Genomic DNA, 54097 nt, shown 5'->3' with positions numbered 1-54097 from the left:
AACGCCCCCTCTGGGGGCGCCTTTAAAGCCCCGTCCTCTGGGCGGGGTTTTTTACTTTCCTGATTCAGGATAAAGAAACACCGGCAACGCCCCGACCATTCGGCCGGGGCGTTGCTGCGTCCCGGGCAAAAAAAATCATTTTTTTTGTAAACCTTTTTTCTCCCGTTGCGTCAAAGAGATCAAATGCCGACGATCCCCTGAATGCAGTAAAGGAGAATGCCCATGAAAAAACATCTTGCCTGGTTTCTGTTGCTCGCTTTCGCGCTTGCCGGCTGTGCCCCCGGTACCGGCCCCAAACAACAGGGCGGCACTCTGCTCGGCGCCGGCACCGGCGCTCTGATCGGTTCCGCCTTCGGTCACGGTCACGGTCGCCTGGCGGCGGTTGCCGTCGGTACCCTGGCCGGGGCGATGATCGGCCAGGAAATCGGCCGCAGCCTCGATCAGCAGGACAAGCTGGCCATGGAGCGCACCGCCCAGCAGACCCTGGAAACCCTGCCCAGCAACCAGACCGGTACCTGGCACAACCCGGACAATGACCATTCCGGAACTCTGACTCCGATCCGTACCTACCAGACCGCCCAGGGCACTTATTGTCGGGAATACCGGCAGACGGTGAGGGTTGCCGGGAACGAAGAGAGTGCCTACGGCACGGCCTGTCGGGAACCGGACGGTTCCTGGAAAATCATCAATTGAGCGACCCTCCCCACGAGATTGACAAACCCGAACCAAAGGATAAGAGCATGATGAAACACAAGGTTGTTAAAACCCTGGTTCTGACAGTGACCCTGGCCCTGCTGGCTTTTTCCCTCACCGCCTGCAGTGGCGGCTCCGGCACCACGTCAGATTCGGCGACCGGCACCGCGACTACCCTCAGCGGTACCGCCCAGTAGCATTCCAATCTCACACCCAATGATGGAGATTCCCATGAAGATATTGACCACCCTGGCCCTGGCCCTGTTGCTGCCGATCTATACAGTGACCTCGGCGCTGGCCTTTCCGGCAAACCATGACTACACCGTGCAGCTTTCCACCATTGCCGACAATGGACAGAAGATGGCAGTCGAGCAGGTCAACGCCACCAGCGACGCCGATGGTAAATTGACGTTTCAGTTCAGCCAGGTTCCCGATAAGGGCACAGCGCCTTTCCTGCTGGTCGAGGTGATGGATGCCGCCGGTACAATGCAGGTGGTGCGGCAGGCGATGGTTCCGGCCCCGGCCCCCGGGCAGGCTCTGCAGCTTGGCGTCAATGAAACCAGCCACCGTCAGGCGACGGCCGCCCTGCGTGCCTTTACCGCCGCCGGTCACGCTGATGCCGGGCGGGCCATGTTCGCCCTGATGCTGGTGCCCGGCGGCGCGGTCAGTCCCTCCGACGCCGATGCCTTCGGGCAGTTGGCCGACGATGCCGAGACGACCTTTGAATCCTGGCTCACACAGGCCGGGGTTACCGCCGCCGAAATGGACGCTTTTCGCGCGGAGTTGATGACCGCCATGCAGAACCTGGCGGGAGCCTGCCGTGGCGCGGTGCAGCAGACTGACCCTGTGGTTGCCGCGGGCATGCACGGTACGGCCACCGGTCAATTCATGCAGGCGGTGATTGATGCCGGCACCATGGCCGGTATCGATCCCGAACTGATGGCGACCGCCTTTGACCAGGCCGGTCAGATGATCGACAATTCCCCGCTGACGGACAACCTGTCTCCGTCGGCTCTCGACGCCATGCACGCCAGCTTTATGGTCGATGGTCAGCAGCGGCAGCTGCACGCCGAGATGAGCCATTATCGCGACGCGATGATGGTTGTCGGGGCGACCGCGGAACAGCAGCAGAGCTTCACCGCCGCCATGACCGCCCTGCAGAAAGACCTCTACCAGGCCCGTCATGATTTCCAGATGATTTTCGCCGATCCGACCAACCTTCCCGACCAGGCCACCATCGACCAGGCGCGGTTAGACATGGAAGAGGCCATGCAGGCCGCGTTCGACGCTTTTCACCAGGCGACCACCGCGACCGACACCGCTGTCAGCGGCATGCTTGACGGCATGGCCGGGCAGATGCCGGTGATGAGCGGCGGCATGATGGGGAGCGCTATGATGACCGGCAGCGACCTGGCCGGGATGGGGTTCGGCCGCTGGCAGGTCAGTCCGGATGGGACGACCGGCAACTGGTCGACGATGATGGTGGCCGCCGGCAACCTCATGCCGCAGGTTCCCGGCATGACCTATGTGCCTGATACCACCGCACTGGAAAACCAGCTGGCACAGCTTCCGCCGCTGGCCAGTCCTCCTGTGGCTCCCGACTGGACCCAGCTGGCGGATGGCCCTTACAAGAGCGTGCTGCAACTGCAGTATGACCTGATGCTGGAAAACCTGGTCATGGAGCAGACCCGGGCCGGTATGGCGCAACCCCTCTCGGCTGCGGATCAGGCCCGCTTGAGTGAGTTGCACCACGCCAACCTGCAGGCTATCCACCAGGGGCTGTCGGGCCTCACTGAAACCCGGGCGGACGCCCTGATGACGGTGATGACGCCGCCGCACCTGCTGTAATCCGGCGCGTTCGGAGAACACAACAGGGCCGGATTCCCGTGACGGGGGTCCGGCCCTGTTGTGTTTGCGGGGGATCCTGCCGTGATGGACAGCGGCCCGCCGGTCAATGCACGGTGAGAATCTCACCGCTGGCCAGTCCCGCTTCCTTGCGGGCGACAAACCGGCTGATGTAACCGTTGAGAGCGCCCGAGGTTTCTTCCGGAAGATTGACGAATTCGAGTCCGAAGCCTTCGGGAAGCCCTTGGGCCTGGCGGCCGAGAGGGTTGTTCCAGGCGACCCGACCCTGCAGTTTGAGCAGCTGATCGGGGCTGTCCGGCAGAGCGAAGATGATGTCGATCAGGTTGCCCTCATCAAGACCGGTGTCACTGGCGATGAAGATGCCGCCGTTGCTCAGGTTGGTACTGGTCCCGGAGATGGTGCGGTTGGCCACCTGGCAGGAAACCTGGGTACGGCAGGGAACCCGCACCTTGCGGCGGTCAAGTTTCTTTTCCTCGTCGCCGGAGTTGTCGACCATGCAGATCTTGTTTTCACTGATGTGACAGAACAGGGCATCGACAACCTGCTTGTCGAAGTGGACCAGGCTCTCTTCGGCCAGCAGCTGCAGCGCTTCGTGATAAGGCATCGGGTCGCGGTAATGGCGCTTGGAGGTAATCGCTTCGAAAAAATCGGCGACCGCGATGATGCGGGCTCCCAGCGGTATCTCATTTCCCTTCAGTCCGTTCGGGTAGCCGCTGCCGTCCAGTTTTTCATGATGGGCGCCGACCACCTCGGGAATCTGCCGGTAGATGCCTTCAAAGGGGATTCGCTCCAGGATCTCGCGACTCTTGTCCGGATGGGTGCGGATCAGTGCCTTCTCTTCCGCGTTCAGTTCGCCGTCCTTCTTCAGGATGAAGTCAGGAACCGCCAGTTTGCCGTAGTCGTGCAGCATCGCCGCGATGCGTACCATGTCGGTATAGTCGCTGCCCAGGCCGAGCTGTGTGCAGATGCCGACGGCGTATTCGGTGACCTGCACCGAGTGCCCGGCGGTGAGGAAGTCTCGCGCGTCGATGCTGGCTGCCAGCACCTGGATGACGGACTGGAACTGGGCCGAACGTTCATCCAGCAGGCGGGAGTTCTGCAGGCCGATGCCGATCAGCGGGGCAATCCCTTCGAGCAGTTGCAGGTCGCTTTCAACCAGCAGGCGTTTGGGCGTGCGCAGGTCGAGGGCGAGCATGCCGATCACCTGCTGGTCGCTGATGATCGGACAACAGACAAAGGCGCGGCTGCCGAGGGCGGCAAACCAGCGGCACAGGTTGTGAACCCGGACATCCTGGAACTGACGCACGTCATTGATCAGCAGCCCGCGTTTATTGGCCAGCAGCGGTGCCAGCGGGGTGCGGTCATGGCGGCCGGAGAGGGCCAGGGGGCTTTCCAGGCGCTTCAATTCGGCGGCGTTCAGGCCGAATCCGCAACGGTAGTGCAGCGCCTTGCGCTGACTGTCGGCCAGCAGGATCATGCCGCGGTCGAAATCGAGTTGGTGAGAGAGGATGTCGCTGACCGCCCGCAACAGGTCTTCGCTGTCGCTGCGGCTGCTGATCGCCTGGCCGATTTCACGAGTCAGCTGCAGGTTGAGCAGGCTGGCGTTCGCCTGGTCGACAACCTCTTCGGTGGTGGCCTGCTGATGCTGCAGGTGGCGGCGCAGTTCGTTGCGTTCCAGGGTTCCGCCAAAGGCGGTCATTGCCAGCATGGCGGCCAGCCCCAGCGGCGGCAGGGTGACGGCGGCGACTGGCGGCAGCCAGGGGGCGGCCAGCAGGGAAACGGTCGTCAACACTGCCGCCTGATTCCGTCGCCGTCGCCAGGATTCGGCCGGAGAATCATCCCAGGTCAGCTGGTAATGGCAGTACCGGTCTCCGCGGCGACTGCAGCGGGGATGGGCCAGTCCCGGAGAGCGTTGGTTGAACAGCAGCGCCAGACTTTCGAGAAACCCGCTGTGGTACTGGCAGGACCAGTGATGACTCGGATCGCCGGGGATGGTGATATCCAGGAGATTGCGGCCGGGACTGCGGATGTCCCATTGTTGTCCGGAGAGGGCGGCCTGCTCGCGGATCAGTTTTTCCAGCAGTCGCGTGGGGCCGCCCAGGCCGAGGCCGAGCTGTCGCATCAGTCCCAGTCCTGAACGTCGACCGGCAGCTCGGCCCGCGGCGCGAAGAATCTGCGGGTTGCCGCTGCGGTTCAGCAGCCTGCGGGTGAACAGCGCCATCTGGCGACTGTCAACGGAGCCGCTGTCCGGTGTAATGTGGCAGCTGTGACAGAGTTTTTCGAAATCGATGTCCGGTCGTTCCTCCTGCAGGAACAGCCGGTAGCTTTGCAGCAACGCGGAGTAGTCCCGTTTCAATGGCTTCAGCGACGCCATGAACCCTCCGGGAGATGTTGCAGCAGATCCGGTTCAAAAGGGAGGAAACGAACGGAAAAGAAGGAAAGAGAATCCCTCACCATGCCCGGGGCGGCCTGGCGAAAGACGTGTTTCGAGTCTGGGTGGGGCAACCGGTCCGTGTTCGCCCGCGGCGTCCACGTATCGGCCTTTCCCCGGCGACAGCCGACAACCATCATTGCATCGATTTCTGGGACATTGAATGGAATAAGTAGTCTATGTCCCCCCTCCAACTGTCATTCCGGCCCTGTTCATCGGTGCCGTCAGACAGTCAGATACTCCCGTCACTATAGCGGCCGGCATCCTTCAGAACAAGAAGAAAATGGTCGGACGCAGGGGGTCACATGATGGCCGGTGATGAATTCACCGGGGCCCGGATTCCAGCCAGAAATCATTGTTGCTGACCGGGTCGGCATAGCGCATCCTGCCGCCGACCCGGATCGGATGCCGTTTTTCCCGCGGGTCGTTTTCATGGATCAGCCGATCGACGGTGAGCATGACACCGATCCACGGCCCGTGCCTGGCCAGCGCCTGGCGCGAATAGGCTGAACAGGTCGGGTACATCGGACAGCGGGGGCCGTCGACCGGAGAGATGTAGAGTTGAAAGAAATGCACCGCCTGATCGAAAGGGGAGGTATCATGTTCCGGCTGCCGAGAGGAACCCTTGTGCGTCGGAACTTCCCAGGGCCCCCAGTCGGCGGCAGCGGCCGGTAACGGACAGAACAGCAGCAGCGGCAGCAGCAGGGCGACGAACCTGATCATGAGGATTTCTCGTCCGACGCGCGGCTTTTTTTCAGTTGCTCCAGCCAGGCAAGCCGCTCGCCGATGGTTTTTTCAAAGCCATGTTCGGTCGGCTGGTAGTAGCGGCTGCCGGCAAGGTGTTCGGGCAGATGGCTTTGTGTCACGATCCCCTGTGGATCGTTGTGGGCATACTGGTATCCCGCGCCGTAGCCGAGCTGCTTCATCAACCCGGTCGGGGCGTTGCGGATATGCAGGGGGACCGGCAGAGAACCGCTTTTTCGGACTTCGGCCTGAGCCGCCTTGATGCCGGCGTAGGCGGCGTTGCTTTTCGGCGCGGCGGCCAGGTAGGTGGTCACCTGGGCCAGCGGGATGCGCCCTTCGGGCAGGCCGATGAAGTGGACCGCCTGCTGGGCGGCGACTGCCAACTGCAGGCCACGCGGATCAGCGTTGCCGATATCCTCGCTGGCGAGAATGACCAGGCGACGCGCGATGAAAAGGGGATCTTCCCCCGCTTCGAGCATGCGTGCCAGCCAGTAGAGGGCGGCATCCGGGTCGGACCCGCGGATGCTCTTGATGAAGGCCGAGATGACGTTGTAGTGTTCTTCGGCTCCCTTGTCGTAACGCAGGGTTCGGGTCTGCATCGCCTGTTGCACGGTTGCCGCGTCGATTTCCCGGCAGCCGACGGCGGCCGCTGTTTCGAGCGCGTTGAGGGCCGTGCGCGCGTCACCGTCGGCCTGGCGGCAAAGCAGTTCCCTTGCCTCTTCGGTCAGACTGTATCCCTGGCCACCGAGGCCGCGCGGGTCTTCGAGGGCCCGGTCGAGCAGCCTGCCGATCTCCTCTTCAGGGAGCGGTTCGAGGGTGAAAACCCGGGAGCGCGAGAGCAGGGCGGCGTTGACTTCGAAGGAAGGATTTTCGGTGGTGGCGCCGATGAGGATGATATCACCCTTTTCGACATAGGGGAGAAAGGCGTCCTGCTGTGCCTTGTTGAAACGGTGGATCTCGTCGACGAACAGCACCGTCCGTCGATCGTGAAAGGCACGTTCTTCGCGGGCCCCGGCGACGATCTCACGGATCTCCTTGACGCCCTGCAGAACCGCGGAGAAAAAGACGAAGCGGCTGCTGGTGCTGTTGGCGATCACCTGGGCGAGAGTGGTTTTGCCGACCCCCGGAGGGCCCCAGAGGATCAGGGAACTGATCCGGTCGCTGCTGATCAGTTGGCGCAGCAGCCTGCCGGGGCCGAGCAGGTGCTGTTGACCGACCACTTCATCGAGGTTGCGAGGCCGCAGCCGTTCAGCCAGCGGCGTGCCGCCGGCGGGTGCCTGTTCGAACAGATCCATGAACTATCCCGGGTGACGTGAGGAATCCCAACTTTAGCACAGGGGCCGGGGAGGGACAACCGAATCCTGCGCTAAGTGCCTGAAAGCGATAGACTAATAGTCGCAGCTGTGGTAGTTTTCAAAATTCGTCAAGGAGTTTTCATGAAACGGATCGGTATCTACGCCAAACGCAACCATCCCGACGCGGTGCAGTTGGCCCGCGATGTCTGTCACCATCTGCGGCAGCGCAAGGTCGAGGTTTACCTCGATGAACCGCTGGCCAAAGATATGGGCGAGTCGCAGGGCTACCCGGGGGGATCGATTCCCGCCCTGGTCGACCTGGTGATCGTCCTTGGTGGCGACGGCACCCTGATTTCAGTGGCGCGGCTGGTCGGCGAGATGCGGGTGCCGATCCTCGGGGTTAACCTCGGACGTCTCGGTTTTCTGACCGAAATCACCCGGGACGAGCTCTTCCCGGTGCTGGACCGGGTGATTCGCGGGGATTTCGATGTCTCGAACCGGTTGATGCTCGAAGCGGTGGTGCGGCGCGGCGACAAGGTCGCCGGCCGTTTCCGGATGCTCAACGACGTGGTCATCAACAAGGGGGCGCTGGCGCGGATCATCGACATGGAGACCAGCGTCAACGAGGACTACCTGACCACATTCCGCGCCGATGGTCTGATTATCGCCACTCCTACCGGCACCACGGCCTATAACCTCGCCGCCGGCGGTCCGATCATCTATCCCGGGATCCATTGCCTGGTGGTGACGCCGATCTGTCCGCACATGCTGACCAACCGCCCGATCATCGTCTCCGATGAAGCCCTGGTTCGGGTCGAGGTCAAGTTCCAGGATGAAGAGGTGATGCTGACCGCCGACGGTCAGGTCGGGATGCCGCTTGTCGGCGGTGATGTTGTCGAGGTACGGAAATCACCCCACACCACGCTGCTGATCAAGAGTCCGCATCGTGATTATTTCGAGGTGTTGCGCGCCAAGCTGCATTGGGGCCAGCGTTGATTTCGGGTAGAGGATAACAGTCTCATGCTGACGGAATTGATTATCCGCAACTTTGCCATTATCGACCGGCTTGAGGTCAGTTTCGGTCCCGGTTTCAATGTCCTCACCGGAGAGACCGGAGCGGGGAAGTCGATCATCATCGATGCCGTCGGCCTGCTGCTGGGGGACCGGGCCCGGCCGGAAGTGATCCGCACCGGGGCCGAGGAGGCGACGGTCGAAGGCCTGTTCGATCTGAGCGGCCTGACCGTGGTCAAGGACAGATTGGCCAAAGGCGGGTTTGAGGCCGTGGACGAATTGTTGATCAAGCGGGTGGTCAGCCGATCCGGTAAAAACCGGATTTTTCTCAACGGCTCTCTCGCCCGGCTGTCCCAACTGCAGGACATTGCCGCCGGCCTGGTCAATATTTACGGCCAGCATGAACACCAGCGGCTGCAGAAGACCGATACCCACCTGAAATTTCTCGATCGTTTTGCCGGGCTGGAAAAGGAGCTAGCCGCTTACGCCGACCTGTACAGCCGGGTTGCCGCCTTGCGGCAGCGCCTTGAAGGGATCGACCAGGGAGAGCGGGATCGGCGGCAGCGCATCGATTTTCTCCGTTTTCAGCAGCGCGAAATAGCCGCGGCTGCGTTGCAGCCGGGCGAAGATGAAGAGCTGGAACGGGAACGGCTGCTGCTGCAGCACAGTGAAAAGCTGACCCTGGCCACCGGCGGCGGCTATGAACAGCTCTATGGCCGCAAGGGGGCGGTCTGTGAAATCCTCGACCGGGTCGCTGCCGACCTCGAGGGACTGGCAACGGTTGACTCCCAGCTGGGAGAACTGGCGGACACGGTTCGCGGCAGCCTCTATCAGCTTGAGGATGTTGCCGTTCAGCTGCGCGGTTTTGCCGGTCGTCTCAATTTTGAACCGGGACGTCAGAATGAGGTTGAAGAGCGGCTGGCCCAGATCGCGGCGCTGAAACGCAAGTACGCGCCGACCATCGAGGAGATTCTCGCCGGTCAGGTCCGTATCGAGGCCGAGTTGGCCGAACTGACCGATGCCGACACCACCCGTGAGGGATTGCTCACCCAGCTGACGGAGGCGCGTCAGGCTCTGCAGAAGGCCGGGGACGGGCTCTCCCGCAAGCGTCAGGCGGCGGCCAGGAAACTGGCCTCAGGGGTGATGCGCGAACTGGCCGACCTGGCATTGCCGAAGGCACGGTTCGAGTGTCACTTCATTGCCCTTGAAGAGCCGGGGCCGTTCGGCCTGGAGCGGATGGAGTTCTATCTGGCCCCGAATCCCGGGGAGGATATGCGGCCCCTGGCCTGGATCGCTTCGGGAGGGGAACTGTCACGCATCATGCTGGCGATCAAGCGTATCGCGCCCGATGCCGATGGCGTCTCGACGCTGATTTTCGACGAGGTCGATGCCGGCATCGGTGGCGCCGCGGCGAGCAGTGTCGGGGCCAAGCTGCAGCAGGTCGCCGACCAGGCTCAGGTGCTGTGCATTACCCATCTGCCGCAGGTCGCCGCTTTCGGTGATGCTCATTACCGTGTTGAGAAGATGGTTGACAACGGCCGGACCTTCACCGCTCTGGTCGCATTGAAGGGAGAAACCCGGGTGAGGGAAATGGCCCGCATGCTCGGCGGCGCCCGGATCACCGAGCGCACCCTCGAACATGCACGGGAAATGATCGAGAGCGGTCAGAACTTGGCAGGGAAGGGTTGAATCCAATGGTTAGAAAAGCCGTTATTGCCGATGCCCCGGTTATCCACCAACTGCTCAATACCTACGCCGGCGACGGTCTGATGTTGTCGGCTTCCTTGGCGGAGATCTACGAGTATATCCGCAGTTTTTATGTCTACGTGCAGCAGGATCGGGTTGTCGGCACGGTCAGACTGCAGATCTGCTGGGAAGATCTGGCTGAGATTCGTTCCCTGGCAGTCGCGGAAGAGGCCACCGGACACGGGGTTGGCCGGCAACTGGTTGAAGCCTGTCTGCAGGAAGCACGCGATCTCGGTCTGCCGCAGGTTTTCGCCCTGACCTACAAGGTTGGTTTTTTTACCCGCCTCGGATTCAACGAGATCGACAAGGCGCGACTGCCGCAGAAAATCTGGCGGGATTGTATCAAGTGCGCCAAGTTTCCTGAATGCGATGAAACGGCGGTCAGCCTGTCGCTTTCCCCGGGGAAACCACCGGTTTCTTGACAGAAACTGCCCGACAACGGTATTAATGAGCCCGAATCGCCGGGTTCGGTGTCGGTTTGACGGCATCCGTTATTGCCCTGGCCGGGTTTTCGGAGAGCGCCGACAGTTTTGTCGGTGTCCCGTGGATTCAGGGAAATTCTATTCCGGTCAAGTCGTTGTGTTGCTCATCCCGACTGGACGTTGGGTTTTTCCGGTGTCGCAGCGGGGTTGGCCGGGACTTCCGGCCTGAAGATTGCAGATGCATTCATTTTATTTGGCGTCTGACAGGAGAGATTATTGGCTTCCAAGCGTTTTACCATCCTGGTTATTCCCGAAGGGTCCCACCGGGTTCGCCGTTACTGCGTTCGCAGTGGCTGGTTGAGGTCGCTGGCGGTCGCGGCCGGGGTAGCGGTTCTTGGTGTCGCCCTGTTGACTTACGGTTATCTGCGGAATCGCTACGATGCGGCGGAACTGGCGCGCCTGCGCACCACCAACCTGCAGCAGCAGGTCGAGTTGGCGCGGCTTTCCGGCGAACTCGACCTGCTCAACCGGGACGTTGTGCTGCTCGCGCAGAATGACGCGCAGGTCAGGGTGATGGCTAAGTTGACTTCTGCAAAAACCAACGTTCTCAGTGGTATCGGCGGACCGCCCGACGCTGAGACCCGTCCCCGTTTTTCCGAATTGCAGCGCCAGATCGACGAGGTGCGTCAGCAGATCGATCTCCGTCGCCAGAGCCAGGAGGAGATCCAGGCGGTCCTTAACGACCAGCGTTCCCTGCTGGCCTCAAAGCCGCAGGGATGGCCGGTCAAGGGATGGATTACGTCGCTTTTCGGCATGCGCAAATCCCCCTTTACCGGGCGCCGCAAGATGCATGAAGGGCTTGATATCGCATCAAACACCGGCACCCCGGTCCATGCCACCGCCGACGGCATCGTGGCCCGTGCCGAAACCGTACCGGGTTATGGAAAGCTGGTGGTGATCGACCACGGCTACGGCTATCGCACCTACTACGGTCATAATTCCAGGCTCTATGTCAAGGTCGGCCAACGGGTCCGGCGCGGTGATCGCATTGCCGCGGTCGGCAATACCGGCACATCCACCGGGTCGCATGTCCATTACGAGGTGCGGCGCAACGGTGTGCCGCTCAATCCCCGCAAATACCTCTGATCGATCATGAGCTGTCGACACCTGATGGGCTCCGGAATTCCGGGGCCTTTTTTACTTTTCGAGTCTTGTCGAAGAACTCCTTGCGTCTTGTGAGCGGGGGGTTGCTGTGGTAGAATTCACCGCTTTTCGCCCCGTGTGACGGGGATTATACTTAATCCCTGAATCCGTGAGCCCATTGCCGGTGAGTAGCCCTTGCACTCTTTATTCGGCATGAGCCAACGGATTCAGGTTGTCAGGAGTAACGCTATGATTGGCGCTTTGGTTAAAAAGGTGGTCGGCAGCAAGAATGAACGGACGATCAAGAGGATGCAGCCGCAGGTCGACCTGATCAACAGTCTCGAACCCCGGATGCAGGCTCTCGACGATGAACAGCTGCGGGGCAAGACCGCGGAGTTCAAGCAGCGGCTGGAGCAGGGAGAGCCCCTCGACGATCTGCTGCCGGAGGCCTTCGCCGTGGTTCGCGAGGCCGCGGTAAGGGTTCTCGGCATGCGTCACTTTGATGTCCAGCTGGTCGGCGGCATGGTGCTGCACCAGGGCAAGATCGCCGAAATGAAAACCGGTGAAGGCAAGACCCTGGTGGCCACCCTGCCGAGTTATCTCAATGCCCTGACCGGCAGGGGGGTCCATGTTGTCACGGTCAACGATTACCTGGCGAAACGTGACTCCGAATGGATGGGCCAGGTCCACCGTTTTCTCGGTCTCAGGGTCGGCTGTATTGTCCACGGTCTCAATGAACAGCAGCGCCAGGAAGCCTATGGCTGTGATGTCACCTACGGCACCAACAACGAGTTCGGGTTCGACTACCTGCGTGACAACATGAAGTTCGCCCTGGAGGATTATGTCCAGCGCGAGCATCATTTCGCCATTGTCGATGAGGTCGACTCGATTCTGATCGATGAGGCGCGGACGCCGCTGATCATCTCCGGACCATCCGAGACGTCGAGCGAACTCTACTACAGCGTCAACCGCATCATCCCGAGTCTCAAGAAGGGCGAGATGATCGAGCATCGCGACGGCAAGATCGGCCAGTCGGTCAAAGAGTACACCGGCGATTACACTGTTGATGAAAAAGCCAAGGCCGCCTCGTTGACTGAAGAGGGGGTCGCCAAGGTCGAAAAACTGCTCGGGGTCGACAATCTCTACGAGCCGGGCAATATCGAAATCCTTCACCATGTCAACCAGGCCCTCAAGGCGCACGCGCTCTTCAAGCGGGATGTCGACTATGTGGTCAAGGACGGTGAAGTGCAGATCGTCGACGAGTTCACCGGACGGCTGATGCCGGGAAGGCGCTGGAGCGACGGTCTGCACCAGGCAGTCGAAGCCAAGGAAGGGGTAAAGATCGAGAGCGAGAACCAGACCCTGGCGACCATCACCTTCCAGAACTATTTCCGGATGTACGAAAAGCTCTCCGGGATGACCGGTACCGCCGACACCGAAGCGGCCGAGTTTCAGGAGATCTACAAGCTCGACGTGGTGGTGGTCCCGACCAACCGGCCGATGCAGCGCAAGGATCAGCCGGATGTCATCTACAAGACCGAGAAGGACAAGTTCAACGCGGTGGTGGAGGATATCAGGCGCTGTCATGAAAAGGGACAGCCGGTACTGGTCGGTACGATTTCGATCGAGAATTCCGAGCGCCTTCACGAACTGCTGAAAAAGAAGGGCGTGCCGCACAATGTCCTCAACGCCAAGCACCATGAGCAGGAGGCGTACATTGTCGCCCAGGCGGGCCGCAAGGGGGCGGTGACCATCGCCACCAACATGGCGGGCCGCGGTACCGATATCGTTCTCGGCGGCAATCCCGAGATGCTTGCCCGCCGTCAGGCCCAGGACGCTGAGGATTTTGAGCAGGCCTTTGCCGAAGCACTGGAGCATTTCAAGCCGATCTGCGCCGCGGAAAGAGAAGCGGTACTCGCCGCCGGCGGTCTCTACATCCTCGGTACCGAACGCCATGAGTCGCGCCGTATCGACAATCAGCTGCGCGGCCGTTCGGGACGCCAGGGCGACCCGGGGGAAAGCCGCTTCTATCTCGGTCTTGATGACGACCTGCTGCGTATTTTCGGCTCCGAGCGGGTTGCCTACGTGATGGACAAGCTGAAGATTCCCGAGGGCGAGCCGATCGAGCACGGCATGATTTCCAAGGCGATCGAGAACGCGCAGAAGAAGGTCGAGGCGCACAACTTCGAGATCCGGAAACACCTGATCGAATATGACGATGTTATGAACCGCCAGCGCGAGGTGATCTACCAGCAGCGTCGCGAGGTGCTGGCCGGCGAGAATATCCGTGAAACGGTCGACGGAATCGTCACCGAGATGGTGCAGGATATGATCGACGCTTTCTGCCCGGACAAGGTCCAGGCGCCCGACTGGAACTGGAAAAGCCTGATCGACGACTGTCATGCTCAGTTCTTCCTCCGGCCGACCCTGCCCGAGCCGACTCCCGACCTGACCCGTGAACAGCTCGAAGAAGTCCTGATCGAGCAGGCCCGGCAGCGGCTTGATGAAAAGCGCGATGATTTCACGCCGCCGGTTTTCGATCACCTGATGAAGGTTCTGCTGCTGCAGTCGATTGACAGCCAGTGGAAGGACCACCTGCTGTCCATCGATTACCTGAAGGAAGGTATCGGGCTGCGCGGTTACGGGCAGAAGAATCCCAAGGAAGAGTACAAGCGGGAAGCCTACGAGCTGTTCATGGAGATGATGGGGCGGATCCGCCAGGAAGTGGTGCAGAAACTCTTCCGCGTGCAGCTGGTGCGAGAAGAGGAAGTCGAGAAGATGGAGCAGGAAGAGCGCCGGCAACGTCTCGCCATCGGTCGCACGGGCGGTCCGGCGCCGGCGGCGAGAACGCCGAAAGTCAATCCGGAGAAGATCGGCCGCAACGAGCCCTGTCCCTGCGGCAGCGGCAAGAAATATAAAAAATGTTGCGGCTGACCCGGTACGGGGGCCGTCGTGAGCTCGGCTGACTCCCGGGATGAGGGCACCTCCCGGGCCTACCAGGCCCTGGTCACCGGAGAAGCCGAGGCCCGCGGGCATCTGGAAGACCTGCTGCTGATGCGCCATGCCGCCGAGGCGGCGCATTCCAGTCCCGATCTGGCGAGTTATCTCGATGCCCTGGTCGAACGGATCATGGCGGCGGTCGGGGTGCGTCACTGTTCACTGATGCTTTGTGACGACACCGGCTGTCTACGCATTGCGGCCGCCCGTGGCCTGCCGCCTGAAGTGATCGCCGAAACCCGGCTGGCTCCCGGCGAGGGCATTGCCGGTCACGTGCTGGCGACGGGGGAGCCGCTGCTGATTCCCGACCTGGATGCCGACGACCGGTTCGGCAACCGCAACGATTTCGATCATTACCTTTCCCGTTCACTGCTGTCGGTGCCGTTGGTCTGCCGCGGGCAGGTTCGGGGTGTGCTCAATGTCACTAACAAGCAGGACGACGTTCCCTTCGGCAGCATCGATCTGCATCTGCTCAATGGCGTGGCCTACCAGGCGATGCTGGCCCTGGAGAATTTTCGCCTGGTCGCCGAACTGCAGCAGTCCCGTACCGAACTGGAACGCAGCAATGTCCGGCTGCAGCAGTTGCTGCGCGGCCGTTCCCGTCTTGTCTGCAACCTGTCCCACGAACTGAAGACGCCGCTGACTTCGGTCCTCGGCTATGTCGATCTGGCCCTGAATCATTTCGACCAGCTCGATGTCGAGGAACTGCGGGCCTATCTGCAGCGGGTGCATGGCGAGGGGCTGCAGATGAAGCAGCTGATCAACGACATGCTGACCCTGTTCAGCCTGGAAAGCGGTTTCGGGCGCTGGGAGGAGCAGCCGGTCGATGTTGCCGGGATACTTGCCGGGGAACTGCGGCGACGACGGGACGACATCGAGCGGATGCGGTTGCAGTTGGAATATCATCGTCCCGCCGAACTGCCGGAAGTCCTGGCGGACCCGGACCGCCTGAGTTACCTGCTGGCGGCCCTGGTCGACAACGCGATAAAATTCAATTGTCCGGGCGGGCTGCTTGAAGTCCGACTGCGGCCGCTGGAGGGTGGGCTGGAGTTGCATGTTTTCAACCAGGGCACCCGGGTGCCGCCGGAGGCGGCCGATGTTATATTTGAACAATATACCCAGCTCGGAGATATCACGTCGGGCAAGCCGCCGGGGGTCGGTATCGGTCTGGCGATCTGTCGCGCCATCGTTGATCGTCTCGGCGGTTCGATTCAGCTGGCCCCCCGGGGAGACGATGGGACCGGCGTGGTGGTCCGGTTCCCCCGACAGGAGAGATTGAAAGATGAAAAATAACCAGGCTCCCCGGGTGCGGGGATTCAAATTCGCTTTCCGGCCGGCCGGTATCAAGTCGTCCGCAAAGGCCGATCTCGGACTGATCTATTCCGAAGTTCCGGCCGCCTGCGCCGGAGTTTTCACCCGTAATCAGGTGGTTGCCGCCCCGGTTGTGATTTCCCGCCCCCGGATTGCCGGGGGGCGTTGCCAGGCGGTTGTCGTCAACAGCGGCAATGCCAATGCCTGCACCGGCGACCGGGGAATCAGGGATGCCCTGCGTATGACGGAACTCACGGCCCACACCCTCGGGCTGTCTGAGGATCTCGTGGTTGTTTCTTCGACCGGTGTTATCGGCCAGACTCTGCCGATGGCCAGGCTGGAAAAGCATATTCCCCTGCTTGGGTCGGAGCTTGTCGCCGACGGTGCCGAGGGATTGGCCGAAGCCATCCGCACCACCGATTCCTTTGCCAAGCTTTCCTGGCGGGAGCTGGATGGCTGCCGTGTCCTCGGTATTGCCAAAGGGGCGGGGATGATTCACCCGAACATGGCAACCATGCTCGGTTTCGTGGTCAGTGATGCGCGGATTGATGCCGCGTTGCTGCAGCAACTGCTGGTGGCGGCGGTCGACCGTAGCTTCAATGCCATAACCGTCGATGGAGATACCTCGACCAACGATATGGTTCTGGTCCTGGCCAACGGGCAGGGAGAAGGGGATGTCATTCTCCCCGGCAGCTCGGCTGCCGAACAGTTTTCGGAGGCCCTTAAGGCGGTGCTGCTTGATCTGGCTAAAATGATCGTGCGGGATGGTGAGGGGGCGACCAAACTGGTGGAAATTGCCGTGCGTGGCGCGGAAAGTGAAGCGGACGCGCGCGCCGCGGCACGCAGCATCGCCACATCGAGTCTTGTCAAAACAGCCTTTTTCGGGGAAGACGCCAACTGGGGACGGATCATCGCCGCGGCCGGCTATTCCGAAGCGCGAGTCGATCCGAACCGGGTGGCAATCGATTTCGACCGGGTTCCGGTGGTTCGCGCCGGCGTAAGCACCGGTGCCGAACGGGAGGCCGAGGCGAGCGAAGTCCTCAGGCGGACAGAGTTCCGGGTCACCGTCGACCTCGGTCTGGGCGCGGGCTGCTTCAGCTATTACACCTCCGATTTGACCTATGATTACGTCAAGATCAATGCCGATTACCGCACCTGACGGCCGTTCGTTCAGGGGGAACCCGGCAGCCTGTATCGACCATACCCTGCTCAAGGCCGAGACAACCGAGCGGCAGATTCAGCAGCTCTGTGAGGAGGCGGTCGAATATGGCTTTGCCGCGGTCTGTGTGCCTCCCTGCCATGTCCGTTTCAGTGCGGCCACCCTCTACGGAACCGAAGTCGCGGTTGCCACGGTGGCTGGTTTTCCCCTCGGCTATGTCGAAACCGCGAGCAAACAGCACGAGGCCGCGCGGGCGGTCAATGCCGGTGCGCGGGAAATCGACATGGTGATCAACCAGGGCTGGGCGGCGACGGGTGATTTCGCCCGTGTCGAGGAAGAGATCCGGGCGGTGGTGCGGGCGGTTCCCGGGACGTGCGTCAAGGTCATCATCGAATGCTGCAATTTCGGCCGGGAGGCGAAGTCACGCCTGGTCGAGGCGGCGGTCGCGGCCGGTGCCCGCTATGTCAAGACCTCGACCGGCTTTGCCGCCTCCGGCGCCACCGTTGAGGATGTCCGGCTGCTGGCCGCCGTCGCGGACGGTCGCGTCGGGGTCAAGGCCGCCGGCGGTATCCGCAGTCTTGAGGACTGCCAGGCGATGCTTGTCGCGGGGGCCACCCGTATCGGCAGTTCCAGCGGGGTCGCCATCGTTGAACAGTGGCTGCGGACAGAGGGGCTGTCGTGAGTCCCCCCTTTCGCCGGGTGCTGATCGTGGTCCTCGACGGGGTGGGGGTTGGTGCTCTGCCCGATGCCGACGCCTACGGTGATGCCGGGGCCAATACCCTGTTGCACGTTCTGCAGCGTTCACCCTCTTTGCGGCTGCCGAACTTCGAGCGTTTCGGCCTCGGGCGCCTGTTGCCCGGTGCCGGACTGGTGTCGGGAGAAGGGCTGGCCGCCTGCGGGCGGATGGCCGAAAAGGCGGCGGGCAAGGATTCAACCGCGGGTCACTGGGAGCTGATGGGGGTGACCCTGGAACAGCCTCTGCCGACTTACCCGCAGGGTTTTCCCGAAGAAATCATCTCGGCGTTCACCGCCGCCACCGGGCTGGCGGTCCTCGGCAACCGGGCCGCCAGTGGCACCGACATTATCCGTGAACTCGGTGAGGAGCATCTGCGCAGCGGTCTGCCGATTATCTATACCAGCAGTGACTCGGTTTTTCAGATCGCTGCCCATGAAGAGGTCATCCCGGTCGAAAAACTGTACGACCTCTGCCGGAAGGCGCGGGAACTACTCAATCCCTATCGTGTCGGGCGGGTTATTGCCCGACCCTTCACGGGCCGGGGCGCTGACGGTTTCCGGCGGACAGCCGGGCGTCATGATTTTTCCTTGCCACCGATTGCTCCGACGCTGCTTGACCGCCTGCAGCAGGCGGGCGTGCCGGTCATCGGAATCGGCAAAATCGGCGACCTGTTCGCCGGCCGTGGTCTGGACGAGTCGTTGACAACTACGAGCAACGCTGACGGGATGGCCGCTACGCTTGAATGCCTGGAGCGTGTCGACAACGGGCTGATGATTGTCAACCTGGTCGATTTCGATATGCTCTGGGGGCACCGGTTGGATGTTTCCGGTTTCGCCGACGGACTGGCGGCGGTCGATGCCTGGTTGCCGCAATTGACCGCCCGCCTGCGCTCTGATGACTTGTTGCTGATAACCGCTGATCACGGTTGTGATCCGACCACGCCGGGCACCGATCACAGCCGTGAGTATGTTCCGTTGCTGGCATGGTTTCCCGACCTGCGGCCGGATATCGATCTGGGGACCCGTGCCGGCTTTGCTGATGTCGCCGCAACAGTGGGTGAGTCTCTCGGCTGTACCTGTCCGGCAGGCCGGAGCTTTTTGCCGGAGTTGAGAGCGGGGAGGAATTGACGGTTCAGGGGACGAGGCCCGGAGAGGGCCGGGCTGACCGGCTGCGAAGCATCCCGAGATCCAGCTCGGCGCCGCGTCGGCCTTCACTCAGTTCTCCCAGCAGCCGCTGTTCGAGAAAGGCTTCGAGCTGGCGACGGGTTTCATCGCTGAGGTCGGCAAATTCCAGACCGACTCCCTGGCGATAATTGTTTTCGGGACGCGGTTCCATGCGGTAGACAACCCGGCCGGGAAGTTCCAGTTCGCGGTTCATCCCCAGCAGCGGGAAGACAACCTGGAACTGGTCCTGGGGTTCAAGCCGGTAGCTGGTCTTGATGAACATCCCCCGGGTGCTGATACTGAGAACTTCCGCCAGTTCAGAGGTGTTGTCCCGGCAGACCATCCCGGGAATCCTGACTTCCATGCGCAGATTGCGGCGGGGATGTTTTTCAAGGTGTTTCTGGACCAGTTCAAAGAGGGCGAAAATATCGATAGGAACGTCCAGGCCAACCCACGGTTTCGGGATGGTCGGACCGCTGGGCCGGCCGAGGACAACCAGCGGCAGCCCGGTTTTCCGAATTTGTTCCCGCAACTGCTGTCGCAGCAGATCTTCAGCTGCGGCCAGCATGCCGTCGCCGATCAGGATGAACTCGGGATTGCTGCCGTTGAGCAGCTCTTCGAACTCCCCGACTCGGGACGTGACCAGCACCCGGTAACCCCAGTGCTTGAGGATAATTTCGAGCGTTCCCAGCAGATCGGGGCTGGTGGCGCCGAGCAGAATTCGTTTCATGGACATGGCAACCCTTCGTGCAGTGAATGTAAAGGATTATCCGCCGGTTGGCAAGCTCTTGGGCTATTCGCCGGTGACAAGCTCACTGATTCTGGATTAATTCAGACAAAGGAGATGAAAGATGAAGAAAATGATGATTGTTCTTACCCTGTTGCTGTTGTTGCCGTCCCTCGGGTGGGGGCTTGAGGTCGTCGAAGGAGTTGTCGGGACCGGCGTCGAACAGCGTCAACCGGTCGGGGTGGCCGATCATTTTCCGGCTGACATCGGGCGGGTCTACTGCTTTACCCGGGTGCGGGGCGCTGTCGGCGATGATGAGATTACCCATGTCTGGTTGAAGCAGGGAAGGGAGATGGCGCGGGTCACGTTGGCGGTTCGTTCCGACAACTGGCGGACATGGTCCTCGAAACAGGTCCTGCCCGAGTGGCGGGGCGCCTGGATGGTCAAGGTCCTGGACGGGGCCGGCAATGAGTTGGCCAGCATCTCCTTCGATCTGGAGTAACAGCCGGTTGCCGGATCGGGATGGAAACAGCGGCGGGGCGCCTATATCGGACGCCCCGCCGCGTGTGTTTTAAAGACTGCGGAGAAGTGCAGTCGTGGTTATTTTTTGCGGGTCTTGCGGCCCTTGGCAGCGCGGGCTTTCGCCAGGTTGTCAGCCAGTCCGCGGTCAATGGCCATCTGACGGCGTTTCTCGGAATAATTTTTTGCCGCCAGCGGCTGGGAACGGGGGATGTCGAACTGCTTACGGTAATCTCCCGGCGTCATGTCGTGCTTGGTGCGCAGGTGGCGTGCCAGCGTTTTCATCCCTTCACCGCAGATCATGCAGTAGACCTTGTCGCGGCCGAACGCTTTCTTGCGGGTGACCGCCGGAGCGTTTTCGTCGGCTTCGGCATTTTCTCCCCCGGCGGCGAGGCCCTGCAGCGCCTTGTGGATTTCGGACAGGGAAACCACCATTTCTTCAGTTGACATGGAGCGGGAGGTTGCCTGGGCTTCAACCAGGTCTTTTGCCATTTGCAACAGTTCGGACATTGTTTTTCTCCTTCTTTATCAGTTTTTCTGCCATTGATTGATTGCAGAGTGGCAATACTAATACAATATTCAGGCTGTAAATCAAGTCTTTTTGGGCTTTTTGGTTGTTTTTTTCTTGAATTGGTTATAATTGCACCGTATCTTTTGGGTGCCCATCCCGGTTAATTACATTCAACTCCAGGCATTTGGGAATGAACGGCAATACAATTGCCTCAACAGCGACGTTACGAGTGCGCCTGCCGGGTCGTTCTCGGGTTCACAAGAAACAGATTCAGTGAGTATGATGGTTGTAAGAACCCTGATTGAACATAAAGAGCAACAGACCCTGTCTTCAGTCGCGTGCCGGAGCAGCATGAGCCGTGGCCGAAAGATCGAGGAAGATCCCTGCCCCGTTCGAACGGTTTTTCAGGTTGATCGTGACCGGATTCTTCATTGTAAAGCCTTTCGCCGGCTTAAATATAAAACCCAGGTGTTCCTGTCCCCGGAGGGAGACCATTATCGCACCCGTTTGACTCATACTCTTGAAGTTTCGCAGGTTGCCCGAACAATTTCTCGCGCTCTTGGCCTCAATGAGGATCTGACCGAAGCCATTGCGCTCGGCCATGACCTTGGCCATACTCCTTTCGGTCACGCCGGTGAAAGGGTTCTTAACCGGCTGGTTCCCGGCGGTTTCAAGCATGTCGGACAGAGTGTCAGGGTGGTCGAGATTCTGGAAAAAGAAGGTCGCGGATTGAACCTGACCCGGGAAGTGATTGACGGCATTGCTCGTCATTCGAAGGGGAGCGGTCCGCTTCAGGCGCCTGAAGCGGCAGACCGCCCGGCGACCCGCGAAGGTGAGGCGGTTCGGCTGGCCGACATTATCGCCTACGTCAACCATGATCTTGATGACGCCCTGCGGGGAGGCCTGGTGCGTTCGTCCGATATCCCGCCGGAATTGACGGCGGTTCTGGGCCGGCGAAACAGTGAACGCATCGGTGTTCTGGTCGGTGACGTGATCGATACCTCTCTGAACGCCGGTGGAAAAATCGTGACCCTTTCGCCGGATTTTGCCGAAGCGGTGCTGGCGCTGCGTGATTGGTTGGACGAACATGTCTATCGTGCCCCTGGTGTTGATCGTGAATTTGACAAGGCGGCACGTATTATCGAGGAGCTGTTCGGTTATTTCCTGGCTCATCCGGATCAGTTCGAGGTCTTCGGACATTCCCGGCGCCCCGACGAGCCGTTGGAAACGGCGGCGGCTGATTTTATCGCCGGCATGACCGACCGTTTTGCCTTGAATCTCTACCGTAAACTGTTTTTTCCCGTGCCCTGGAAACCCTTCTAAGGGTGCATAACTGCTTGGATTTTTGCCCTTTGTCGACTTGACATGGGGAATGTCGTGCGCTACCTTTGACCCATTGTCGAGGTTCTGTCGGCGATGACTGAAGAGAAGCCGGCCGGAGAAGGGTGTATGGCGGGTTCAGAGTCCTTGAAATTGGTTGCGCATCGCGGTGGTTACGATCTGCTCTTTTCAGTCTCGGAGCTGGTTGAGATCGTTGCCGCCGATACCCTGCAGTGGGAAACTGACGATAATTCCGGGTTGCGCGCCTGCCGTTTTCGTGGTGAACTGCTTGCGATGCCGGATTTCACTGATTTTCTCGGACCGGCACCCGCGGAAGGGGCTATGAACAGTCATCTGCTGGTTGTTACGGGCAGATTTGCCCCTTTTGGGGTGCTGGTCGGCGACGTTTGTGGTATTTTCGCGGCAGGCCAGTTTCGTTACCGTGATCTGCCGCCGATGTTGCGGGTTCCCGGGCGGCAGTGCTACATTCGTCTGGCTTTCCGGCAGGACAAAGTGTTGCTCTGTTGCGACGCCGCCGGGTTGGAGGCCTGTGGCCAATGATGAGTCCGGACGCCCGCCTGGCCCTGTTTGGGGAAAAGAGGGACGCCCTCGCCTGCCACGCCAACCTGATCGAGGCTGTTTTTGAGCGGCCCGCAGTTTTTGTTCTTCCCGGGATTCCCGACGGTTTTGAGGGGATCTGCCTGTTCCGGGATGAACCGGTGCCGGTGCTTGGCCGACAACAGTTCTTTGATGGTTTGACCCTGCAGGGTGATGACCTTGCCATCTGCAGGTCCGAGATGGGGCTTGTTGCTGTTCCGGTTGCCGCCGGCGGCCGGATTGTTGAGATTGCCGAGGGGCGCATTGAAACATCCCGGGAAGATGTATCTGAGTGCATGGCCGATTGTTTTATTTATCAGAATCTGAGATATCCGTTGCTGGATCTCGATAAATTGCTGCTGCAGTTGCAGCCCTGAGCCCGATGTGCCTGTGTTGACACAAGGAGGCATCCCATGAGTAAAAGGCTTTTGCTTGCCGATGACAGTATTACTATCCAGAAGGTTATCGGCATCACCTTTGCCAATGAAGACTTTCAACTCGACATTGTCGACAACGGAGATGCCGCCCTGCAGAAGGCGCGGGTTGATCGTCCCGATCTGATTCTGGCCGATGTCTACATGCCGGGTAAAAACGGTTATGAACTCTGCCGGGCGGTCAAGCAGGATCCCGGGTTGCAGGGTGTTCCGGTGCTGTTGTTGACCGGGACCTTCGAGCCGTTTGACGAAGACAAGGCCCGACAGGCCGGTGCGGATGACTGGATCTCCAAGCCGTTTGAATCCCAGGCCCTGATTGACAAGGTTGAAGAACTTCTGACCTCCGCCGCGATACCGGAAGCTGCGTCGGTTGCCCCGAGTGCCGCCGAGAGTGCCGAACGCCCCGTGGTTGAGCCGGTTCGGGAGGTTGCCGAGCCCGCGGAGATCGCTTCGGCCGATGTCGAACCGATTGTGGAGCTGGCCGAAGATGACCTCTGGGCTGAAGAAGATGCGTTTGACCTGGTCGAACCTGAAGCCCCGGTTACCGATATCGCGTCGGCGGCCGATGCCGGTTCCGAGGTGTCACCCGTTGCCGACGATGATGTTTGGGGGACGGTTTCCTTCGACGAAGATGAATTGCTGACGACCCCGGTGGAAGAGGTGGCGACCGGTTTGGGAGCGGAGGTTCCGCAGACTGAAACCACCTCGGCTGACTCGACCGACATCTGGCAGGATACCGAAGAAGAGATCTTTGACCTTGATGATGTCGACATTATCGACGAAGAGGACCTGCTGGTTGATGAGGCCGCCGTCAGCGAGGAGCCGGTCAGCGGTTTCAATCAGGTATTTGAGTCTCCTGACGTGCAGCCTGCCGCCCCGGTGGTTGAGCCTGCCGCCCCGGTGGTTGAGCCCGCTGCCCCGGTGGTTGAGCCCGCTGCCCCGGTGGTTGAGCCCGCTGCCCCGGTGGCTGAGCCCGCTGCCCCGGTGGCTGAGCCTGTCGCCGCTTCGATTGAGCCGACTTCGGTGGGAGACGATACCTTCCAGTTGTCGGACGACCTGCCCGAACAGGCCCCGGAGGTTGTTGAACCGGTCGCATCCATCTCTTCTGCGGATGAGTTTGCTGCTCCGGTCGAATCTCCCGCCGCTGTTGTCGAAGAACAGGTCGCGGCCCTGAGCGAGGAGCAGCTTGAGGCCATTGTCGAGAAGGTCGCGTCAGCCATTATTGAGCGTCTGGCGGGAACCATCCTTGAGAAGGTGGCTTGGGAGGTTGTTCCCGATTTGGCCGAAAACCTGATCAAGGAAGAAATCGGCAAGATCAAGGCTGCCGTTTAGGCCCGGTCGAGTCATCGTGAGAAAAGTCCGCCTGGACGGCGGACTGAGATATTGACGCTGGAAGTGGGGATTGCTAGAATCCCCACTTCTTTTTTTCGAGGGCGCCGGCTTTTTCATCAACTCTGTGTTGCAGACCCGCTTCGCTTGTGCGACGTAGCTGCCGCTACGTCTCCGCGCTCATTGGGCTGCGCCTTGATTTGATAAAAAATCCGACGCCTTGAGACGGTGGTGCGGATATGGGCCTGGCCAACGTTGTTGAACCTTTGCTGGCCGGCTTTTTCATCAACTCTGCGTTGCAGGCCCGCTTCGCTTGTGCGACGTAGCTGCCGCTATGCCTCCGCGCTCATTGGAATGTGCCTTGATTTGATAAAAAATCCGGCGCCTTGAGACTGTGGTATGGAATATTGGCCTGATCGTGTGATGTTGAAACTTTTTCAAGGTCGGTTGCAGGCCATGTAGAGAGGCTGTTGAAAATGAAAAAAAATCTACCGAAAGGTTATGAACCTCATCAGGTCGAAGTGAAGTGGTATGCAGCCTGGGAAAAGGACGGTCGCTTTGCTGCCGACGAAACCTCTCCGCGCCCACACTATTCGATCGTTATCCCGCCGCCGAACGTGACCGGCGTGCTGCACATGGGGCATGCCCTGAATAACACCCTGCAGGATATCCTCTGTCGCTGGAAACGGATGACAGGACACGAGGTCCTCTGGATGCCGGGCACCGACCACGCCGGCATCGCCACCCAGAACGTGGTCGAGAAACAGCTCGCCGCCGAGGGAGGCGACCGCCATGAACTCGGGCGCGAACAGTTTGTCGCGCGGGTCTGGCAGTGGCGCGAGGAATCGGGCGGCCAGATTATCAATCAGCTCAAGCGGATGGGAGCCTCCTGTGACTGGCAGCGGGAACGCTTCACCATGGACGAGGGACTGTCCCGGGCGGTGCGCGAGGTGTTCGTCAGCCTCTACGAGGATGGTCTGATCTACCGCGCCAACCGGTTGATCAACTGGTGTCCGCGCTGTCATACCGCGCTCTCCGACCTGGAGGTCGAACACGACGACAAGCGGGGGCATCTCTGGCACCTGCGTTACCCGGTGATCGGAACCGACCGCCATCTGGTGGTCGCCACCACTCGGCCCGAAACCATGCTCGGTGACAGTGCGGTGGCGGTCCATCCCGAGGATGAGCGCTATGCCGACCTGGTCGGCAAGAAGGTGTTGCTGCCGCTGGTCAACCGGGAGATTCCGGTGGTGGCCGACGAATACGTCGACCGGGAGTTCGGTTCCGGGGCGGTGAAGATCACCCCGGCGCACGATTTCAACGACTTCGAGGTCGGCAAACGTCACGACCTGGAGCAGATCAACATCTTCGACGCCTCCGGGGTGGTGAACGAGAACGGCGGTCCCTACGCCGGTCTGGACCGCGACGAGGCCCGCCGGAAGGTTCTGGCCGATCTCGAGGCGCAGGGGTTGCTGGAAGGGACCGAGGATCACGCCCACGCGGTCGGCGAGTGTTACCGCTGCAGGACGGTGATCGAACCCTATCTCTCCAAGCAGTGGTACGTCAAGGTCGGCCCGCTGGCCGCCGAGGCGATCAGGGCGGTCGAGGATGGGAGGACGAAGATCGTTCCCGCGCAGTGGGAGAAGACCTACTTCGAGTGGATGAACAATATCCAGGACTGGTGCATCAGCCGCCAGATCTGGTGGGGTCACCAGATTCCGGCCTGGTTCTGTGACGACTGCGGCGAGATCACCGTCAGCCGTGAAGACGCCACCGCCTGCGGCCACTGCGGCAGTGACAATCTTCGCCGTGAAACCGATGTCCTCGACACCTGGTTCTCCTCGGCCCTCTGGCCCTTTTCGACTATGGGCTGGCCGGACAGGACCGCGGCGCTGGAGAAGTTCTATCCGACCTCCTGCCTGGTGACCGGTTTCGATATCCTCTTCTTTTGGGTCGCGCGGATGATGATGATGGGCCTCAAGTTCATGGGCGAGGTGCCCTTCAAGGAGGTCTATATCCACGCCCTGGTGCGCGATGCCCAGGGGCAGAAGATGAGCAAGAGCAAGGGTAACGTCATCGATCCTTTGACCGTGGTCGAGGAGTATGGGACCGACGCCTTCCGCTACACCCTGGCGGCTTTTGCCGCCATGGGCCGTGATATCAAGCTCTCCACCGAGCGGATCGCCGGTTATCGGAATTTCGTCAACAAGCTCTGGAACGCCAGTCGTTTCGCGCTGATGAACCTGGACGATTTCCAGCCGGCCGGAAAATCGTTGTCCGGCATGGATCTGTCGGCCGCCGACCAGTGGATTCTGACCCGGTTGAAAGAAACCGCCGAAGCGACCAACCGCGCCCTGGCCGACTACAAGTTCAATGACGCCGCCGGCACCCTCTATGCCTTCACCTGGCACCAGTTCTGCGACTGGTACATCGAACTGATCAAGGATGATCTTTACGGTGAGGATGCCGGGGCCCGGGAGCGGGTGCAGACCGTCCTCTACACTGTGCTGGAGCAGCTGTTGCGGCTGCTGCATCCCTTCATGCCCTTTGTCACCGAGGAAATCTGGCAGACCCTGCCGGGGGAACGTCCGCAGCCGAGCATCATGCAGGCGGACTATCCGGAGGGTTCGGAACTGGCGGCCGACGCCGAGCTGGCCGGACGGATGGAGCAGGTGATGGAGGTGATCAAGGCGATTCGCAATATCCGCGGGGAGATGGATGTCGCGCCGGGAAGGCTGGTCAGCGCCGTACTCGACTGCCGCGACCAGGCCGCTGCGGCCGTGGTTGCCGAGGGGGAGGGCTATATCCGCTCTCTTGCCAAGGTTGATGAACTCAGCTACGGAGTGAAGGTCGAACGTCCCGCCCAGGCGGCGACCCAGGTTGCCGGGAATATTGAAATCCTGCTGCCGCTCACCGGTCTGATCGATGTCGCCGAGGAGGAAAAACGACTCGGCAAGGAGATCGCCAAGGTGCAGAAGGATGTCGATTTCTTCACCAAAAAACTCTCCAATGAAAAATTCGTCGCCAATGCCCCGCCGCAGGTGCTGGAGAAGGATCGCGCCAAGCTGGCGGCCGCCGAGGAGAAGCTCGGCATTCTCAGGCAGAGCCTGGAGAAGATTCATGCGCTGAAATAGATCATCGCGCCTGAGCCGGATGACTGATCAAACCAATGCCGAAGCAAATGCTTCGGCATTGGTTTTTTGGCGTCCGGGAAACAATGGGCAGAAGACAGTCATCCTCCCCGTTCATGTTCTCTTCTCCCATCCCTTTCTTTACCAAAGCTTTAACCAGCCTTGACCTCAGCTTTAATTCCCCCTGTTAAGGTTGTTGCCCGGTCAAAAGGGAGAGATGTCCTTACGTTCGGCCGGTGAAGCGCGTTCAACTATTGAAAGGGGATCGTCATGAAAAACAGTCGCATGTTGACCGGTGTCTGTGTTGCCATCCTGCTCAGTCTGGTGACCAGCGGTCTGGCCCTGGCTGATGGCGGTAAGATGTATCAGGTGACCATCACCAATCTGACCCAAAAGCAGGTTATCACCCCGCCGCTGCTGATCAGTCACAAACGGGGATTTGAAGTGTTCCGCATCGGGCAGGCCGCCAGTGATGAACTGGTGGCGCTGGCCGAAGGTGGGGATACCCAGCCGCTGGCGGCAGTGCTGGGAACGCGGGATGATGTTCTCGATCTGGCTGTTGCCGGCGGGCCGATCCTGCCCGGGACATCGACCACAATGCAGGTTCGAACCCGGGGAAAATTCAATCGTCTCAGCGTGGTCGGCATGCTGGCCACCACCAACGATGCGTTCTTCGCGCTGCAGGGTGTCCGGGGCCGTTCTGACCGGCAGATTGCCCTGACGGCCGTGGCCTATGATGCGGGCAGCGAAGCCAATACTGAGCAGTGCGCACACATCCCCGGTCCTCCCTGTGGCAGTCAGGTACGTATGACGACCGGGGCCGAGGGATTCATCCATGTCCACAACGGCATTCACGGCATCGGTGATCTCAACCGGGCCGCGATGGATTGGCGCAACCCCGTTGTCCGGGTGACGATCGAAAAGGTTAACAGGTAAGACCGGCCAGGGGGGACAGGACCTGGTTCTGTCCCCCCGTGAGAGGGACGTCCGGAAAATTCATCCGGTCTGGGTAGCGCGCAGGATATCAATCAGGTGGGAGCGGATGGCGATGCTGTCACCCAGTTTGAGGACTCTGTCGGCGGCGTTTTCGGCCGTGGGCAGGTCGAGGTCACGCAGAAAGGCCTTGGTGCGGGGAATGAAGGGCGCCGGCATCGAGAATTCGCGCAGGCCGAGGCCGATCAGTAGGAGCAGGTTGAGCGGATCGGTCGCCATCTCTCCGCAGAGACAAAGCCCTTTGTCGTGTTCGGTGGCGACCTCGCAGATACAGCGAATGGCCTGCAGTACCGCCGGGTGCAGAGGATCATAATACTTGTTGACCAGCGGATTGTTGCGGTCGGCGGCGAGCAGATACTGCACCAGGTCGTTGGTCCCGAGAGCGAAAAAATCAACCAGTTCCGCGAGCTGGTGGGCGATATGGATCGTTGCCGGAACTTCGATCATAACCCCCAGCGGCATATTGTCGGCGAAGGGAATGCCTTCGTCTCTGAGGGTCTGCTCCGCCTGGCTGACTACTGCCCGGCAGGCCTTGACCTCTTCGATGCTGGAGATCATCGGGAACAGCATCTTGACCGGGCCATGGACGCCGGCCATGAGGATCGCCTCGATCTGGGTGCTGAAAATGTCCGGGTTGTCCAGGGAAACACGGACTGAACGCCAGCCCATGAAGGGATTGTCTTCAGTGGGGGGCGCGAAATAGGGCAGGGCCTTGTCGCCGCCGATGTCGAGGGTGCGGATGGTGACCGGCTGGCCGGCGAAGCCTTCCACCACCTTGCGGTAAAGGCGGTACTGGTCCTGCCGATCGGGGAAGTTGCCGCGTGCCATGTAGGGGAATTCGGTTCGGTAGAGGCCGACCCCGGAGGCCCCGTTGCGCAGCGCGACATCGACATCACTGACCAGGCCGATGTTGGCCCGCAGGGTGATATTGGTACCGTCCCGGGTGACCGCGGGCAGGTCGCGCAGGCTGTCAAGCTTGTGCAGCTCGCGGTTGCGGTCTTCCTCCAGTCGGCGATATTCCTCGACAATGTGATCGGCCGGCCGGATGTAGAAAGTTCCCGAGTTGGCATCGAGAATGATCGGGGCTTCCGGTTCCAGTTTCCGCAGTAGGCCCTTGACCCCGACCAGAGCCGGGATGCCGAGTGATTTGGCCATGATGACCGCGTGCGAGTTGTTTTCGCCAGCCTCGGTGACGATACCGAGGATCTGTTCATGGTCGAGGGCCGCCATGTCCGAGGGCAGCAGTTCCCGGGCGACGATGACCCCCGGCGTCTTCAGATGCAGGGTCTGCTGGTCGTGGCCCGCCAGGCTCGCCAGGATACGCCGGCCGATGTCGTCCATGTCGGCGGCGCGTTCCCGCAGGTAGGCGTCTTCCATGTTGCTGAAGGCCGCCAGGTAGTCGCCGACCACCTTTTTCAGCGCGTAGGGAGCGCTGTGTCCCCTGGCGATTTCGCCGTCCAGTTTGTCCAGGAAACTGCGGTCCTCGAGGATCATCAGGTGGGTATGGAAGATGGCGGCATCCTCGTCGTTGAGACGTTCAGATACCCTTTTTTCCAGAAATAGGGTCTGGATGCGGGTTTTTTCCAGGGCATCCTGCAGCCGTTGCCGTTCCTGTCGCGGATCGATGCCGTCTTCATCGAGAATGTCGGTAAAGCCGAGGCGTTCATCGAGCAGATGGGCGGGGCCGATGGCGACTCCCGGATAAGCGACTTTGCCTTTCAGGACCGGGTGAGGTTCAGCGGGTGGCTTGTCTGCGTCATTTTCTTCCACAATCCCAGGCAGCATGTCCCCACGAGCCTGCAGGGTGTCGAGCAGGCGGGCATTGACGACGATGGAGGCGACCTGGAAGGCAATGGTCGACAGGGCGCTGATTTCTTTTTCAGTGAAGTCGCGCCGTTCGGTGGTCTGGATGACAATCACCCCGACCGGCTGCCTACGGTCGAACAGCGGGATACCGAGAAAAGAGTGGTAGCGCTCTTCGCCGGTCTCGGCGAAGTAACGGTAGCGGGGATGGGATTCCGGTTCCTGGATCGACACCGCCCGTCCCTCGTCGACCGCCAGTCCGGCCAGCCCCTCATGGACGCCCATGCTGACCATGCCGACGGCGTTGCTGGAGAGCCCGCAGGTAGCACGCAGCCGCAGCGTGCGCTGGTCGTCATCGAGCAGATAGATGGAACAGACTTCGGTCTTCATTCGTCGCGCGACCAGGGCGACGATATTGGTCAGGGTTTCGTCGAGGTCGTGAGACTGGAGGATGAGAGCGCTGATATCTTCGAGGGTGCGCAGCCCGAGTTGTTCCGGCATGGTCTGTTCCCGCTATCAGGGTGTTGAAATGTCAGGTTCCCCAGGCTGAGTAAAAATGTCCAGATGCCAGGCGTCCGCACCCCCGCGTCATAAGGCATACCGGAAGGTACGTCGTTGACGCGGGGGAAGAACAACGCCGCAGATGGGCGTTGTTCATCAGACGGCTGAGGGTGTGCCCCATGATAGCCAATCGCTCGCTGAAACGGCAAAAAAAAACGCCGCCCGGGGGAGAGAGGTCCCGGTGCGGCGTATAAAGGGGCAGGAGTTTTTGTATCAGTCCTTGGAATCCCCGACATGTTGACAAATTTACTAAGCAATCGGCGTGCCAACTTTGTTTTTGTGCCGGGCCGGCGTGTTAAGGCCTGTTTTTGCTCATTTTTGTGGCTGAAACTGGTGAAAACGGCTGATTTTCACCGCACCTTATCCCGGGGAGGATATCGTCACGGGGCGTTGGTCGTCATTTCGGCGTTCGCATCCAGTGGTAAGACCATTTGGTGGTGTGCCGCTGATGACACACTGTGCAGGGTTGGTGTGTCAGTCGGGTCTCAGTTGGGTTCCATTCAGCATGAATTTGTTGCTTCCGGTATGACCAATTGTCGCGGCCGGTACCGGCGAGCGGGCTACAGGCAGTTGGGGTTCGGATTGTCAGGGGTGCCGTCAGGAGTCTGACGGCCGGTTGCGGAATTTGCCGACTTTTTCACTGAAATGGCAGGCGGAAAGATGCCCGGGAGCCTGCTCTTCAAGAGCGGGCTCCTGTTGTCTGCAGATCTCTTCAGCATAGGGGCAACGGGGATGAAAGGTACAGCCGCTCGGCGGTGAGATGGGAGAGGGAACTTCTCCGCTGAGGTGGTGCGGTTTGCGTTTCCGTTGCGGGTCAGGTTCGGGAATGGCGTTGAGCAGGGCTTCACTGTAGGGATGCCGCGGTGCCCGGTAGATTTCGATGGCCGATGCCAACTCGACGATGCGGCCGAGGTACATGACCGCGACCCGGTCGCTGATATGTTCGACCACTGCCAGGTCATGGGCGATGAAAAGATAGGCCAGGTTGAATTCCTTCTGGATATCGCTCAGCAGGTTGATGACCTGGGCCTGGATCGACAGGTCGAGGGCCGAGACCGGTTCGTCGGCGATGATCAGCTTCGGTTGCACCGCCAGCGCCCGGGCGATGCCGATCCGTTGACGCTGACCGCCGGAGAATTCGTGAGGATAACGCGACAGATGCTCGGGGCACAGGCCGACCCGATGGGCAAGGTCGGTGACGGCTTCCGACAGTTTGCCGTTGGTGACCAGGCGATGCAGTTTGAACGGCTCGGCGAGGATGTCGAAGACTTTCTTGCGTGGATTCAGCGAAGAGAAGGGATCCTGAAAAATCATCTGCAGATCGCGCCTGATCGGTCGCAGTTGGCGCTGGTTCAGGGTGGCGATATCCTGCCCCTGAAAACGGATCTCACCCTGGTCGGGGTCGATCAGACGCAGGATCAGGCGCCCTGTGGTCGATTTTCCGCATCCCGATTCTCCAACCAGTCCCAGGGTTTCGCCGGGGAAAATCTCGAAATTGATGCCCGCCACCGCCTGCAGTTTCCGCACCGGACCGCCGAGAGGACCCCCTTTGACGGTAAAGGATTTTCGCAGATCGCTGACTTTCAGCAGCGGTGCTGTCATCGGTTCCTCCAACAGCGTGCCCAGTGGCCGGGTTCGACCTCCCGCAGCGGCGGACAGCCTTCGACGCAGGGACCGAAAGCTTCCGGGCAGCGGTCCCTGAAACTGCAACCGGCCGGCAGGTTGCGGACGTCGGGAACCTGGCCGGGAATCGGGTCGAGCCGTTCGCGGACGTCCCCAAGCCGGGGGATGCAGGACAACAGGCCGCGGGTATAGGGGTGCAGCGGGTTGCCGAACAGGGATGTGGTGGTGGCGGTTTCGACAATCAGGCCGGCATACATGATCGCCACCCGGTCGGCGTTTTCAGCCACCACGCCGAGGTCGTGACTGATCAGCAGTGTCGCCATGTCGCGGCTGCTTTTCAGTTCGGCCAGCAGGTCCATGATCTGCGCCTGAATCGTGACATCGAGGGCGGTGGTCGGTTCGTCGGCGATCAGCAGTTGTGGGTCGCAGGCCAGGGCCATGGCGATCATCACCCGCTGGCGCAGCCCGCCGGAGAGCTGATGCGGGTAGTCCAGAAGCCGTTGTTTCGGCTCGGGAATGCCGACCTGCTCAAGCAGCCTGGCTGCGGCAGAGGTTGCTTCCCTCCGGTTCATGCCCCGGTGCAGGCGCAACACTTCGAAGATTTGGTCGCCGACCCGGAAGACCGGGTTGAGCGACGTCATCGGTTCCTGGAAGATCATCGCGATCCGGTTGCCGCGAATACGCCTGATTTCCTCCTCGGGAAGCAGCAGCAGATCTTCCCCGGAGAACTCGATCCGGCCCTCGGCAATCCGTCCCGGTTCGGGAACCAGGCGCAGGATCGAGAGAGCAGTCATCGATTTGCCGCATCCCGATTCACCGACCAGGGCCAGAGTTTCCCCGGCATCGATGGTGATGTCGATGCCGTCGATGGCCTTGAGGGTTTCCGGACCGGAATGAAAATAGGTTTTCAGGTTGTGGATTTCCAGCAGGTTCGGCATGGCGGGTCCGGAGGCAACGGGGATGGTTAACGACCCCTCGGTGGTTGCGGTTGAGCACGGCGATCCAGAGTTAAATGGACTTTACACGCTCACAGGGGGTCGGTCAACCATCCCGGATGAGCGTGCAGGAAGGTTGCTCAATCCGGTGGCAGGCAGGGTTGCGGAGGCTGCAGGCCGACGCGTCGCATATGTTCGCGGCCCCAGTTGCACATCCCGGACAACATCGGTTTCAGGGTCCGTCCTTCATCGGTCAGCGAATATTCAACGCGGGGAGGAACCTCAGCATAGATTTCCCGGTGTACCAGCCCGTCCCGTTCCAGTTCGCGTAGCTGTTGGGTGAGCATTTTCTGGGTAATCCCCTTGACGCGACGTCGCAATTGGGAAAAACGCAGGGTTCTGAAGCTCAGGTGCCAGAGGATGACGGCTTTCCATTTGCCGCCGATGATATCGAGAGTGACGGCAACCGGACAGCTATAATCAGGGCTCTGCCAGGGTTGCTCCTGGCCGGCGAGGGAGGGTTCGGCATTCATGGGATCTCCGGAAAGCACAATAGTATCCTTTTGGTGTGTAGCAAACAATAAAGTAGCTACTTGACGAAAATACACCGTGCTGTAGAGTAAAGTCTGCTTTGGTTCTTTTGTCAACCCGCTTCCCGTAAGGAGAATCTGATGAGTGAAAAGTTCAAGGCCTTCTGGATTACCGAAAGCGAACCGAAAAAATACAGCCGCGAAGTTGTTGAGCGCGGTATCGACGATCTTCCCACGGGAGACCTGCTGGTGCGGGTGCGTTATTCGTCGCTCAATTTCAAGGACGCCCTTTCCTCTGTCGGCAACAAGGGGGTGACCCGCAAGTTTCCACATACCCCGGGTATCGATGCCGCCGGCGAGGTGGTCAGTTGCGCAGACGGTCGTTTCCGTCCCGGCGACCAAGTGCTGGTGACCGGACATGATCTGGGTATGAATACCGCCGGAGGGTTCGGCCGGTACATCCGGGTTCCTTCCAGTTGGGCGTTGCCGCTGCCGACGGGACTGACCCTGGCGGAAAGCATGATCCTCGGTACCGCCGGGCTGACGGCCGGGCTTTCGGTGCAGGCGCTGGTTGGCGCCGGAGTTGTTTCCGATGACGGCGACATTCTGGTCACCGGGGCGACCGGTGGCGTCGGTTCCCTGGCGGTGGCGATTCTGGCGGCGGCCGGTTACCGGGTTGTCGCCTCGACCGGCAAGCAGAGCGAACATGATTTCCTCAAGAGCCTGGGCGCCGCCGAGGTTATCAGCCGTGACGCGGTGACGGAGAACAGCGAGCGGCCGATGTTGTCCGAACGCTGGGCGGGGGCGGTCGACTGTGTCGGCGGCACCACCCTGGCGGCGGTTCTCAAGGCGACCCGCGCCGGCGGCAGTGTCGCCTGTTGCGGCCTGGTCGGATCGCCCGACCTGCCGATCAATGTTTTCCCCTTCATCCTGCGCGGCGTCAGCCTGTTCGGTATCGATTCGGCCGAATGTGACGATCAGCGCCGCGCCCGGGTCTGGGCAAATCTCGCCGGAGAATGGAAGCCGGCCCGGCTCGGCAAGTTGAGCCGCGAGGTCGGGCTCGACGGACTGGGCGCGGAAATCGACAAGATGCTCAAGGGGGAGTCCCACGGCCGGGTGCTGGTGAATCTCGATCTGTAGTTTTTGGAATCACGGATTCAGGTTAATAAAAAAGCCCCGGAGCATCTGCTCCGGGGCTTTTTGTTCGACCTGTGCTTTGTCAACGCTCAGATTTTGCGCACGCCGCTGGCCTGAGGGCCTTTCTGCCCTTCGGTGACGTCGAAGCTCACGCGCTCGTTTTCGGCGAGAGTCTTGAAGCCGTCACCTTCGATCTGGGAAAAGTGAACGAAAACGTCCGGGCCATTGTCCTGCTCGATGAAACCGAAACCCTTCGCTTCGTTGAACCACTTCACGGTACCTTCAGCCATTGTGAATCTCCTTGTGTCCCGTTCCGGGACATTTTCTTTGCGGTGCGGCCTTGCGTTGCTGATAAATAAAAACCGCCCAGCCAAGAAGGTCTGCGCGGTCGATTCCTCATCGATGAGCTTTTGAACCTGTTCAGCAATAAAACCAGCACACTGTTTACACTTGAACCGTACGCTAGCATGGGTGCGTGTCGATGGCAAGTTTTTTTTTCGACCTGAATCGGTGATGAACTCACTTGATTCAGGTTTGAGCTTTCAGCCGCTTCCGGAACCGACCAGCCCCTGGCGCAGGGAGCGCAGCTTCTGTTTGACGCGGCGCATGTTTTCGGGCCCGCAGCGGATCAGCATTTTCTGCCCGGCGGAGAGGTTCTCCAGTCCCGGGTTGACAAATTTGAAACGGTGGATGTGGCGGATGACCTTGATCGGCTGCACCGGGTCGGGGGTGCTGAGCAGATGATCGATAACCTGGATCAGTCGGTCGTTGAAATAGCCGGTCCGGTTGCCGGTCTGGCGGTAGGCCTGCTGGAAAAGGGGGTAGAGACCGCGGTAGATATGCAGCAGAATGGCATCGGGAACCGCCTCGAAAAGTTCGACGTAGGGGGTGTAGCGCCCGGCGTTGGCCTTGTCGATCAGCTGTTCATCTCCCTTGCCGATGGTGATGAAGCCCGGTTTCGGGGGGCGCAGGGGCAGGTGCTGACGAGGAATGGTGGTTTCGGGGAGATTGTCGATGGTAACAACCAGTTTCTGGATGAAATGGTTGAGGATCAGCAGTGAACGCAGTCGCTGGTTTCGGATCAGTTGCGTGACGCGTTCCTGCAGGTAGCCGTCGGTCTGTTCGAGATTGTCCGGGAAAGGGGGCTCCGTCGGCCCTTCTCCCTTGACCTCTGAGGGTTTTTCCGGCAACGCGACCGGATGGCGGGGCGGCAGGGGATGATGTTCCTGTGGCTTGCTGTTGTCGGCACTCCGGTTTTTCTGCGGTGCTGTCGGCTGGACTCCGGTCTGCAGCACCGCGTCCAGATGGTCGCCGTATTTGTCGTAGAGGGACCAGCCGCCGTAGAAGGCGAGCAGCAGGACCAGCAGGGCGATGGCAAAGGTTTCGAGTTTCATGAGGGTCAGGTCATCGTCTCTCTGGTTGAATTCCGCATCGCTTCGTCCTCAGCTTAGGGGAAGAACGGCACAACGTCAAACCTTCTTCGTAACCCATGTTTTTGCCGTGGTCATGTTCGCCAAGTCCTGCTAGGCTCTGAAAATTATTTCGCGGCGACAGTGTTGAAGATTCCTTCCGTCTTTTTTTATCCAATCTCTTGATGCCGGGCAACGATTTCGATGCAGACGAAAATCTGGCATCTCAAGAAAGCCGAACTGTTCAAAGGCTTGAGCGAAGCCCAGATGACCGAGCTGGTCGCCAGTAGCGCCATGCTGCGTTGTCAGCGGCGGCACCGGTTTTACTTTGCCGACGATGACAGCGACAGGGTCTATCTGGTCAAGGAGGGGAAAATCCGCCTTGAGCGGACCAACGAGGATGGTCGGGAGATTCTGCTTGACATTCTCGGTCCGGGTGAGATTTTCGGTGAATTGGCGCTGGCTGATGAAGGAACCCGCAGTCACAGCGCCGAGGCCATCGAGGAGAGCCTGGTCTGCAGCTTTGAACGCGACCGGTTCCTGGCTATCCTGCAACGTAATCCCGAACTCGCCTTCCGGGGGGTCAAGCTGATCGGTTTCAGGTTCCGCCAGCTTGAAGCCCGCTTTGAGGACCTGGTCTTCAAACCCCTCGCCGAACGCCTCTGCTTCACTCTGGAGCAGCTCGCCGGGCGTCACGGCATCGCCGATCCTTCCGGCGGGGTGCGTCTGCCGCTGACCCAGAAGGATCTGGCCACCCTGATCGGCGCCTCGCGTGAAGCGGTCGCCGAGGAGCTGGCCCGTCTCAAGCGCGCCGGCCTGGTGCAGACCGGCTACCGTTCGCTGTTGTTGCCCCATCCCGACCGTCTCTGCTGAACCGCCGCCGGGTTACGGTGGCCGCAGGGCCTTCCCGTCCACTTCCAGTCCCAGTCCCAGCCCCAGCCCCCATCTTGCAGATTGTCATCCCGGTGATATTCTTTTATCTCCCTGTTGAACGAGAATGAAAATCCGCTTCAATAACTGAGCCCGAAACAGTGAGGTTTGGTCCAATCAACCCCGCACAAAAGGAGAGAGCAGATGAAAAGAATACAGCTGTTTTTTGCAACCCTGGCGGTCGTTGGTTTTGTCGTCGGCAGTGCGTTGTCGGTCTTTGCCGGCGGTACGGCCAAGCCGGCCGCGGAAGGCAAGGCGGTGTGGGAGTATATTCACCAGGCGGACCCCTACCAGCAGTGGCCGCTGTTTCCCGGCAAGGGCAAGCTGTACAAGGGGCGTCATCCCCATGGCGCGTTCCTGACTACCTATGTCAGCCCCGACGCCAAGGACGCCATTGCTGCCAAGACCGGCATGTTGCCGAACGGTGCCTTCGTGGTCAAGGAGAACTACACGCCGGCGAAGAAGCTCGCCGCAGTGACCGTCATGTACCGGGTCAAGGGTTATGATGCCGAGGCCGGCGACTGGTACTGGGCCAAGTACGCGCCGGATGGCAAGGTGCTCAAGGACGGCAAGGTCAAGGGTTGCATCCAGTGTCACCAGGCGGTGATCAGCAATGACTGGATCTTTACCGGCCCGGTCAAGTGATTAAAAGGCCCGGAGCCCCGCTCCGGGCTTTTTGCTGAGGGCGCCGGCTTTTTCATCAACTCTGCGTTGCAGACCCGCTTCGCTTGTGCGACGTAGCTGCCGCTACGCCTCCGCGCTCATTGGGCTGCGCCTTGATTTGATAAAAAATCCAGCGCCTCGAGACGGTGGTGCGGATATGGGCCTGATCAACGTTGTTGAACCTTTGCTGGCCGGCTTTTTCATCAACTCTGCGTTGCAGACCCGCTTCGCTTGTGTGTGCGACCTAGCGAACGCTACGCCTCCGCGCTCATTGGGCTGCGCCTTGATTTGATAAAAAATCCGGCGCCTTGAGACGGTGGAATGGGATATCTACCTGATCGTGATGTTGAGACTTCTGAGAGCTGCAAGTGGTAGCGAACTGGGATGAACGTTGGCGACAGCGTGAAGGGGACCTGGAACCGGATCCCTGGCTGGTGGCGTCTGCCGATCTGCTTCCCGTCGGCGGCGCGTGTTTTGATATCGCCTGCGGGAGGGGGCGCAACGCGCTCTGGCTGGCGGAGCGGGGCTGGCGGGTGACCGGGATCGACAAGTCCCCGGTCGGACTTGAAATCGCGGCGCGGGAGGCCGACAGGAAGAATTTGAACCTCGTGCTGCGGCAGCAGGACCTGGAGCGTTCACCGCACCTGCCGGTTGGCTGCTGTGATCTGCTGCTGCAGTTTTTCTACCTTCAGCGATCCCTTTATCCGGCGCTGCTGGCGGCGGTTCGTCCCGGCGGGGTGGCGGTGGTGCGAACCTTCAGCCTGGCCGGGCCCTTTGCCGCCGGGGGGCTTGCGCGCCAATTTCTTCTCAATCCGGGAGAGTTGCCGGAACTCTTTGCCGGGTGGGAGATCCTTCGCCATGAAGAGGGGTTGGAGGCGTCCCGCAAGGGGGGCAGCCTGGCGGGGATCGTGGCGCGAAAACCGGCTTGAAGCCGGAAATCAGGACGGTTTCGGAAGAGTTTCCATGCTTGATTGGTCTGGTCTTTTTCCTGTAAGTTGGGTATTGTTCTGCAAGAGTCGGTTGGGTTTTCAGCCGCCGCTATGTGTGATCAGCAGCAAAGAACAGGAAGGATTGCTATGCCTGATTTAGCCGCCCGCTACATGGGACTTTCCCTGAAGAACCCTCTTGTTGTCGGCAGCTGCAGCCTGACCGGGTCTCTTGACGGCGTCAAAACGTGCGCCGCCGCCGGCGCCGGCGCCATTGTCCTCAAATCCCTTTTTGAAGAACAGATCAAGGCTGAGACCGGAGCCCTGAGCAGTTCCGCCGACGGGCCTTATGCCGGAGAGGCGGAAGAGTACCTGCAGGGATACGGCATGGAACTCGGGCCGCGCGATTACCTGCAGCTGGTCAAGGATTCCAAGGCGGCGGTCGATGTGCCGATCATTGCCAGCCTGAACTGTATTTCCAGCGAACGCTGGTCCGAATATGCCGTCAAGCTGCAGAACGCCGGTGCCGACGCCATCGAACTCAACGTCGCCCTGATGCCGACCTCGGCCAAACAGGACGCGGCCGAGATCGAAAATCGCTATTTCCAGATCCTGCATGATGTCAAGTCGCGTCTGGAGATCCCGGTGGCGATGAAAATCGGCCCCTATTTCACCTCCTTTGCCAAGTTTGCGACCCAGTTGTGCCAGAATCGGGCCGAGGCGCCGCCTTTCACGGTCGGCTGGTGCGGTCCGGGGGAAAGCGGCGGCAAGATCATCTGGCGCGGGGCCGATGCGCTGGTGTTGTTCAATCGGTTCTACCAGTTCGATATCGATGTCGACAAGCTCGAACTCAAGGCCGGCAATCCCTACAGTCATGCTGCCGAGATTCATGCCGGCCTGCGCTGGATCTCCCTGCTGCATGGCCGGGTTGACGCCGATCTGGCGGCAACCACCGGGGTGCATGACGGTCGGGATGCGGCTCGGCAGCTGCTGGCCGGGGCCCAGGTGGTGCAGCTCTGTTCGACCCTCTACCGGCATGGCGTCGAGCAGATCGGGGTGGTTCTGAAGGAACTGAATGACTGGATGGCGGGGCACGGATTCGACAGCCTCGACCAGGTACGGGGCCGGCTCAGCCAGGCGCGCAGCGAACATCCGCAGAATTTCGAGCGGCTGCAGTACATCAAGCTTTTTGTCGGCATCGACTAGCCGCCGGTTGTCGTGGTCGTTGTTCTCTCGCCGACGAGATCCCTTTCCTCAGCCAGGGGACGCCTGTTGCAGTCATAGCGGCAGGCGTTTTATCATGCCTTCTTTCCAGTTGTACAGGCTTGCCGACGGACGTTGCCTGGCCGCCAGTGAATTTGGTGCTGCGGATGGCCTGCCTCTCTTTTACCAGCACGGTTTTCCCGGTAGCCGGCTGGAAGCGGCACTGATGGATGAGGTCGCGACGGAAATCGGTCTGCGGCTGATCGCCCTGGACCGTCCTGGTTACGGACGTTCCGATTTCTGCCCGGCCAGGACTCTGGCCGACTGGCCGACCGACCTGGCGGCGGTGGCCGATCAGCTGGGGATTGCCCGTTTCGGTCTGCTGGGTGTCTCCGGCGGCGGGCCCTATGCCATGGTCTGTCGTGAGCTGCTGGAGGAGAGAGTGCTGGCGACCGGCATTGTCTGCGGGCTCGGACCGCTGGCCGGGACCGGATTGCTGTCGGAGATGGAATGGCCGGCAAGGTTCAGCTTCTCCGTTATGGCCGGTTATCCGCGCCTCGCCGCCCCCATCTTCCGGCTCCTGGTCACCCCCGTTCTGCAGCGGTGGCCGCGCCTTGCCCTGCGTCTGCTCACTGTCGCGGCGCCACGTGCTGATCGGCAGGTGCTGCGGCAGCGGCGGGTTCGGGAGCGGTTGACCGCTGCCATCGGCGAGGCCTTTCGAGGCGGCCCGGATGGTGTCGTTCATGATCTTCAACTCTATACCCGCGGCTGGCAGATTCCCTTTGGTTCCGGCGGCGGTCCGCTTTGTTTCTGGCATGGTCTGTCCGACCGGACGGTGCCGATCAGCCACAGCCATTACCTGGCTCGCTGTTGTCCGCGGGCCGAAGTGAATCCCTTTGCCGAAGAAGGTCACTTCTCCCTGCCGGTGCGGCATGGGGACAGTATCCTGGCTGAACTGAAACAGATCATGGAGGAGAGCGATGCGAATCATTGACCTGCGCAGTGATACGGTGACCCGGCCGAGTGAGGCGATGCGCCGGGTGATGGCGGAGGCCGAGGTCGGCGATGATGTTTACGGTGAAGATCCGACGGTCAACCGGCTGCAGGAGGTCGGTGCCGAGATGACCGGCCAGCAGGCGGCGCTGTTCGTTCCCAGCGGCACCCAGAGCAATTTGCTGGCCCTGCTTTCCCATTGCCGCCGTGGCGATGAATACATCGTCGGCCAGCAGGCCCATTGCTACCGTTACGAAGGGGGCGGCGGGGCGGTCTTCGGCAGTATCCAGCCGCAGCCGATCGACCATTGTGCCGACGGCAGTCTCGACCTGGAGCAGGTCGAGCGGATGATCAAGCCGGATGACCACCATTTTGCCCGCACCCGGCTGCTCTGTCTGGAAAATACCCATCACGGCAAGGTTCTTTCCCTCGATTACCAGCGGCAGGCGGCGGACTTCTGTCGCGACCGGGGCCTGAAGCTGCATCTTGACGGCGCCCGGCTGGCCAACGCCGCAGTCGCCGGCGGACATGTGCCGGCCGCGATCGGTCAGTTGTATGACTCGGTTTCGCTCTGTCTTTCCAAGGGGCTCGGCGCCCCGGTCGGATCCCTGCTCTGCGGCAGTCGGGATTTCATCGCCGAAGCCCATCGCTGGCGCAAGGTCTGCGGCGGCGGCATGCGGCAGGCCGGCATTCTCGCCGCCGCCGGTCTGTTCGCCCTGGAACACCATGTCGAGCGCCTGGCCGAGGATCACGCCAATGCCCGCCGCCTGGCCGACGGGCTGGGGGAGATCGGTGCCCTGCGGGTTGATCCGGCGACGGTGCAGAGCAACATGGTCTTCGTCGACTGTCCCGCCGAACGGCAACAACCGCTCATTGAACACCTCCGGGAGCAGGGCATCCTGGTCGGCGGCTACGGCCAACTCCGTTTCGTCACCCATCTCGATGTCCTGCCCGCCGATATCGAGCGGGTCATCACCGCCTGCCGCCGGTTTTTCAACTCGTGAGCCGTCTTGTGGCCCTCTTGTTGTGCGGCCTGCTGGGGCTGCTGCCGGCGGTTGCCGTTGCCGGGCCGGGGGCGGAGGTGACTCCCCTCGGTGATCTGCCGCAACGCTGGGCCGCGGATGGCTGGTCGCTGCTGACGGCTCCCGCTGACTGGCGGCAATCGCAGTGGCAGGCTGTCGGATTGATCGCGGCCGGCAGCCTGGGGCTCTATCTGCTCGATGACGAGATCGCCGAAAAAGTCCAGGCCAACCGCAGCGGTTTCAGCGATTCGGTCTCCGATTTTGCCAAGAACTTCGGTGAACCCTGGCTGCTGGTTGCCGGCGGCGGCGGGCTTTACCTGACCGGTCGTCTGCGTGATGACGCCTACCTTGCCGAAACCGGGCTGCTGAGCCTGGAGAGTTATCTGCTGACCGGGGTTGCCGTCCTCGGCCTGAAGCATCTCGGCCGCCGCCATCGGCCCAACAGCGGTGACGACAGTGATCACTGGGACGGACCCGGGCTGTCCGACCGCGGCGGCAGCGGCGAGCCTGACGGATTTTCCTTCCCCTCGGGGCACGCGGCGGGCAGTTTCGCGGTGGCGAGCGTGCTGGTTGCCCGCTATCCTGAATCCCGCTGGCTGCCCTGGACGGCTTATGGGCTGGCCGGACTGACGGCTTTTTCGCGTCTCAACGACAACGAACACTGGGCTTCGGATGTCGCTGTCGGTGCCGTCCTCGGCCTGACGGTCGGCAAAGGGATCTGCCTGCTGGCGGAAAAACGCCGGATCGTTCTGCGTCTGGTCCCTCTGCTGGAACCTGATGCTGCCGGGCTGTCCCTGGTCGGACGTTTCTGACCAGGATCGATGGTCGGATTTGACATCCGTTCGTCGGATGGTGACAATGCCGAACATGTCTCGTTTCTGCAAAATACTCCTTATTCTCCTGCTGCTCTGTCCGGTTCTGTCCCGGGCTGAACCGGAGGAGCCCCCAGAACCCGAGGCGCCGATCATCATCGGCGGCGATCAGAACTATCCCCCCTACGAATTTCTCGACGCCGACGGCAAGCCGGCCGGTTTCAATGTCGAGCTTTCCCGTGCCATCGCCGAGGTGATGGGGATGGATATTGAAATTCATCTCGGTCCCTGGGGAGAAATGCGGGAAGGGCTGGCTTCCGGCAGCATTGATGTCCTGCAGGGGATGGCCTACACCCGGGAGCGGACCCGCGAGGTCGACTTCTCCACGCCGCACGCCAAGGTGCATCAGTCGATCTGGATTCGCAAGGGGTCCACGATCCGTCGCCTCAAGGATCTGGCCGACAAGGATGTGATCGTCATGCGCGGGGCGGTGATGCACGATTTCATGCTCCGGCATGCCGAACTCAAGGCCCGGCTGCATCCGGTGGCAACTCTTGAGGATGCCCTGCGGCAACTCTCCGCCGGCGGTTATGATGCCGCCCTGGTGGCCAAGCTGCCCGGTGAGTACCTGATCCAGAAAGCCGGTCTCGACAACATCATGCCGATCGCCAGGCCGCTGGTCGCCCAGGACTACGGTTACGCGGTGAAAAAGGGCAATCTCGACCTTCTGGCCCGCTTCAACGAAGGCCTGGTGCTGCTGAAGAAATCGGGCCGTTATCGCACCATCTACGAAAAATGGCTCGGCGTGCTGCCCCGGCCGGGACTCTCCTTCGAACGCGCCATCCGTCTTGGGGCGATGATTGTCGGCCCGCTGCTTCTCGTGTTGATCATGACCGTGTTCTGGTCGAGGATGCTGAGGCGCCAGGTGGCTCTGCGCACCGAAGACCTGGAACGCGAGGTTGCCGAAAAACGCCAGGCCCTGCATGAACTGGAGGTCCGGCAGCAGCAGTTGATCCAGGCTGACAAGCTTTCTTCGCTCGGGGTGCTGGTTTCGGGCGTGGCCCATGAGATCAATAATCCCAACGGCCTGATTCTGCTCAACCTGCCGCTGCTGAAAAAGGCCTGGGATGACACCGGACCGCTGCTTGATGAGCATTACCGGCAACAGGGTGATTTCAAGCTCGGCTGGCTGAATTATTCACGCATGCGGGAAGAAATTCCGCAGATGCTGGAAGAAATGCAGCAGGGAGCCGGTCGGATCAGGCGGATCGTCGAGGATCTGAAGGATTTCGCCCGTCGTGATGATGCCGAACTGGATGACGCGGTCGACCTCAACGAGGTGGCGGCGGCGGCACTGCGGCTGGTCGATAATTCTCTGAAAAAGGCGACCGACCACTTTCGGGCCAAGTTGGCGAACGATCTGCCGCCGTTCGTCGGCAATGCCCAGCGGATTGAGCAGGTGGTGGTCAACCTGCTGATCAACGCCTGTCAGGCGCTGACCGACAAGGGACAGGCGATCCGGCTCCGCACCGCCCTGCAGGACGATGGCCGCCTGCTGCTGGAGATTGCCGATCAGGGCCGAGGCATCGATCCTGAGCATCTGCCGAAACTGACCGATCCTTTTTTCACCACCCGCCGTGATCATGGCGGCACCGGGCTCGGTCTGTCGGTTTCGGCCGGTATCGTCGAGGAGCATGGCGGACAGCTGGAGTTCGCCTCGACACCGGGGCAGGGCACCCGGGTCCGGTTGCTGTTGCCGGCCAAGGAGAAAACCGATGAGTCAGTCGAAAAACCCTGATTTCAGTATCCTGATGGTGGATGACGAACTGCCCTGGCTGAGAAGTCTCGGCATGACCCTGGAAGGACCGGGGGGATTCACCAACCTGATCTCCTGTTCCGACAGCCGCGAGGTGTCGAGCCTGTTCGAACAACACGATATCGGCCTGGTGCTGCTCGACCTGACCATGCCGCATGTCTCCGGGGAAGAGCTGCTGCGGCGTATCAACGAAGAGTATCCGGATGTCCAGGTGATCATTCTTTCCGGAATGAACCAGTTGGAAACAGCGGTCGGCTGCATGCGCCTGGGAGCTTTCGACTATTTTGTCAAGACGGTCGAGGAGGATCGCTTGCTCGACGGCATTCGCCGCGCGGTGCGCATGGTTGAGCTGCAGCGTGAAAACCAGGCCATCCGTCGGCGACTGTTTAAAAAACAGCTGGAACATCCCGAGGTTTTCGCCCCCCTGGTGACACGGGACGCGGCGATGTTGGCCATCTTCGGTTACCTGGAGTCGGTGTCCGCCTCCCGACAACCGCTGCTGATTCTCGGTGAGAGTGGGGTCGGCAAGGAACTGGTCGCGCGTGCCGCCCACCAGCTGGGCGGCGGTGACGGCCCGTTGGTGAGCGTCAATGTCGCCGGGCTGGATGATAATGTCTTTGCCGACACCCTCTTCGGCCATCGTCGCGGCGCCTTCACCGGCGCCGACCGCGAACGTCCCGGTATGATCGAACGGGCATCCGGTGGCACGCTCTTCCTGGATGAAATCGGCGACCTTTCAGCCGCCAGCCAGGTCAAGCTGCTGCGGCTGCTGCAGGAAGGTGAGTATTATCCTCTCGGCAGCGACAGCCCCTGCCGGCTGCAGGCGCGGGTGATCTGCGCCACCCATCACGATCTGGCTGAAATGGTTCGCGAGCGAAGTTTTCGCAAGGATCTCTACTATCGGCTGCATGCCCACCAGGTCACCATCCCGCCGCTGCGGGAGAGGAAAGAGGATCTGCCGCTGCTGCTGCGGCATTTCCTCGAATCCGCTGCCGCCGAACTGGACAAACCTGTTCCGACGGCGCCGCCGGAGCTGGTCTCGCTGCTCAATACCTACAGCTTTCCCGGCAACATCCGCGAGCTGCAGGCGATGGTGCATGATGCCGTCAGCCAGCATCCCGGCGGTGTTCTCTCCTGTGACGTTTTCCAGCGGCGGATCGGGGATGCCCGGCAGACCGGCGGCCTGGTTCCGTCCCGGAATCCGTTTACCGTCCTCGACGATCTGCCGACCCTGGCCGAAGCGGGTGACCTGCTGGTCGACGCCGCCCTGGAACGGGCCGGCAACAACCAGACGCTGGCCGCTCGCCTGCTGGGAATCTCCCAACCGGCCCTCAGCAAGCGGCTCAAGCAGCGGCGGGAACACGCCTGAAAAGAGGTATAACCACGGTTATGTCGATAACCCTGGTTATGTCGTCGTCCGTTCCCCATCCCCCGCCGTTTATCCCCGTCCCGCAGCGGCTCCCATAACCGAAGTTATATCCCTTTCGGCATTTTTCCGTATACGCGAAATCTGTAAAATACCTTTTTATTTCAGCCTGTTGTTGTGTTTTTTTTCTGACTGGCACGGGGCTTGCCTTGTCCTCCCGGTGATTGAAGCGGTCTGTTAGGTGCCGGAATCGTTCCGGCGCATCACCCTAAATCTTCTGAGGAGGAGAGAATGAAAAAGTTGTTGTACATTGCCCTGGCGCTGACGGTTGCCGTCACCATGCTTCCGGTGAGCGGTTTTGCCGCCCGGACCACTTTTGTCACCATCGGCACCGGTGGTGTCACCGGCGTTTACTACCCGACCGGCGGCGCCATCGCCAAGATGGTCAACAAGAAACGCAAGCAGTATCACCTGCGTGCCACCGTCGAGTCGACCGGTGGTTCGGTCTTCAACATCAACGCCATCAAGAGCGGCGACCTCGAATTCGGCATTGTCCAGTCCGATCGCCAGTACCAGGCCTACAACGGCAAGGCCGACTGGGAAGGCAAGCCGTTCAAGAAGCTGCGGGCGGTCTTTTCCATCCATCCCGAATCGGTGACCATCGTCGCTGCTGCCGACAAGAACATCAGGACCGTGGCCGACCTGAAGGGCAAGGTGGTCAATATCGGCAATCCCGGTTCCGGCCAGCGCGGTAATGCCATCGATCTGCTCAATGCCGCCGGCATCGATTACAAGAAGGATATCAAGGCCGAGGGACTCAAGGCCGCTGAATCGGCCGGCATGCTGCAGGACGGCCGGATCGACGCTTTCTTCTACACCGTCGGTCATCCCAATGGTTCGGTCAAGGAAGCCGTCGCCGGCGCCCGCAAGGTCAACTTCGTTGAAGTTCCGGCCGACGTGGTCAAGAAGCTGACCGACGAATTCCCCTACTATGCCCCGTCCTTCATCCCGGTGGATCAGTACCACGGTGTTGCCAACGACAAGAACGTCAACACCTTCGGCGTCAAGGCGACCCTCTGTACCAGTGCGGACGTGCCTGACGAGGTGGTCTATGCCATCACCAAGGAAGTGTTCGAAAACTTCAAGGAGTTCAAGAAACTGCATCCTGCCTATGCGGTTCTGACCAAGGAAAGCATGCTGCAGGGACTCTCTGCCCCGATCCATCCGGGCGCCCTGAAGTACTACAAGGAAGTCGGTCTGATCAAGTAAGGATTAAGGGCCGGGAGGTGCGAAAACGCACCTCCCGGCATTCATTCGGAAGACAATCTGAATCACTGATTCAGGTCCATGCGTGAGCGTTCAGACTGCTGATTTCTGACGCCTGGATTCCAACGTCCGGATAGTGAATTCCCAAGGAGATTTATTCCCATGAGCGATGTGAAGACGCAGGAACAGATCGATGAGGGGCTTGAAAAAGCCCGCAGGATGGTTGAAGAAGAGGAAATGGGGCTGCGGACCGCGGTCGGCTGGCAGCGTTTCATCGTGCCGCTGGTTGCTCTCAGCTGGTCCCTGTTTCAGTTGTCGCTGGCCAGCTGGCTGCTGCTCGATTCGACCTACGTGCGGTCGATCCACCTGGCGTTCGCCCTGTTCCTGATCTTCGTATCCTTCCCGACCCTCAAGCGCAAGGTCAGTATTCCCGGACTGCGATGGCTGTCGGCAACGGATCGCATCCCGCTGGTCGATCTCTTCATCGCCCTGGCGGCGGCCGGCATGGCGCTCTATATCGCCATTGATTATGAAGGCATCGCCAGCCGGGTCGGCATGCCCAATACCCGCGACATGATCATTGGCGGCCTGCTGGTACTGATCCTCTGGGAAGCGACCCGGAGGGTGGTCGGTCCGGCACTGGCGATTATCGGCATCATTTTCACCGCCTATGCTTTTTTCGGTCCCTACATGCCCGACTTCCTGTCCTTCAAGGGGGTCAGTCTGCACCGCTACCTCGGCCAGATCTCGCTGACCACCGAAGGAATCTACGGGGTGCCGATCTTTGTTTCGGCCAAGATCGTTTTTCTTTACGTGCTGTTCGGCGCCCTGCTTGAAAGGGCCGGAGCCGGTAAGTTTTTCATCGATCTGGCGATGAGCCTGCTCGGTCGTTACAAGGGCGGGCCGGCCAAGGCGGCGGTCCTCTCCTCGGGTTTGACCGGCCTGATCTCCGGTTCGTCGATCGCCAACGTGGTGACCACCGGAACCTTCACCATCCCGATGATGAAGAAGGTCGGTTACCCGGCGAAAAAGGCGGCCGCCATCGAGGTCGCGGTTTCAACCAACGGCCAGCTGATGCCGCCGGTCATGGGGGCCGCGGCCTTCATCATCGCCGAGTACGTCAACCTGCCATACCTGGAAGTCTGCAAGTCGGCGGCGATTCCCGCCTTCGCCTCCTACGTGGCCCTCTTTTTCCTCACCCACATCGAGGCCAGCAAGCTCGGCATGCGCGGTCTGCACAAGTCGGAGCTGCCGGTTTTCTTCCAGGTGCTGAGCGGCGGTCTGCACTATCTGCTGCCGATCCTCTATCTGCTCTACGAGCTGATTATCCCCCGCCACTCACCCGATATGGCCGCCTTCCGCGCCACCATGGTGCTGCTGGTGATCATGTTCTTCCAGCACGCGCTGCGGGCGCGTCGTGAAGGGACGTCCATCGGCGCCGGGTTCATGAAGGGGGTGGATGATATTTTCGACGGTATGGTTGCCGGTGCCCGCAACATGGTCAGTGTTGCTGTTGCCACCGCCGCTGCCGGTATCGTTGTCGGTGTGGTGACCATGGGCCTGGGCGGGCTGGTGACCGATATCATCGACACCCTGAGCATGGGCAATCTCTACCTGATGCTCGCTATCGTCGCCTTCGCCAGCCTGATCCTCGGCATGGGGCTGCCGACCACCGCCAATTACATCGTCATGGCCAGCCTGACGGCGCCGGCGCTGGTCACCCTCGCCGGCGACAACGGTTTCGCCGTGCCGCTGATCGCCGCGCACCTGTTCTGCTTCTACTTCGGTATCCTCGCCGACGATACCCCGCCGGTCGGTCTGGCCGCCTATGCCGCCGCCGCCATCGCCCGCAGTGAGCCGATTCCAACCGGGGTGCAGGGTTTTCTCTACGATATCCGTACCGCGGCGCTGCCTTTCATGTTCATCTTCAACACCGACATCCTGCTGGTCGGCATCAACAGTTTTCCGCTGGCGATCTTCATTTTCGTCATGACCTGTGTCGGTACCTGCGCTTTCGCTGCGGCGACCCAGGGCTGGTTCATCGCCAAGAATCGCTTTCACGAGATGCTGCTGCTGTTCCTGGTTTGCGCCATCATGTTCCGGCCCGATTTCTTCGGACATCTGCTGGGACTGCAAAATCACTACCTCTGCTATCTGCTCGGCGTTGCCCTGCTGGGCGTGATCTACGCCATGCAGAAACCGCGGGCCCGCAAACATGAAGCGTCGTTGATGGCGGCCGCCGCCGAAGGAGCACGATGATGATTCCGCAATACCGCAAGATTGTTTTTGCCACCGACCTGTCGGCCGGAGCGGCGGTGGTGCTGCGCCACGCGATCTGTGTCGCCCGCGCCCATCAGGCCGAGATTGAAATTCTGCATGTGCTGCCCGAGTTCGACCAGTCAGTGATCAACTACGTCTCGGTGGTGATGGGAAGCGACCGGCTGGCCGACCACGAACTGGCCCACAAGGACGTGGTGGCCGCTTCCTTGAGCGAGAAGCTGCGGGCCTTTGCCCGGGAAGAACTGGCAGACCATCCGGAGGATCTGGCCCGCATCGAGCGGATCGAAGTGCTGCACGGACCGCCGGCGTCCACCATCCTCAGCGAGGTTCGCAAGTGCGGCGCCGATCTGCTGCTGATCGGAACCCACGGCAAGGGGCGGCTGGAGTACGCCTTTCTCGGCAGCGTCGCTCAGAAAATCATGCGTCGAGCCGAGATTCCTGTCCAGTTGGTTCCATTGACCCATTGACAGCAAGGGCTGAGGGCCCGTAGAGTGTTCGATATGGACAAACATCTGTTTGTCCGAGGTGAAAAATCGGCACTGGTTCAGCCGGCCCTTTCCCGGGTTGCCGGGAGTTGTTCCGGTTGTAGCGTCTGACCCCTTTCAGACCCGAATCCGTGACTTCATCACCGGCGGATTCAAAACCCAAGGAAGATTTCAATGACCGAAGCAGAAAAGATCCGCTGGTTCCGTCAGGTTTCCAAATCGATCACCGCCCGCTGTCTGGATGCCGGCGCCAACCTGCAATGGCTGCAGGAACAGATGCACCCCTACCTGTCGGTGACCATGCACGACGAGGCGGAAGCGATCGGTTCGCTGGCGATCCAGATGCCCTACCTCAAACGCAACAAGCGACTGGTGCTGCGTGATACCGACAAAACTCTGATCCTGGCCCGGCTGAATCAGCCGGGCTCTCTTTATCGGACCCTGAGGCTGCTGCGCGAGCGGGAGATCTCCTACGCCCAGTTCACCCACTCCTACGCCCCGGTTCCCGGTATTGGCGAAGAGCTGGAACTGCAGCGGTTCGAATTCGACCGGCGTACCGCCGAGGAAGTGCTGAGCGCCGGCGAGGCGCGGATTCCGAAGCGCCTGCATCGTGAAATCCGCGCCGCGCTCAAGGCGCACTATCCCGACTATGACTTTTCCCGTTTCGACAAGGAGCTTCGTCTGGTCTGGATCAACAACGAGACTTACGTGCGGCATTCTCCGCCTCGCCGGGTGGCGCAGATCCTCTGGCTCTATCACCAGGCGGTGCAGAGCGGCGGGGTCTTTTTCGACGCCGAACCGGCCGAAGAGATACTCGATCAGCCGGAATACCGCATCCTCTTCGCCGCCGGCAACCCGCCACAGCTCGATTTCCTGCAGCAGGTGATGGAGGTTTACAATCGTCTCGGTCTCGGCATCAAGCGTTCCTACTGCCTGACGATCCACAACGGCATCCACCCTTACTTCCTCGGCACCTTCTACCTGCGCGGGGAGGGGAAGACGCTGCTGGCCAGGGACGGGTTTCTCTACAACCAGCTGGAACAGGAACTGTTCAACACGCAGATCCTGTCGACCGCATCCGAGAGCTACCAGCGGTTTGTCGCTACCGGCAGCATGAACGGTATCGACGCGGCGCTGGTCAATGCCTTTGCCGGCTTCTGCCATACCACCCTGGCGCACAACCAGCCGGACCGGTTCGGTTACCAGGAGGTCGAGCGGGCCTTCACCTCCGACCTGGAGATGACTCTGCGGCTGGTGGCGCTGTTTCGCACCCGGTTTGAACCGCGGCTGCCGGATCGTGACGAACACTACCGGCGCGAGTGCGCGGAACTGGAGCAGGCAATCAGCGACTACAATACCGGTCACGCCTATCTCGATGGTATCCGGCGCACGGTTTTCAACTGCTGTCTGCTGTTCATCACCCATACCCTGAAGACCAATTTCTTCGTCAACGAGAAGCACGCCCTGGCCTTCCGCCTCGATCCCGGGTACCTCGATCGGCTCGGCCCTGAGTTCACCGCCGACCTGCCGCCGGAGCGGCCCTTCCGGGTGACCTTCTTCTTCGGTCGTCATGGTTGCGGTTATCATATCGGCTTCTCTGATATCGCCCGCGGCGGCTGGCGTACGGTGCTGGCGAAGAACCGTGACGATTTCATCACCAGCGCCAACACCCTGTTTCGGGAAAACTACGTGCTGGCCCACACCCAGCACCTGAAGAACAAGGATATTTACGAAGGGGGGTCGAAGATGGTGGTGGCCCTCGACGCCGCCGACCTCGACAATCCCGAGACCGTCACCCGTCGGCTCTACAAGCTGCAGTACGGGTTCATCCAGGCGTTTCTCGATATCTTCGTCACCGAGGACGGCAAGGCGCGTGATCCGCGGGTGGTTGATTATTACGGTGAGGATGAGCCGATCGAACTCGGTCCGGACGAGAACATGCACGACGAAATGGTCGAGCTGATCGCACGGATTTCGGCGAAGCGCGGTTACCTGCTCGGCCCCGGCGTGATGTCGAGCAAGCGGTTCGGCATCAACCACAAGGAGTATGGTGTTACCTCGACCGGGGTGATCACCTTCGCCGAGATCACCCTGCAGCAGCTCGGCATCGACATGCGCAAGGATGCCTTCAGCGTCAAGCTCACCGGCGGCCCCGGCGGGGATGTCGCCGGCAACGGCCTGCGCCTGCTGCTGGAACGCTGTCCGCAGGTGCAGATCCGCCTGATTCTCGACGGCAGCGGCGCGTTGGTCGACCCGGTCGGCGCCGACCGGGAGGCCCTGTCCCGGGTTGTGCTGAAAAGCGACATCGACGGTTTCGATCCGCAGGCGCTGCACGAGGGCGGCATGATGATCTTCCGCAGCCAGACGAAAAAAGACGGTCTGCGCGAACTCTATCGCAAGGTGAGCCGCACCGCCGGGGAACTGGTCGAGGAGTGGATCACCGTTGACGAGTTTTACCGCGAGTTCAACAGCCTGGTGTTCGACGTCGAGGCTGATCTCTTTATCCCCGCCGGCGGACGGCCGGAGACGATCCACGCCGGCAACTGGCAGCAGTTTCTGCCCGGCGGCACGCCGAGCGCCAGGGCGATCATCGAGGGTGCCAACTCCTTCATCACCCCCGAGGCGCGGGAAAAACTGCAGGCCGAGGGGATCATCATCATGCGAGACGCCTCCGCCAACAAGTGCGGGGTGATCTCTTCTTCCTACGAGATTATCGCCAACCTGCTGCTGACCGAGAAGGAATTTTTCGCCAACAAGGACACCTACGTCGGTGACGTGCTGGAGATCCTGGAAAAACGCGCCGCCGACGAGGCGCGACTGATTTTCCGCCGCTACGACGAATTTTCCGGCAGTCGCAGCTACACGGACATATCAGCCGGGTTGTCGCGGGAGATCAACGAGCACTACGCGCGCCTGTTCCGCTATTTTCAGGACCGTCCGGAGCTGGCCTCCAGGCCTCTTTATCGCCGGGCGCTGCTGGCGCACCTGCCGCGTATCCTGCGTGAAACTCCACGCTATCGCAAACGGATCGGCAGCCTGCCGCCGAAGTACCAGGCGGCCATTCTCGCCAGTGAAATTGCCTCGTCACTGGTTTATCAGCAGGATCGCGAAGCCGACTACGAACAGATGCTCAACGGCCACCTGCAGCGCCATTTTTCCGTTTGAGGAGAAACAGTAACGATGGGACCAGATCCAATTCTTTCGCTCCGGAATGAAGATGAACATCTTGCTCTCGGCAGTCGCGTCATCGCCTGCTGGAGTGACAACCTGGGCAGTTTCAGGGCCCGGGGAGTGGTTGCCTCCCTCCACCCGAACCGGGTTCGGGTGCGGCTGCTTGAGTCTGCCGGACGTTTTCCCGCCGGGAGCAGCATCGACCTGCCGCGCATTATGGACTCCCAGAACTGGTCGAGTGAGCATTGCGTCTACCTTGAAACCTCCAAAGTCAGCGGATTCTGACTCTAAACCCCTGATCCAACTTCCCCTCTCCCCTTGAATCGCCGGCCTTCGGGCCGGCATTTTTTTTCGGTGGGGAGGGGCGGTTCTTTTGCACCGACTCCGCGTTGCATCCTTCTTCGCTTGTGCGACGTAGCTGCCGCTACGCCTCCGCGCTCATCAGGCTGCGCCTTGATTCGGTACAAAATTCCTCGCCCTTCAACTGAGGGGGGGAAGGCCATGTACCGGGATAATGAATGCAGGGTTTTCGGGCTATGATTTAAACCTAATGCAAACTTGCCATCTTGCAATCCCGACCCTGCAGGTTCCACACGAAAACCATCCTTGAGCAGATGTAGCGAAAGCTTGGGAGCTTCTTCCCATTCAACAGTTAAACAACGTCCCTCAAGGGTTTCCCAGTTAAACAACGTCCCTCAAGGGTTTCCTTGCAATTTGAATCCACCTCCGTTAGCAAGCCTTCGGCTGGGTCAAGTGTCCTTCCTCGACAACGAAGAGGCCAAGAGGCCAGCAGGTACCGCCACTATTCCAAGCCCAAGCATAAGAGCCTCGTTCGCAGAATCTGTGGGTAGGCCGATATAAAAATTAGAGCATTGCCCTTTCCGGGCG

Annotated in this window: 45 protein-coding genes; 34 read left to right on the top strand and 11 right to left on the bottom strand. The window is 60.7% G+C overall.

Features of this window, described 5'->3' with window-relative positions; all coding sequences use genetic code 11:
* Window positions 1–222 precede the first annotated feature (222 nt).
* Genes C2E25_RS12290 through C2E25_RS12285 form a run of 3 tightly spaced genes read left to right on the top strand, consistent with a single transcriptional unit; the run spans window position 223 to window position 2541 of the window.
* On the top strand, window positions 223–693 hold the full coding sequence (locus tag C2E25_RS12290) for an RT0821/Lpp0805 family surface protein (protein ID WP_103116029.1): 471 nt from the start codon (window positions 223–225) through the stop codon (window positions 691–693).
* A 47-nt stretch (window positions 694–740) separates the two neighbouring features.
* Window positions 741–890, top strand: a complete 150-nt coding sequence (locus tag C2E25_RS17525; RefSeq protein ID WP_158247247.1) for a hypothetical protein — start codon at window positions 741–743, stop codon at window positions 888–890.
* A 34-nt stretch (window positions 891–924) separates the two neighbouring features.
* The gene (locus tag C2E25_RS12285; RefSeq protein WP_103116028.1) at window positions 925–2541 is read left to right on the top strand and encodes a hypothetical protein; all 1617 of its coding nucleotides are present in this window, start codon (window positions 925–927) and stop codon (window positions 2539–2541) included.
* A 103-nt stretch (window positions 2542–2644) separates the two neighbouring features.
* Here the strand turns inward: C2E25_RS12285 and C2E25_RS12280 are convergent, their stop codons facing one another.
* From C2E25_RS12280 to C2E25_RS12265, 3 genes are all read right to left on the bottom strand, one after another.
* Window positions 2645–4933 carry an HD domain-containing phosphohydrolase gene (locus C2E25_RS12280; protein ID WP_103116027.1) on the bottom strand — a complete coding sequence of 763 codons (2289 nt, stop codon included), beginning with the start codon at window positions 4931–4933 and terminating at the stop codon, window positions 2645–2647.
* Window positions 4934–5314: 381 nt separating this feature from the next.
* Complete coding sequence (gene yidD / locus C2E25_RS12270; protein ID WP_103116025.1) at window positions 5315–5713, bottom strand: membrane protein insertion efficiency factor YidD; 399 nt, start codon at window positions 5711–5713, stop codon at window positions 5315–5317.
* Window positions 5710–7029 carry a replication-associated recombination protein A gene (locus C2E25_RS12265; RefSeq protein ID WP_103116024.1) on the bottom strand — a complete coding sequence of 440 codons (1320 nt, stop codon included), beginning with the start codon at window positions 7027–7029 and terminating at the stop codon, window positions 5710–5712. The genes yidD and C2E25_RS12265 overlap by 4 nt, the downstream gene beginning before the upstream one ends.
* 141 nt (window positions 7030–7170) lie before the next feature.
* Here C2E25_RS12265 and C2E25_RS12260 point away from each other — a divergent pair, with 141 nt between their 5' ends.
* The 9 genes from C2E25_RS12260 to C2E25_RS12220 all read left to right on the top strand — a co-directional run bounded on the left by C2E25_RS12260 (window position 7171) and on the right by C2E25_RS12220 (window position 18681).
* Window positions 7171–8025 (top strand): NAD(+)/NADH kinase, encoded by an 855-nt coding sequence (locus tag C2E25_RS12260; protein WP_103116023.1) that lies wholly within the window; start codon window positions 7171–7173, stop codon window positions 8023–8025.
* Window positions 8026–8049: 24 nt separating this feature from the next.
* A complete protein-coding gene (gene recN / locus C2E25_RS12255) occupies window positions 8050–9729 on the top strand; it encodes a DNA repair protein RecN (RefSeq protein WP_103116022.1) in 1680 nt (559 codons plus the stop codon).
* 5 nt (window positions 9730–9734) lie between these two features.
* On the top strand, window positions 9735–10208 hold the full coding sequence (locus C2E25_RS12250; RefSeq protein WP_103116021.1) for an N-acetyltransferase: 474 nt from the start codon (window positions 9735–9737) through the stop codon (window positions 10206–10208).
* Window positions 10209–10484: 276 nt separating this feature from the next.
* Window positions 10485–11354 carry a M23 family metallopeptidase gene (locus C2E25_RS12245; RefSeq protein WP_103116020.1) on the top strand — a complete coding sequence of 290 codons (870 nt, stop codon included), beginning with the start codon at window positions 10485–10487 and terminating at the stop codon, window positions 11352–11354.
* Window positions 11355–11600: 246 nt separating this feature from the next.
* Entirely contained in the window at window positions 11601–14285 is a 2685-nt protein-coding gene (gene secA, locus C2E25_RS12240) for a preprotein translocase subunit SecA (protein WP_103116019.1), read from the top strand.
* A gap of 18 nt (window positions 14286–14303) precedes the next feature.
* The gene (locus C2E25_RS12235; RefSeq protein ID WP_103116018.1) at window positions 14304–15641 is read left to right on the top strand and encodes a GAF domain-containing sensor histidine kinase; all 1338 of its coding nucleotides are present in this window, start codon (window positions 14304–14306) and stop codon (window positions 15639–15641) included.
* Window positions 15631–16818, top strand: a complete 1188-nt coding sequence (gene argJ / locus C2E25_RS12230) for a bifunctional glutamate N-acetyltransferase/amino-acid acetyltransferase ArgJ (protein WP_103116017.1) — start codon at window positions 15631–15633, stop codon at window positions 16816–16818. Before C2E25_RS12235 ends, argJ begins: the two co-directional genes overlap by 11 nt.
* Window positions 16799–17500: a deoxyribose-phosphate aldolase gene (deoC, locus tag C2E25_RS12225; RefSeq protein WP_103116016.1), complete on the top strand. Its 702-nt coding sequence runs from the start codon at window positions 16799–16801 to the stop codon at window positions 17498–17500. Before argJ ends, deoC begins: the two co-directional genes overlap by 20 nt.
* On the top strand, window positions 17497–18681 hold the full coding sequence (locus C2E25_RS12220; protein WP_103116015.1) for a phosphopentomutase: 1185 nt from the start codon (window positions 17497–17499) through the stop codon (window positions 18679–18681). Before deoC ends, C2E25_RS12220 begins: the two co-directional genes overlap by 4 nt.
* Before the next feature lie 4 nt (window positions 18682–18685).
* Here C2E25_RS12220 and C2E25_RS12215 read toward each other — a convergent pair whose 3' ends face one another.
* Window positions 18686–19453, bottom strand: a complete 768-nt coding sequence (locus C2E25_RS12215; protein ID WP_103116014.1) for a PilZ domain-containing protein — start codon at window positions 19451–19453, stop codon at window positions 18686–18688.
* A 115-nt stretch (window positions 19454–19568) separates the two neighbouring features.
* Here C2E25_RS12215 and C2E25_RS12210 point away from each other — a divergent pair, with 115 nt between their 5' ends.
* The gene (locus C2E25_RS12210; protein ID WP_103116013.1) at window positions 19569–19946 is read left to right on the top strand and encodes a DUF2914 domain-containing protein; all 378 of its coding nucleotides are present in this window, start codon (window positions 19569–19571) and stop codon (window positions 19944–19946) included.
* 98 nt (window positions 19947–20044) lie between these two features.
* On the opposite strand, the gene C2E25_RS12205 is transcribed toward C2E25_RS12210, so the two are convergent.
* Window positions 20045–20473 (bottom strand): MucR family transcriptional regulator, encoded by a 429-nt coding sequence (locus C2E25_RS12205; RefSeq protein ID WP_103116012.1) that lies wholly within the window; start codon window positions 20471–20473, stop codon window positions 20045–20047.
* 280 nt (window positions 20474–20753) lie between these two features.
* On the opposite strand from C2E25_RS12205, the gene C2E25_RS12200 reads away from it, so the two are divergent.
* From C2E25_RS12200 to C2E25_RS12175, 6 genes are all read left to right on the top strand, one after another.
* On the top strand, window positions 20754–21797 hold the full coding sequence (locus C2E25_RS12200; protein ID WP_103116011.1) for a deoxyguanosinetriphosphate triphosphohydrolase: 1044 nt from the start codon (window positions 20754–20756) through the stop codon (window positions 21795–21797).
* A 126-nt stretch (window positions 21798–21923) separates the two neighbouring features.
* Entirely contained in the window at window positions 21924–22355 is a 432-nt protein-coding gene (locus tag C2E25_RS12195) for a hypothetical protein (RefSeq protein ID WP_103116010.1), read from the top strand.
* Window positions 22352–22768 carry a hypothetical protein gene (locus C2E25_RS12190; RefSeq protein WP_103116009.1) on the top strand — a complete coding sequence of 139 codons (417 nt, stop codon included), beginning with the start codon at window positions 22352–22354 and terminating at the stop codon, window positions 22766–22768. The genes C2E25_RS12195 and C2E25_RS12190 overlap by 4 nt, the downstream gene beginning before the upstream one ends.
* A 36-nt stretch (window positions 22769–22804) precedes the next feature.
* Window positions 22805–24157, top strand: a complete 1353-nt coding sequence (locus tag C2E25_RS17980; RefSeq protein WP_199177426.1) for a response regulator — start codon at window positions 22805–22807, stop codon at window positions 24155–24157.
* 473 nt (window positions 24158–24630) lie between these two features.
* On the top strand, window positions 24631–27288 hold the full coding sequence (locus C2E25_RS12180; RefSeq protein ID WP_103116008.1) for a valine--tRNA ligase: 2658 nt from the start codon (window positions 24631–24633) through the stop codon (window positions 27286–27288).
* A 267-nt stretch (window positions 27289–27555) separates the two neighbouring features.
* The gene (locus C2E25_RS12175; protein ID WP_103116007.1) at window positions 27556–28221 is read left to right on the top strand and encodes a spondin domain-containing protein; all 666 of its coding nucleotides are present in this window, start codon (window positions 27556–27558) and stop codon (window positions 28219–28221) included.
* A gap of 60 nt (window positions 28222–28281) precedes the next feature.
* On the opposite strand, the gene ptsP is transcribed toward C2E25_RS12175, so the two are convergent.
* The 4 genes from ptsP to C2E25_RS12155 all read right to left on the bottom strand — a co-directional run bounded on the left by ptsP (window position 28282) and on the right by C2E25_RS12155 (window position 33733).
* Entirely contained in the window at window positions 28282–30582 is a 2301-nt protein-coding gene (ptsP, locus tag C2E25_RS12170) for a phosphoenolpyruvate--protein phosphotransferase (RefSeq protein ID WP_103116006.1), read from the bottom strand.
* A gap of 657 nt (window positions 30583–31239) precedes the next feature.
* Entirely contained in the window at window positions 31240–32244 is a 1005-nt protein-coding gene (locus C2E25_RS12165; protein WP_103116005.1) for an ABC transporter ATP-binding protein, read from the bottom strand.
* Window positions 32241–33203: an ABC transporter ATP-binding protein gene (locus C2E25_RS12160; protein ID WP_103116004.1), complete on the bottom strand. Its 963-nt coding sequence runs from the start codon at window positions 33201–33203 to the stop codon at window positions 32241–32243. The genes C2E25_RS12165 and C2E25_RS12160 overlap by 4 nt, the downstream gene beginning before the upstream one ends.
* 137 nt (window positions 33204–33340) lie before the next feature.
* The gene (locus C2E25_RS12155) at window positions 33341–33733 is read right to left on the bottom strand and encodes a winged helix-turn-helix transcriptional regulator (protein ID WP_103116003.1); all 393 of its coding nucleotides are present in this window, start codon (window positions 33731–33733) and stop codon (window positions 33341–33343) included.
* 138 nt (window positions 33734–33871) lie between these two features.
* Here C2E25_RS12155 and C2E25_RS12150 point away from each other — a divergent pair, with 138 nt between their 5' ends.
* A complete protein-coding gene (locus C2E25_RS12150; RefSeq protein WP_103116002.1) occupies window positions 33872–34870 on the top strand; it encodes a YhdH/YhfP family quinone oxidoreductase in 999 nt (332 codons plus the stop codon).
* Between the two features lie 86 nt (window positions 34871–34956).
* Here the strand turns inward: C2E25_RS12150 and C2E25_RS12145 are convergent, their stop codons facing one another.
* A complete protein-coding gene (locus C2E25_RS12145) occupies window positions 34957–35157 on the bottom strand; it encodes a cold-shock protein (protein ID WP_085010291.1) in 201 nt (66 codons plus the stop codon).
* 252 nt (window positions 35158–35409) lie between these two features.
* Window positions 35410–36261 carry a DUF3014 domain-containing protein gene (locus C2E25_RS12140; RefSeq protein ID WP_103116001.1) on the bottom strand — a complete coding sequence of 284 codons (852 nt, stop codon included), beginning with the start codon at window positions 36259–36261 and terminating at the stop codon, window positions 35410–35412.
* A 219-nt stretch (window positions 36262–36480) separates the two neighbouring features.
* On the opposite strand from C2E25_RS12140, the gene C2E25_RS12135 reads away from it, so the two are divergent.
* The 14 genes from C2E25_RS12135 (at window position 36481) to C2E25_RS12075 (ending at window position 53494) form a co-directional block, all read left to right on the top strand.
* Window positions 36481–37149 carry a Crp/Fnr family transcriptional regulator gene (locus C2E25_RS12135; protein WP_103116000.1) on the top strand — a complete coding sequence of 223 codons (669 nt, stop codon included), beginning with the start codon at window positions 36481–36483 and terminating at the stop codon, window positions 37147–37149.
* 201 nt (window positions 37150–37350) lie between these two features.
* A complete protein-coding gene (locus C2E25_RS12130) occupies window positions 37351–37851 on the top strand; it encodes a cytochrome P460 family protein (RefSeq protein WP_103115999.1) in 501 nt (166 codons plus the stop codon).
* Window positions 37852–38237: 386 nt separating this feature from the next.
* Window positions 38238–38798: a methyltransferase domain-containing protein gene (locus tag C2E25_RS12125; RefSeq protein ID WP_158247246.1), complete on the top strand. Its 561-nt coding sequence runs from the start codon at window positions 38238–38240 to the stop codon at window positions 38796–38798.
* Between the two features lie 147 nt (window positions 38799–38945).
* Complete coding sequence (locus tag C2E25_RS17520; RefSeq protein WP_158247245.1) at window positions 38946–40001, top strand: dihydroorotate dehydrogenase-like protein; 1056 nt, start codon at window positions 38946–38948, stop codon at window positions 39999–40001.
* 94 nt (window positions 40002–40095) lie between these two features.
* On the top strand, window positions 40096–40992 hold the full coding sequence (locus C2E25_RS12120; protein ID WP_158247244.1) for an alpha/beta fold hydrolase: 897 nt from the start codon (window positions 40096–40098) through the stop codon (window positions 40990–40992).
* Complete coding sequence (gene ltaE, locus C2E25_RS12115) at window positions 40979–41995, top strand: low-specificity L-threonine aldolase (RefSeq protein WP_103115996.1); 1017 nt, start codon at window positions 40979–40981, stop codon at window positions 41993–41995. Before C2E25_RS12120 ends, ltaE begins: the two co-directional genes overlap by 14 nt.
* 8 nt (window positions 41996–42003) lie before the next feature.
* Entirely contained in the window at window positions 42004–42825 is an 822-nt protein-coding gene (locus C2E25_RS12110) for a phosphatase PAP2 family protein (protein ID WP_158247243.1), read from the top strand.
* 46 nt (window positions 42826–42871) lie between these two features.
* Entirely contained in the window at window positions 42872–44623 is a 1752-nt protein-coding gene (locus tag C2E25_RS12105; protein WP_233189421.1) for a transporter substrate-binding domain-containing protein, read from the top strand.
* Window positions 44601–46010, top strand: a complete 1410-nt coding sequence (locus C2E25_RS12100; protein WP_103115994.1) for a sigma-54-dependent transcriptional regulator — start codon at window positions 44601–44603, stop codon at window positions 46008–46010. Before C2E25_RS12105 ends, C2E25_RS12100 begins: the two co-directional genes overlap by 23 nt.
* Window positions 46011–46298: 288 nt before the next feature.
* Window positions 46299–47276 (top strand): TAXI family TRAP transporter solute-binding subunit, encoded by a 978-nt coding sequence (locus C2E25_RS12095; RefSeq protein WP_103115993.1) that lies wholly within the window; start codon window positions 46299–46301, stop codon window positions 47274–47276.
* 159 nt (window positions 47277–47435) lie between these two features.
* Window positions 47436–49532, top strand: a complete 2097-nt coding sequence (locus C2E25_RS12090) for a TRAP transporter permease (protein ID WP_103115992.1) — start codon at window positions 47436–47438, stop codon at window positions 49530–49532.
* Window positions 49532–50020: a universal stress protein gene (locus C2E25_RS12085; protein WP_103115991.1), complete on the top strand. Its 489-nt coding sequence runs from the start codon at window positions 49532–49534 to the stop codon at window positions 50018–50020. Before C2E25_RS12090 ends, C2E25_RS12085 begins: the two co-directional genes overlap by 1 nt.
* A 192-nt stretch (window positions 50021–50212) precedes the next feature.
* Complete coding sequence (locus tag C2E25_RS12080; RefSeq protein ID WP_103115990.1) at window positions 50213–53203, top strand: NAD-glutamate dehydrogenase domain-containing protein; 2991 nt, start codon at window positions 50213–50215, stop codon at window positions 53201–53203.
* Between the two features lie 15 nt (window positions 53204–53218).
* Entirely contained in the window at window positions 53219–53494 is a 276-nt protein-coding gene (locus tag C2E25_RS12075; protein WP_103115989.1) for a hypothetical protein, read from the top strand.
* Window positions 53495–54097 lie beyond the last annotated feature (603 nt).

The organism is Geothermobacter hydrogeniphilus, from assembly GCF_002898515.1.
In the GTDB taxonomy this organism is placed as follows: Bacteria; Desulfobacterota; Desulfuromonadia; order Desulfuromonadales; family Geothermobacteraceae; genus Geothermobacter_A.
The sequence above is the reverse complement of the archived record's forward strand: the minus strand, read 5'-3'. Positions and strand labels throughout refer to the sequence as shown.

Bases quoted from the DNA above. Each gene is read 5' to 3' on its own strand.
- C2E25_RS12290 (WP_103116029.1), top strand. From the start codon at position 223: ATGAAAAAACATCTTGCCTGGTTTCTGTTGCTCGCTTTCGCGCTTGCC.
- C2E25_RS17525 (WP_158247247.1), top strand. From the start codon at position 741: ATGATGAAACACAAGGTTGTTAAAACCCTGGTTCTGACAGTGACCCTG.
- C2E25_RS12285 (WP_103116028.1), top strand. From the start codon at position 925: ATGAAGATATTGACCACCCTGGCCCTGGCCCTGTTGCTGCCGATCTAT.
- C2E25_RS12280 (WP_103116027.1), bottom strand. From the start codon at position 4,933: ATGGCGTCGCTGAAGCCATTGAAACGGGACTACTCCGCGTTGCTGCAA.
- yidD (WP_103116025.1), bottom strand. From the start codon at position 5,713: ATGATCAGGTTCGTCGCCCTGCTGCTGCCGCTGCTGCTGTTCTGTCCG.
- C2E25_RS12265 (WP_103116024.1), bottom strand. From the start codon at position 7,029: ATGGATCTGTTCGAACAGGCACCCGCCGGCGGCACGCCGCTGGCTGAA.
- C2E25_RS12260 (WP_103116023.1), top strand. From the start codon at position 7,171: ATGAAACGGATCGGTATCTACGCCAAACGCAACCATCCCGACGCGGTG.
- recN (WP_103116022.1), top strand. From the start codon at position 8,050: ATGCTGACGGAATTGATTATCCGCAACTTTGCCATTATCGACCGGCTT.
- C2E25_RS12250 (WP_103116021.1), top strand. From the start codon at position 9,735: ATGGTTAGAAAAGCCGTTATTGCCGATGCCCCGGTTATCCACCAACTG.
- secA (WP_103116019.1), top strand. From the start codon at position 11,601: ATGATTGGCGCTTTGGTTAAAAAGGTGGTCGGCAGCAAGAATGAACGG.
- argJ (WP_103116017.1), top strand. From the start codon at position 15,631: ATGAAAAATAACCAGGCTCCCCGGGTGCGGGGATTCAAATTCGCTTTC.
- deoC (WP_103116016.1), top strand. From the start codon at position 16,799: ATGCCGATTACCGCACCTGACGGCCGTTCGTTCAGGGGGAACCCGGCA.
- C2E25_RS12215 (WP_103116014.1), bottom strand. From the start codon at position 19,453: ATGTCCATGAAACGAATTCTGCTCGGCGCCACCAGCCCCGATCTGCTG.
- C2E25_RS12210 (WP_103116013.1), top strand. From the start codon at position 19,569: ATGAAGAAAATGATGATTGTTCTTACCCTGTTGCTGTTGTTGCCGTCC.
- C2E25_RS12205 (WP_103116012.1), bottom strand. From the start codon at position 20,473: ATGTCCGAACTGTTGCAAATGGCAAAAGACCTGGTTGAAGCCCAGGCA.
- C2E25_RS12200 (WP_103116011.1), top strand. From the start codon at position 20,754: ATGATGGTTGTAAGAACCCTGATTGAACATAAAGAGCAACAGACCCTG.
- C2E25_RS12195 (WP_103116010.1), top strand. From the start codon at position 21,924: ATGGCGGGTTCAGAGTCCTTGAAATTGGTTGCGCATCGCGGTGGTTAC.
- C2E25_RS12190 (WP_103116009.1), top strand. From the start codon at position 22,352: ATGATGAGTCCGGACGCCCGCCTGGCCCTGTTTGGGGAAAAGAGGGAC.
- C2E25_RS17980 (WP_199177426.1), top strand. From the start codon at position 22,805: ATGAGTAAAAGGCTTTTGCTTGCCGATGACAGTATTACTATCCAGAAG.
- C2E25_RS12180 (WP_103116008.1), top strand. From the start codon at position 24,631: ATGAAAAAAAATCTACCGAAAGGTTATGAACCTCATCAGGTCGAAGTG.
- C2E25_RS12175 (WP_103116007.1), top strand. From the start codon at position 27,556: ATGAAAAACAGTCGCATGTTGACCGGTGTCTGTGTTGCCATCCTGCTC.
- ptsP (WP_103116006.1), bottom strand. From the start codon at position 30,582: ATGCCGGAACAACTCGGGCTGCGCACCCTCGAAGATATCAGCGCTCTC.
- C2E25_RS12165 (WP_103116005.1), bottom strand. From the start codon at position 32,244: ATGACAGCACCGCTGCTGAAAGTCAGCGATCTGCGAAAATCCTTTACC.
- C2E25_RS12160 (WP_103116004.1), bottom strand. From the start codon at position 33,203: ATGCCGAACCTGCTGGAAATCCACAACCTGAAAACCTATTTTCATTCC.
- C2E25_RS12155 (WP_103116003.1), bottom strand. From the start codon at position 33,733: ATGAATGCCGAACCCTCCCTCGCCGGCCAGGAGCAACCCTGGCAGAGC.
- C2E25_RS12150 (WP_103116002.1), top strand. From the start codon at position 33,872: ATGAGTGAAAAGTTCAAGGCCTTCTGGATTACCGAAAGCGAACCGAAA.
- C2E25_RS12145 (WP_085010291.1), bottom strand. From the start codon at position 35,157: ATGGCTGAAGGTACCGTGAAGTGGTTCAACGAAGCGAAGGGTTTCGGT.
- C2E25_RS12140 (WP_103116001.1), bottom strand. From the start codon at position 36,261: ATGAAACTCGAAACCTTTGCCATCGCCCTGCTGGTCCTGCTGCTCGCC.
- C2E25_RS12135 (WP_103116000.1), top strand. From the start codon at position 36,481: ATGCAGACGAAAATCTGGCATCTCAAGAAAGCCGAACTGTTCAAAGGC.
- C2E25_RS12130 (WP_103115999.1), top strand. From the start codon at position 37,351: ATGAAAAGAATACAGCTGTTTTTTGCAACCCTGGCGGTCGTTGGTTTT.
- C2E25_RS17520 (WP_158247245.1), top strand. From the start codon at position 38,946: ATGCCTGATTTAGCCGCCCGCTACATGGGACTTTCCCTGAAGAACCCT.
- C2E25_RS12120 (WP_158247244.1), top strand. From the start codon at position 40,096: ATGCCTTCTTTCCAGTTGTACAGGCTTGCCGACGGACGTTGCCTGGCC.
- ltaE (WP_103115996.1), top strand. From the start codon at position 40,979: ATGCGAATCATTGACCTGCGCAGTGATACGGTGACCCGGCCGAGTGAG.
- C2E25_RS12105 (WP_233189421.1), top strand. From the start codon at position 42,872: ATGCCGAACATGTCTCGTTTCTGCAAAATACTCCTTATTCTCCTGCTG.
- C2E25_RS12100 (WP_103115994.1), top strand. From the start codon at position 44,601: ATGAGTCAGTCGAAAAACCCTGATTTCAGTATCCTGATGGTGGATGAC.
- C2E25_RS12095 (WP_103115993.1), top strand. From the start codon at position 46,299: ATGAAAAAGTTGTTGTACATTGCCCTGGCGCTGACGGTTGCCGTCACC.
- C2E25_RS12090 (WP_103115992.1), top strand. From the start codon at position 47,436: ATGAGCGATGTGAAGACGCAGGAACAGATCGATGAGGGGCTTGAAAAA.
- C2E25_RS12085 (WP_103115991.1), top strand. From the start codon at position 49,532: ATGATTCCGCAATACCGCAAGATTGTTTTTGCCACCGACCTGTCGGCC.
- C2E25_RS12080 (WP_103115990.1), top strand. From the start codon at position 50,213: ATGACCGAAGCAGAAAAGATCCGCTGGTTCCGTCAGGTTTCCAAATCG.
- C2E25_RS12075 (WP_103115989.1), top strand. From the start codon at position 53,219: ATGGGACCAGATCCAATTCTTTCGCTCCGGAATGAAGATGAACATCTT.